Below are 57,204 nucleotides of genomic sequence, written 5' to 3' on the forward strand. Positions count from 1 at the left end.
ACCGTCCGCTACGCCCTGCGCGTCGGGATGCCCGGCGTCATCGCGCACCTGGGCCTGCGGTGAGCGCGGCCCTCGCGTGGGCGCATCCGAGACGGCTCGTGCCGGCAGCCCGTCGGTACCCGCTGACGAGCGTGGTCTCCGCCCTGACGATCGTCGCCGGCATCGCCGCCGTGGTGCTCCGATGCCTCGGCACGAAGGACGGTCGCACGCCCGACACGCTCGGCGGGACGATGGGCCCGCTCGGCGTGGTCGCGGTGACGAGCAGCGTCGTCGGGTTCCTCGTCACCTTCGTCGCCGTCGTGGTCTGCACCGCGGCGTCCGAACGGCTGCTCGGCTGGCGGCGCACCCTGCTCGCGATGGTCGTCACGACCGTGGTGGGGACGGGGCTCGGCGCCCTGCTGCAGCTGTTCGACGGCGCCCCGGCGAACCGCGGCTTCCTCGTGCACCTGGGACACGTCGGCCCCTGGACCTGGATCGTCGGGACCATCGTCACCGCGAGCGCGTTCGCCGGCGCGCTGTGGCGACGCCGGATCCGGGTGGTGTCGATCGCCGTCGTCGCGGCACTGCTGCTCTACGCCGGACACGCGTCCGACCTGCACGCTGCGCTCGCCCTGGTCGTCGGCCTGGTGCTCGGCCGCGTGCTGCGACGGTCGCCGGTGCGGAGCGGCTGGACCCGGAGCTCCTCACGCGAGACCCGGGTGCTGCTGGTGGCCGCGGTGACCGTGTCGGCCGTCGGGCCCGTCCTCGCGCTCGTCACCGGTGCCCAGTTCGGGCTGCTCGCCCCGCTCGCCGTGGTGCTCGACACCGGGCCGACCGGACGGATGCCGCACTGTTCGGTGACCGGGGTGACCGCCAGCTGCGTCCGGGCGCTCGCCGAGGTGCACCCGCACGGCCTGTTCCACTCGCTGCTGGCCGTGATGCCGCTCGTGGTCCTGGCGGTCGGCGCCGTGGGACTCCGGCGGGGGAGCCGGTTCGCACTGTGGCTCGTCGCGACCGTCGACCTGGTCTCCGGCGTCGCGACCGCCGTCTCCTACGGGGTGCTGCCCGAACGCCACCACGCCGTCGTGCAGCGCCTGGCGTCGGACCACCTCGCGGTCTCGCTCTCGATCGCCGCGTCGGTGCTGGTGCCGATCGCGACCGCCGTGGTGCTCGTCCTGCGCCGCGCGGACTTCCCGGTCCGGACCGACCAGCGACGACTCCGGACCTTCGTCCTGACGGTCGCGGGTTCGGCCGTGGTGCTCGCGGTCGTCGTCGTCGGTGTCGCCGTGGCTTCGGGCGACAGCGTGCGCGAGCCCCTCCACCTGGCGCTCGCCGTGCTCGGCCCGATCGCCCCCGTGACCCTGCCGACGCACCTGGCGCAGGCCGACCCGGCGCTGCGGTTCGTCGTGGGTGTCTCCGGCCCGCTCCTGTGGCTCGCCGTGGCGATCGCCGCGGTCCGGCCGACCGGGGCCGGGCGCTCGGACAGCGACCTCGACGGGCAGGACGCCGCACGGGTGGCCGCTCGGGCCCTGCTGGTCGCGGGCGGGGGTGACACCTTCGGGTGGATGACCACCTGGCCCGGCAACGAGTACTGGTTCACCGAGGACGGCCGCGCCGGTGTCGCCTACCACCGCACCGGCAGCGTCGCCGTGACGACCGGTGGCCCCTTCGGACACGAGGACGCGCGGCTGGCGGCACTCGAGGGCTTCGCACGGGCCGCGGACGACCACGGCTGGACGCCCGTCTTCTACGGCATCGACGCCACCCTCGGCGCGGCACTCGCCCGACTCGGTTGGACGACGCTCCCCGTGGCCGAGGACGCCGACCTCGACCCGCGCACCTGGACGACGACGGGCAAGCGCAAGCAGGACGTCCGCACGGCCGTCAACAAGGCCGCACGATCCGGCACCACCGCGCTCTGGTCGGACTGGGCCTCGCTGCCCGGCTCGGTCACACGCCAGATCGAGGCGATCTCGGAGGAGTGGGTCGCCGAGCGCGAACTGCCCGAGATGGGGTTCACCCTGGGCGGGATCGACGAGATGCGCGACCCCGCTGTCCGGACGCTCGTCGCACTGGGCGGGGACGGCACGGTGCTCGCCGTCACCAGCTGGCTGCCCGCCTACCGCGCCGGGCAGGTGGTCGGGTGGACGCTCGACGTGATGCGCCGCGCGCCGGACGCCCCGAACGGTGTGATGGAGTTCCTGGTCGCGAGTGCGGTCGACCGGATGCGCGCCGACGGTGCCGAGCGGCTCAGCCTGTCCGCCGCCCCGCTCGCGTCGTCGGCCGAGCCGCAGGGTGCCGGCCGGAGCGGCGTCGAATCGTTCCTCGATGTCGTCGGCGGTGCGCTCGAGCCCGTCTACGGGTTCCGCTCGCTGCTGCGCTTCAAGGCGAAGTTCGGCCCCGACCTGCACCCGCTGGTGATGGCGTACCCGGACCCGGTGGCGCTGCCCACGATCGGCGTCGCGATCGTCCGTACCTACCTGCCGGGGCTGTCTCTGCGCCAGGCGGTGGCGATCGTGCGGGAGCGGCGTCCGGCGCACGGGGTCCGGGCCGAGCAGCCGGGGGAACGGGTCGGCTGACCCGGACGGTTCCCCAGCGCCGTCGGTACGTTCGGAGCATGGGAACCGAACGGGCCGACGGACCGGCCGTGGACGAGCACGATCCGTACGAACGCCGCCCCGGTTACGTCACGAGTGCCGACGGCCGGACCGACCGGATGACCTCAGACATGTTCGTGGGCATCGCGGTCGGCTTCGTCCTGGTGATGGTCTTCGGGTTCTTCCAGCTCGTCGAGTGGATCGCGATCGGAGCGGCCGTGGTCATCGGCGCGGCGGTGTGGTTGGTCCTGCGCAGCCGGCGACGGCGTGCAGATCGCCGCGCTGGTCGGTCGCCGGACGCCGTCCCGCGTGCTCGGGACCGGGCGATCGCCGAAGCGAACGGCGGTCGCCGGTTCTTCGTCGCCCAGAACCCGGTCGTCGTCATCGTGATGGGGGCGATCTTCATCGGTGTCGCGGTCGCCCCGCTGCTGTTCGGAGGATTCTCCATCGGCCGGATCGTGACCGGGGTCATCGTCGTCGCGAGCGGCGTCGTCTGCATCGTGCAGGGGATCGGCACGCTGCGGGTGCGTCGTCGGGAGCGCAGCGGGGGCTGAACCCTGGTCGTCAAGCATCTGGGGGCCGGTGGAGGTCTGCGGCTCGACGAACGGCGGCCCCGAGACCTGCCAGACCTACTGGCCCTGGGAAGCCTGACGCGTCGTCGACGCGACCACAGGGCGGACGGGAGGCGCGGTGCCAGCTGGCACCGTCCCTCCAGGCACGGCCGCCTCGGGTGGTCTTCCGGGCGTCAGGGCGAGGGCTCGCGCGACCAGTAGTCCGCTCGGACCACGAGAAGTTCGCCCTGGACCTCCGACGTCAGATTGACGACGCGGGGATCCCACAGCGTCCCGGGCAGCTTTGCGAACGGCTCGGTGCCCAACGTCGTCGACAGTTCGGACGGGCTCACTCCCGTCGGCGGCTGCACGGACACGACCGACCAGCATCCACCGGATGCGCACTCCTCGTCCTCGTGGACCACCCTGCTTCCCGCAGGCAGGGGGATCGACGACGACGTCGGCGCGTCGCCTTCCGTCGCCCCCGCGAACAGCAGTGCGGCGCGCAGACCGATGAACAGGACGGCCGCGGCAGCCAAGACCAGAACGGTCACGACGATCGCTCGTCGGGTGTCCGTCCGGTGCCTGGTCACCTCCGCAGCCTAGGCGGCGGTTCGGGCGGACCACCGGACGTCAAGCCGCCGACACCGTGACCGAGCGGCGTTCCATCAGCCGCCATGATCCGCCGAGCAGCGGCGTGAGCGTCACGACCGTGTACACGACCGCGACGACGGCGAAGGTGGCCTCGACCCCCACACCGTCGGCAGCGAGCCCGGCGAGCAGGCCGCCGACGGGGATGCCCGCCCACGCGCCGGCACCGAGCAGGCCGAACACCCGCGCGCGCATGTGCTCCGGGATCCGCTCGAGCTCGACGGCTCCGAGGATCGGGTTGATCGACCCGGCCGCCAGCCCGGACAGCGCAGCCGAGGCGAGCATCCACGGCAGGCCGAGCCCGAGCGCCGGGACCACCAGGGACGGCCCGCCGGCGAGCACGAAGCACAGGGCGAAGACCAACCGCCGTGGCACGCGGTGCGCCACGTACCCGAAGGCGACGGAGCCGAGGAACGCCGCACCCCCGAAGACACCGGTGACGAGCCCGAGCGCCTGCGCGCCGCCGAGCTGCTGGTCGGCGTAGAGCGGCAGGAGCGTGGTCGAGCGTGCGGCGTCGAGCAGGTTCGTCACGAGCACCAGCGCGACCACGAGCCGGAACAGGGGATCGCGGACGCAGAACCGGAACCCGTCGGCGATGTCGCGCCAGTACCCCTGCGACTCCACGGGCTCGCCGGACGCGACCGGCGCCACCGCACCGCGGACCGTCAGCGCCATGAGCATCGCGGCTGCCCCGAAGGCGATCGCCACGCAGGCGAGACCCGGCATCGGACCGAGGACGGCGACCAGGGTCCCGCCGAGGGGCGCTCCGATCAGCACCGACAGCCGTGACGACGCCTCGAAGTGGCCGACGGCACGTTCGAGCGGCACGCCTGCCGCGGTCGCGAGCCCCGGCAGGAGCACCCGTCGGGCGGACTCACCCGGGGTGTCGAACAGCCCGCTGACGAACACGAGCGCGAGGAGCGCCCAGAACGGCAGACCGACGGTCCAGGCGAGCACCGGCATCGCGAGCAGGGTGAGCCCGCTGACGACGTCGGACACGACACTCGAGCGGACGAAGCCGACCCGCTCCACGATGGCACCGCCGAACGGGCCGCCGAGCACGATCGGCACCGTCGCCATGAACGCGGCGATGCCGACGTCGGTGGCGGAGCCGCCACGCGCGAGGACGGCGAACGGCACGGTGATGGTGGTGATGACGTTCCCGACGCGCGACACCACCTGCACCGCGAGCAGTGCGCGCAGTTGCGCCCGGGGGCTCAGCCGCGAGGCCATCGGTATGCCTGGTTCAGCACGAAGACCTGCTCGGAGCCGTCGCCGGCGTGGTGCTCGGCAGCGACACCAGCCCAGCGGTCCACGACGCCGCGGAGTTCCTCGCCCATGTCCTGGAGCTCGGCTGCCGTCAGGCGGAGCACGCGGTCCGAGCTCGAGGACGCCGACACCCACTCGCGTCCGAACGTCGGCGCGAGGTCGACGAACGCCTCGTAGTTCGCGGCGTACACGCGGGCGACCGCGTGGTCGAGGGTGTTGGTGGCGAGCAACCGCTCCGGGTCGTCGAGCGCATCGGCGAGCTCCCACACGGAGGCGTCGTGCGCGGCTCGCCACCAGCGCTCACGTCGGTCCGTGCCCGCGTCGGGAGCGGGTTCGATGAAGCCCGCGGCGGCGAGTCGGGTGCAGTGGTAGCTGATCGTGCCGGGCGCTTCGTCGATCACCTCGCCGATCGTCGCGGCGGTCTGCGGGCCGTTCGCACGCAACAGGCCGAGGATGCGCAGGCGTGTCGGGTGAGCGAGGGCGCGCATCTGGGCGGGGTCGTCGATCCGTCCTTGGGTCATGGTGCGACCCTATACGCACAAGAAGTCTTGTGGAATTGTTTCGAACAGGCGCAACCGTGGGGGGTCCGTACTCAGCGGTCGAGCAGCATCCTGTTGCGCGCATCGATCTGGTCTGCGGTCGCGGGGAAGTAGCTGCTGACACCGATGTGCTCGGCGTCGTGCTGTACCGCGTCGACGACCGGCCGGAGCGCGCGCTCGTAGTCAGCGAATGCCTGCTCGACGTCGCCGTCCGCGTCCCGGAGGGCGTCGTGGAGTGCAGTGGCGCCGATGATGGCGAGCGAGCCGCCCATCCCGGCGGCCGGGGAAGGGCAGTAACCGGCGTCGCCGACGAGTGCGACACGGCCGGACGTCCACGCCGGCATCTTGATCTGGCTGAGCTTGTCGAAGTAGAAGGTCTCGGCGCCGATGGCTTCGTCGACGTGGTCCGAGAACGGCGAACCGGCCCGGAGCATGTGCTCGCGGAGGATGCGCTTCTGTGCCGCTTCGTCGTGGTGGTCGAAGGGGATCTCCTGCTCGGAGCGGAAGCCGAGGACGAGGTCGGTGGTGGTGTCGTACGAGTTGACCAGCATCGTGACGCCCGGTGCGTTGGTGATCCGGGTCGTCTGCGGTTCGATGACGAGGTCGTCGAGGATGGCGACGGAGAAGTACGTCCGCAGGAAGTGGCTGTACAGAGCTTCCTGCCCGAAGTGCAGTCGACGCACTGTGGAGTGGTTGCCGTCGCAGCCGAACACCATGGAGAAGTCCCGTTCGGTTCCGTCGCGGAAGGTGACGTGCACGCGCTCTTCGTCGGTCTCGTGCAGGGATGTGACCGAGTTGTTCCACAGCATCTCCACTTCGCCCTCGGTCGCGGCGGCGAGGATGTCGAGCAGGTCGTCGCGGTGGACCTCGTAGCCGTCGCCCGTCGATCCGGCCGAGGGAGGCACCGGATCCATCCGCGCGATGCGGTCTCCCTCCGGCGTCGTGAACTCTGTCACCCGCGGCGCGAGCGCCTTCGCCGAGATCTGCTCGAGCAGGCCCATCCGGTCGACGATCGCGATGGTGTCGTCGCGGATGTCGACCGGGGTGCCGCCTCGCTTCAACCCGGGAGCGACCTCGACGATCGAGACGTCGTACCCGAGCCGACGCATCCACAGCGCGGTCGTGAGCCCAGCGAAACTCGCTCCTGCGATGAGTACCTGTTCCTGCTTCTGCGTGGTCATCGATCGTCCTCGTTCCTCGGCATCCACCGAACTTGTAGTGACTCTAAGTTCGGCAAACGTACCAGAACTTTGGGTCACTCAACGTTTCGTGCCAGACTCGGGGGATGGTGGAGTCGAGCACGGGCGTTTCGTCGGGCCTGCGAGAGCGCAAGAAACGGGAGACCCGCGAGCGCCTGGGTGACGTTGCTGCACGCCTGTTCGCTGAGCACGGGTACGACGAGGTGTCGATGTCAGACGTGGCCCGAGCTGCAGGCGTCTCGGATCAGACCGTCTACAACTACTTCCCGACCAAACCCGATCTGGTGTTCGACCGAGCCGACGAGGTGCTCGAGAAGATCCGAGCTGCGGTTGCGGGCCGAGGTGCGCAGCAGTCACCCGCGGAAGCGATGCGCACCATCGTCCTCGAGGATGTCGATCGGTACGTCGCAGAGGACCCGGCCTTGGCGCGAGGGGAGTTCCCCGCGCAGTGCCAGCTCAGCGCGGTGCTCCGGCGCCGGGCGCTGGAGTTCTACGACGAAGTCACGTCCGCGGTGGCAGCAGAACTGGCGGACACGGGTTTCGACTCGATGACCCGGCGTGCTCAGGCTGCCGCGCTCGTGGCCGTCGTGCAGCAGATCACCGAGGCCATCGGCGACGCGGTCCTCGCGGACGCCGACCGGGAATCGACCCGCAAGCGCTTGGTGGCCACGGCCGGAGCGGCGCTGGACCACCTGTCCACCTGGTGCACGTCGGCCTGATCCACGTCGAAGGACAGGACGCGACAGGACAGGACGGGTGCGCGGAGCGCATCCCATGCACCTTGTGGCCCTCTCATGGCGCGGGGCGTCGTACCGACCTACCGTCTACTTGTCAGACGATCGTCTGTCGAATAGGCCCTCTGGAAGGAACCTGCTCCATGCGTCACGCTCCTCGCCTCCGCCGCCCCAACGCGCTGCTGATCACCGGCGGCGTCCTCACGGCGGCAGCGCTCGCTGTCGGGGCAGCCGGGCCCGTCTCCGCGGCCAATGCCGACGGCGCGGCACCCACCCAGTCCGTGGCCGCCGCCAGCGGTGACAACTACGTGGCCTTGGGCGACTCGTACGCCGGCGGCTTCGGCGTCGCCCCCTACAGCTCGGGTCCGGCAGCCGGCTGCTTCCAGTCCACCACCGACTACCCGCACCAGGTCGCAGCATCACTGGGACTCCAGCTCGACGACCGCGCCTGCGCCGGTGCCACCACCGGCAACATCTCCCGGGTCGCGCAGAAGACCGGAGCCGGAAGTGCCACCGCGCCCGTCCAGGCCGACGCGCTCTCCAAGGACACGGACGTCGTCACGGTGTCGATCGGCGGGAACGACCTGGGGTTCTCCGGCGTCATCGCGAACTGCGTCGCGCTGGACAAGGCCGGCCCGGTGTTCTCGGAGATCCACGGGAAGACCTACGACCACTGCAAGGACTACTACGCACCGGTCGTGCACGGCGTCACGCGGGATCGTCTCGCATCGCGCATCCGCACCGTCGTGGCACCGCGGCTCGCGTCGACGTTCCGCGTGATCGCGCAACGTGCTCCGCAGGCGAAGGTGTTCGTCGTCGGCTACCCGATGATCGCGCCGGGTGCGGCGCAGGCCCCGAAGGGATGTTTCTCGAGCCTTCTCGGTGACTCCGGTCTCGAGCCGCCGTTCCCGCAGAACGCGTTCCCCTTCACCGCGACCGACACCGCCTACTTCCACCGCACCCAGAACGCGCTCGACGCAGCGGTCAAGGCTGCGGCGAAGGCTCGTGGGTTCACCTACGTCTCGACGCTCCAGGGCTCTGCCGCGCACACCCCCTGTGCCGCGTCGGGTTCCGCGTGGATGGCGGGACTCACCCTGACCGACCGCGGCACCGCTGCGAACAGCACGCCGCTGGCCGGGACGAAGTACAGCATCCTCTTCGGCGCACTCCACCCGAACGCCGCCGGCATCGCGTACCTGCGTGACCAGACCAAGGCCGCGATCGTCCGATCGCGCTGACGCACCAGCGCCTGCTCGTCGCGTCGTCGACGCGACCATCATGCGGACGGGAGGCCCGTTGCCAGCTGGCAGCGGGCCTCCCGTCCGTCTGGTGTGGACCATCGGGCGTCAGGTCGCCAGCGCTCGACATGTTGTCGGACCGTGACCCGGCAGGGCGTCTCGTTGAGCCATGCTCGTCCTGTGCAGAAGCCACTGGTCCTCGCCGCCGCCGGACTCGCGCTGGTCGCGCTGCCGCTCCTGTCGGCGTGCAGCGAGCAGCCAGCTGACCCCATCGCGTCCGCCCGCACACTCGCCGATGCGCCCGAGTGGGTCAGCAACCCGAGCGGTACCGACTGCGGTGACGTGGAGCTCGAGGCCGACGGTGCGCTCCCTGCCGAGAGCCTGCGGTGTCTGCGGGACGCGAGCGAAGCGGGCGAGGTGGCCTCGCTCCAGTGGGTCCGGTGGACGACCGAGGGTGATCCGACCCCGTCCTTCGTCCGGACGGTTGGTGCAGGGGCCACGGTGGCGTCGACTGCGGCGTACGACACCTACGGCCAGGGTGGGTGGAGCGAGTACGGGTGCACGGACATCGCGGCGTTGCCGGGCTGCTCGGACGTGGGGGAGTAGGGGCGGTTCCGGTTGCGGATGGTCTTCGGAGACTGCTTTTCCTGAGTGAAGGCGTTCGCCGTGGGATGCTGATGCGGTGATCCTGCTGACCGAAGCCCTGCGAGGCGATTGGCTCGTGAAGCGAGCCGGTCGATGGGCGACCGTCGGCGGTGTCGCTGGCACGGGCTTCGAGGCGTACGCGCGGCTGCTGCACCCGGTGGATGCGCACCGTACTGACCCGAACACGGTCGACGAGTGGGGCAATCCCGTCGATGTTGAGCACACGCGTTGGCGGTGGGCTGAGGTTGCGCGCCGTAACGGCCGGGTGATGCATCCCCTGGTGCAGTGGTTCCGCATCAGCGATGACGAGCACACGAGGGACTGGTCGGATGGGTGGAGTGTCGGTCAGTCCGACGATGGGTGGTTCAACCCGGAGGACCTCGCGGTCCTGACCACGCATCTGCGGGCCGCGACGCGGAACCCGGACGACCTGGTCATCGGAGCATGGGAAGGCACCGGCAACCCGCCATGGGCCGAAGGAGGCCGGAACGCGCGCGCGCGGGCTCGCATGCAGATGCCGTGGCCCGGTCGGGACATGTGGTTGTTCAGCTCGAGCCTGCGCGAGCTTGCTGACCCATCGTGGGCGCAGCGCTCCGTCCCCGGATGGGGATGCAGTCGCCCCCAGCAGGAAGGGCCCTACACGTCGCTGATCTGGCCCGGGGATCACACCTGGGTCGTCGCTTCCGAGGAAGACTGGGACTCGACGATCGTCGCCGGCTCACGCGCACTCGTCGACAGCATCCTCGCGGACGATCACTTCGAGGCCTTCGAGGTGCACGAAGACGACGACCTGAGCTGGGACGGCGATCTCCTCAACCCCCGCCAACAGCCGACGTCAGAGCTCTGAGGCGACCAGACCCCGGTGGTGACGAGTCACCACACAACACGGTGCTCGGTGTCTTCGCGACTGAGTCCGAAGCGTCGAAGTTCAGCGACGAGGTAGAAGCACGATTCCCGCTGGGAGTCATCTACTCGCGCTTCGGGGCTGCGCCGGCGCGAACTCCGAATCGGCCTTGCTGGTTACCGCAAGATCGGTGAGGAACCGTCGTGTGGGCCGACGGTCCGGCAGTACGGTCCGGGAACAGCCTGACTCGAGGCTGCGAGAAGCCGACCCGAAGGCGACCCGATGGACAACTGCGACGAGCGACGGCCTGGCGCCCTTGCGTTCAAGAAGCATCTCGGCGAGCAGTTCGGCGGTGATCTCCGGCGGACAAGAGCAGCTCCGGTCGCGCCACGACTCCACGGCGCGGTGAAGGCGACTGCCGTGCGAGCGCACACCGCCGGCGGCTCGAACGGCGGAATCCGTCAGGTCGTTGCTGAGCCAGTCCCGTTGCGGTTCGAGATGGCGAGCATGGGGCTGTCCCTCGCCGGCCTGGGTGTCGCGATCGGGTGCGGAGTCGCGCGCACGATCGGCCAGCAGATCCTGCCAGTCGCGAGGATCGTGGATCCCGAGGCGGGCGACGCGGAGCTCGACGAACGCGGCGTGTTCGAGGCACAGCTCGCCGAGGTGCTCACGGAGTCTCGGCCTCTCACCGTGGAACTCGCTGCAGAGGAGCTGGCGGCGGACACCATCATCATGCCCGTCGTCGGTGATCGCGTGCACTACAGCAGGGGTTCCGGGCACCTCATCGGGCTGCAGGGAGTCGTCGTTGAGTCCGATGACGGACAAGCCCTGCCGCGCGGGCTGCGGTCCGTGCAGCTCGACGGTGAGGCGTGGCCGATCGTCGTCACGGTGGTGTCCCTGGACCGGATCTAGCTGTTGCTGCGAACAGGAGCCGGTCCCGGCACGAGCGCCGCGATGCGCTCGTGCCGGGACTGCCGTCAAACCGCCGGGCTGAGGAGACGCCCGGTGAACTCGCGCAGGGCCCGCACGGCCCGCCGCGACAGCGTCGCGTCGGGCATCATGCTCGTCGATCCGTGGAACGCTCCCGGCCACACGTGCAGTTCCGCCTGGACCCCTGCCGCCCACAGCGAGCTGGCGTAGGCGACGGTCTCGTCGCGGAACACCTCGGTGCTGCCGCAGTCGATGTACGCGGGCGGGAGCCCGGCGAGGTCGGTCGCGCGGCCGGGTGCGGCGTAGATCGACACGTCCTCGCCGCCCCGCCGGTCACCGAGGTAGGCGTCCCAGCCGAACCGTGTCATCTCCCGGTCGGCGACCCCGACACCGTCGAACTGCCGAGCCGACAGTGTCGCGTCGCGGTCGTCGAGCATGGGGCTCACGAGCACCTGGCCGATGACGGAGGGCCCTCGTCGGTCGCGGGCGAGGAGGGCGGTGCCGGCGGCGAGACCGGCACCGGCGCTCTGCCCGACGAGGACGATGCGGTCCGGGTCGATGCCGAGTTCGTCGGCGTGCTCGGCTGCCCAGACGAGACCGGCGTAGCAGTCCTCGACCGGGTACGGGTCCGGGTGTTCCGGCGCCAGGCGGTAGTCCGGGCTGACCAGGACGACGTCGTGCACCAGCAGCCACTCGTCGTAGGAGTCGAGGTTGCCGAGGTGGTGGCCGAACATCATGCCGCCGCCGTGGATCGCGTAGGCCAGGGCAGCCGTGCCGGTTCGGCCGGTGCGTTGGATCACGGCGAGGTCGATCGGGTCACCGCGGTGCCCCGGGATCGTGATGCTGCTCCGCTCGAGGCCGCGAGCACGCAGTCCTTCGTCGAGCTGCGCCTCGGTCATGTCCAGCTGTCGCATCTGCGGCAGCATCTGCGCCGTGAGGTGGAAACGGCCGCGCGCATCCATGGCGGTGAGGAAGGGCACGAACTCGGGATCGAACGGCGGGCGGGGGAGGGCGATGGTGTCAGACACGGGAGGTCTCCTCGGTGATGGTGATCGGGTCGGTGTGTGCAGGGGTGGTGTCGGCAGGGTCGGACGGGGCCTCGTCCTCTGGTTCGACGGTGGGCCGGGCTCGGAGCATGCCGACCACGACGAGCAGCGCTGCGACCGCGGCGAGGCCGAGCCCGGCGACGGTGAGGGCGTCCTGGAAGCTCTCGATCCGGGCGGCAGTCCAGGTGGTCGTGGTGATGCTCCCGGCGACGAAGGCGGCGACGATGGTCCCCGCCGCCGCGACGGCGGCACCACCCGCGAGCTCGCTCGACGTGTCGACGAGCGCCGCTCCGACGGAGGTGCGGTCGGCGGGCAGGCCCGTGAGGACCGAGGCGCCGGCGACGACGCCGACGACCCGCATGCCGGCGGCGACGAGCACGAGCGCGACGAGCACCCACAGGTACCCGTACCGGCTCAGGGCGCCGAAGACCGCGAGACCGGAGACGACCGAGACGGCGCTCATCCAGGCGGCGCGGCCCAGGCCGACCCGCTGCACGAACGGCCCGACGAAGCGGCCGCCGACGAGCAGGACGACCACCTGCGGCAGCGTCCCGACGGCGGCCAGGGCCGGCGGCCAGCCCCAGGCGAACTGCAGCTGCAGGGTCACGAGGTACGACAGTCCGGCGACGGCCAGACCCGACGCGGCCTTGAACGCGAGGCCGCTCGAGACGAGTGGTCGGGCGAGCAGGTGCAGGTCGATCAGCGGGTGCCGTGCGGTCCGCTCGCGGGCGACGAACCCCACCGCGCAGGTGGCGGCGAGGGCGAGGACGGCCCACCCCCACCAGCCAGCGACTCCGGACTCGACCAGGATCGTCGGCGCCACGAGTGCTCCGGCCGTGGTCACGGTACCGAGCAGCGCTCCGACCACGTCGACCGGATCACGATGGAGCCCTGAAGCCTCGTCGCGGGCGACACCGAGCCGGATGCCGACGAGTGCGAGGACCGCGATGGGCACGTCGGCCAGCAGCAGCACCTGCCACGGGGCGACGGCGAGCACGAAACCGCCGACGGTCGGCCCGATGGCCAGCCCCACGAGCCCGGCCGTCGAGATGACGGTGAGTGCCCGCACCCGGAGACCTTCGTCGTCGAAGAGACGGAACGCGAGCGCCATCGACCCGGGCGTCGTCATCGCCGCGGCGACGCCCATCGCGACGCGCACGGCGATCAGCTGCTCGGTCGACGTGACCACCGCCGTGGCGAGGCTCGCCAGGGCCAGCAGGACGAGCCCGGCGAGCATGACCCGGCGGCGTCCGACGCGGTCGGCGACGGCGCCGAACAGCAGCATCAGCCCTCCGAAGGCGACCGAGTAGGCACCTGAGACCCACTGCAGGCCCGTCGTCGACGAGCCCAGGTCGCGACCGATCGTCGGCAGGGCGACGTTGAGCACGGAGTTGTCGAGCATCTCGAACAGGAACACCGCGGACAGCCCGGCCAGGGCGATCCAGGCGTCGCGCAGACGAGGAGAAGAACCACCGCCGGGCACGTGCCCGGTGGTGCGAGCGGGACTGGGGGACACGATGGCGCACTCCTTCGAGGGAAGAAGTGGCGACTCGTTCGATGCCGCGTGCTGGTGCGTCGCAGATCGCGGCGCCTTTTACCTCAGTGATCGAGACCATACACGGACTGCCCACTCGAGGAAAGTCCGCGGTGGACGTCCCGGTTGCTGCCGTCGCAGTTCGAGGTGGGAAGTGGCAGGACCTACCCTGGACGGATGCTCTCCCGCCGCGAAGCCGCCGTCCGGCTCGACATCCCCCTCGAGATGGCGACCCGCCACGGCATCCCGTCGCGCCTGAGCGAAGCGGAGCTCGACGCGATCGAGCAGGACCCGCCCGCCTGGCTCGTGCAGTCCCGGGCCAACCGCACCGGCACGAAGAAGGTCTGGACGCGTCTGGAGTGCGTGGTCTGCGGCTTCGACGAAGAAGCGCGCCCGAAGAAGTGGTGGCCCGAGTGGGACTACCTGATGTGCGACTACCACGCCCCGTACCAGGCGCCCGAGCCCACCGCCGGCCTGACGCGGCGCGAGGTCGAGGGCATCGGCAGCCGCTTCATCGCGCTCGTCGACGAGAAGCTCTGAGCAGCAGCACGATGCGCCTGCTGAGCGAGGCATCGCGGGGCGACTGGCTCGTCGCGCGTGCCGGGCGATGGGCGAGCGTCGGTGGTGTCGCGGGCACCGGGTTCGAGGCGTACGCACGCCTGTTGCACCCGGTCGGCGCGCACCGGGCGGACCTCGACACCACGGACGAGTGGGGCGACCACCCGGACGTCGAACACACCCGCTGGCGGTGGTCGGAGGTCGCGCGCCGCAACGACCGCGTGATGCACCCCCTGGTGCAGTGGCAACGCCTGACCGACGACGAGCAGACGAGGTCCTGGGCCGACGGCTGGCGTGTGGACCAGTCGGACGACGGATGGTTCGACCCGCAGGACCTCGCCGTCCTCACCACGCACCTACGGAGCGCGACGTCGACCCCCGAAGACCTGGTCGTCGGAGCGTGGGAGGGGACGGGCGGGCCGCCGTCCGCTGAACGCCGGCACCGGATCCGACGTGCGCGGGGCTTGATGGCCTGGCCCGCGCGGGACACCTGGCTCTTCAGTGCGACCCTGGACGAGCTCGTCGATCCGTCGTGGGCGCAGCGGGCGGTCCCGGGTTGGGAGAGCTTCGGGCTGCACGGCCAGGTGGCGCCGCACACGACGTTCATCTGGCCGGAGGACCACGCGTGGGTCGTCGCCGCCGAGGAGGACTGGGACTCGACGATCGTCGCCGGATCGCGCGCGCTCGTCGACCGCGTGCTCGACGACGGCCGGTTCGAGGCGTTCGAGGTCCGCGAGCACGACGACCTGTCGTGGGATGGAGACCTGCTGAACCCACGCAGGTCTCCTCTCCCCGGGGGCTGAGCGGCGCCACCGCGTCGTCCGGAACCCGCCAGCTCGTCCGCGCTCGGACCGCTGGGATCGAAGGGTGACCACGACTTCGACCAGAGCCGCGACCTTCCACGGCCTCCACGACCACCGATCCCGGCCACTCGTCCTCGTCAACGTCTGGGACGCCGCGAGCGCCCGACTCGTCGAGGACGCCGGCGCGACCGCGATCGCCACGACCAGTGCGGGCGTCGCCTGGTCCCTCGGGCGACCGGACGGGAACACCCTGACCCGCGCGGAAGCGATGGACGCGGTCGCGCGGATCGCGGCTTCGGTGTCGGTGCCGGTCACCGTCGACATCGAGTCCGGGTACGCCGACGACGCGGACGGCGTGGCGCGCACGGTGGACGCGGTGCTCGAAGCGGGCGCCGTCGGGATCAACATCGAGGACGGCAGGTTGCATCCGGATGCGCTCGCCGACCGGATCGGGGCGGCCCGGCGCGCGGCGGAACGAGCCGGGGTGCGCCTGTTCGTCAACGCACGGACCGACGTCCACCTCGCCGGTCTCGTCGATCCCGAACGACTCCTGGCCGAGACGCTCGAGCGTGCTCGTCGCTACCGCGGAGCCGGCGCGGACGGCGTGTTCGTCCCGGGAGTCCGAGACGTCGAGACCATCCGTGCGCTGGTGGAGTCGATCGACGGCCCGGTGAACGTGATGGCCGGTCCGGGGTCGCCGACCGTGGCGGCACTCGCCCGGCTCGGGGTGGCCCGCATCAGTCTCGGTTCCGCCGTCGCGCAGGCCGCGTACGCCGTCGTTCGGCAGGCCACGGCCGAGCTGCGGACCACCGGCACCTACGACTCGCTGGCGGGCGGGGTGGACTACGCGGACCTGAACGCGCTCTTCTGAGCGGCGCGCGACGCCCTGAACGCGACCACGCAGACGGACGGGAGGCCCGGTGCCAGCTGGCACCGGGCCTCCCGTCCGTCCGTGGTGCGGACCTGCGGACGCTACTCGGTCGTCGAGACCCAGTCGATGAGCAGGTTGCCCTGCTCGCCCCAGTTGCCGACCTGGAACATGAAGCGGTGCGGGGTCGTCGGCACGTCGTGCGTGATCGTGCCGAGGACCTTGCCGTCGACGCTGTAGGTCACGGACTCACCGGGGACCCAGTCGACCTTGTAGGTGTGCCAGTCGCGCCACGAGACGCCGGTGCCGAGCTGGACGCGCTCGGCTTCCTTGCCCGGGGTCATCGAGTGGTGGAACACCGAGGGGCTGTCCTCGAAGTTGCCCTCGGGGAAGTCGATCTCGCCGTCGGCCCACACGTTCGACGTCGGCCACAGCATGAAGGCCGCGCCGTTGCCGTCGCCGCCGGTCGCCTTCGCGCGGACCGAGAACGAGCCGCCGACGTGGTCCCAGGCGCCGTCGGAGGAGCCGAAGGTGCCGGCTGCTCCGGCACCGGTGCCGAGGGCGACGTCCATCACGCCGTCGTGCACCGACACGGTCTTGCTCGGCGCGTAGATGCCCGAGGTGCCGTCGGGGTAGGGCTGCCACGACTGCGGGTACAGGGACTGGACGAGGCCGGTGACGGCGTTCGTGCTGAAGTCCTCGACGAACGAGGCGTCCGGTGCGATCGCGGACAGGTCCGCGGGGGAGGCCTCAGCCTCGGGTGCCGCTTCCGGCGCGACCTCGGACTCGGGCTCGGCCTCTGCGTCGGGCGCGGGCTCGGCCACGGGGGCGGAGTCCTCGATCGGCGCGGAGTCCTGCTCGGGCTCCGTGTCCGGGGCCCACTCCTCGGTGGGGGCCGGGGCTTCCGTCTCGTCCGGGGCCGGCGTCGGGGTGGGGTTCACCGGTGCGTTGTGCCAGCGGCGCTCGCCGTCCCAGCCCCACCAGGTGCGGGCGGAGGCGGCGGTGGGGACACCGAGGACCAGGGCGCCGGCGGTCGCGACCGCCAGGATCGCGCGGTGGCGGATCATCGGGTGCCCCCTCGGGTGACCGGGGGTGTGGGCGTGGTGCGTGAGGTCGTGCCGCGCGAGGGCGTGCACGTGCTTCGGGTCGAGATGTCGGGCTCCTCGTGGATGCTCGGGCGCAGGATGCGGGGAGGGACGGACGCATCAGCCGGCCGGATGCCGAGGGTTTCGTTGACACGTCCACGGACATCTTGCATCATTTGTGACCCATTCGGGGGGCGTCACGGAAATCGACCGACGAACGCCCGGTGTCCGCCGCCCGAACGTGCACCATGCAACGCGCGGCTAGCCGACCGCTCAGGCCCGGGGGATCGGCTGCAACCGTTGCAGCTGCGTCACGTGCCCCGGCTCGAGCTCGTCGAGCGAGGCCACCCCGAGCAGCCGCATGGTCCGCTCGATCTGCTCGGACAGGATCTGGATCATCCGGTCCACCCCGGCCTCGCCGCCCGCCATCAGCCCGTACAGGTAGGCACGGCCGACCATCGTGAACGTCGCGCCGAGGGCCACGGCAGCCACGATGTCGGCGCCGGACATGATGCCCGTGTCGAGGTGCACCTCGGTGTCCTTCCCGACCTCCTTCACCACGGAGGGCAGCAGGTGGAAGGGCACCGGGGCGCGGTCCAGCTGCCGGCCGCCGTGGTTCGACAGCGTGATGCCGTCGACGCCCAGGTCGGCCAGGCGCTTGGCGTCCGCCAGGGACTGCACGCCCTTCACGACGATCTTGCCCTGCCACTGGTCACGGATCCACGCGAGGTCCTCGTAGGTGACGGTCGGGTCGAACATGTGGTCGAGCAGCTCGCCGACGGTGCCGGACCAGCGGTCGAGCGACGCGAACGCCAGCGGTTCGGTGGTCAGGAAGTCGAACCACCACCACGGCCGCGGGATCGCGTTCACCACGGTCCGAGCGCTCAGCTGCGGCGGGATCGAGAACCCGTTCCGCTTGTCCCGCAGCCGCGCACCCGCGACGGGGACGTCCACGGTGACGAGCAGGGTGTCGAAGCCTGCCTGCTGGGCGCGGGAGACCAGCGCCATCGACTTCTCGCGGTCCTTCCACATGTACAACTGGAACCAGTTGCGCCCGTGCGGGTTGGCGTCGCGGACGTCCTCGATCGCGGTGGTGCCCATCGTGGAGAGCGAGAACGGGATCCCGGCGCGTCCGGCGGCCCGGGCCCCGGCCCGCTCGCCCTCGGTCTGCATCATCCGCGTGAAGCCCGTCGGCGCGATGCCGAACGGGTACGACACCGGCGCCCCGAGCACCTGGCGCGAGGTGTCCACCCGCGACACGTCCCGCAGGATCGCCGGGGTGAACTCGATGTCCTCGAACGCCTGCCGGGCGCGGGCCAGTGAGATCTCCGCCTCGGCCGCGCCCTCGGTGTAGTCGAACGCGGCCTTCGGGGTGCGGCGGGCGGCGATGTCCCGGAGGTCCCAGATCGTCAGGGCCTGTTCGAGGCGCTGACGCCGACCCGGCAGTGAGGGCTTCTTGAACTGCATGAGCGGGGCGAGGTCCCGCACCGTCGGCAGCTGCCGCTTGACCCGCGTGCGAGCGGCGGACGCGGAGCCGGTCGCGGGTGCCGGTGCCGGTGCGCCGGTCGCGGGGTCGATCCGGTGCTGGTCGTCGGTCGTGGTCATGCGTGGCTCCTGACGGGGGATCGATCGGGATCGGCGCGCGACGACGCCGACGGGGTGTACCGCACGGGCTCGACGCTCCGTGCGACGATGCTGCGGAGTGCCTCCAGTGAAGCCCCTCCGAGGCCCGCGAGTCCAGCGGCGCGCGCCTGCACCAGCACGTTGCCGAGTGCGGTGGCCTCGACCGGTCCGGCCACGACCGGCAGGCCGGTGCGGTCCGCGGTCAGCTGGCAGAGCAGCCGGTTCTGCGAGCCGCCGCCCACGACGTGGACGACCCGGATGGTCTTGCCGGTCACGTCGGCGATGGTGCGCAGGGTCTCGGCGTACGCCGTCGCGAGGGACTCGAGGATGCTCCGGACGAACTCCGCCCGCGACGCGGGGGCGCTGAGCCCGTGCGCCGCGCACCACGCGGTGATCCGCGCCGGCATGTCGCCGGGCGCCGTGAACGACTCGTCCGCGGGGTCGAAGACGGGGACCGGGGCGGTGACGGCCGCGGCGGAGGCGAGCAGGGCCTCCAGGTCGACCTGGTCGCCACCACGCTCCCAGGTGCGGACGCTCTCCGACAGCAACCACAGTCCGGACACGTTCTTCAGGAACCGGACGCGGCCGTCGACACCGCCCTCGTTCGTGCAGTTCGCGCGTCGTGCCGCGTCCGACAGGACGGGCGCGTCGAGCTCGACGCCGACGAGCGACCACGTGCCCGACGAGATGTAGGCGAAGTCCGGCTCCGTCGCGGGCACCGCGACGACGGCGCTCGCCGTGTCGTGCGAACCGACCAGCGTCACGTCGGCCTGGCCGCCGACGAGCTCGGCGACGGACGGCAGCAGCGGGCCGAGTCGGTCGCCCGGGTCACGCAGCGTGGGCAGCAGCCCGGCCGGGAGGCCCGCAGCAGCCCGCATCGCAGGGTCCCACCCACGGGTGGTCGCGTTCAGTGCCCCGGTCGTCGAGGCGTTCGTGCGCTCGGCCGCCTCGACCCCCGTCAGCCAGTACCCGAGCAGGTCGGGCACGAGCAGCGCACGCTGCGCGAGCTGCAGTGACGGGTCGGCAGCCCACTGGAACAGGGTGTTGAACGGCAGGTGCTGCAGGCCGTTCCGGGCGTACAGCTCGGTGGCGTCCATCCGGTCGTGCACGGGGACGACACCGCCCTGGTGCCGGTCGTCGCGGTAGTGCGACGGCAGCCCGAGCAGTCGGCCGTCGCGGAGCAGGCCGTAGTCGACCGCCCACGAGTCGATGCCCATGCTGGCGATCGCGGGGTGCTCGGCGAACGCACGCCGCAGCCCCTCGGTCACCTGCCGGTACAGCTCGACGACGTCCCAGTGCAGGGCGTCGCGGCCGGTGTCGGCGTCGCCCTCGTGCAGGGTGACGGGGCCGTTCGGGAACCGCGCGACGTGGTCCATCCGGACCCCGTCCTGGTCGACGTGGCCGACGATCACCCGGCCGCTGGTCGCCCCGAGGTCGACCGCGGCGACGCTGCCGCTGGTGTGCATGCCGTGCTCCTGCTCGGTTCGTTGGTCGTCGCTCGTTGGTCGTCGGTCGTCGGTCGTCGCTACCGCAGGAAGGCCGCGGCGACGCCGGCGTCGACGGGCACGTGCAGGCCGGTGGTGTGCGAGAAGTCGTCGGTGCAGATGGCGTAGACGGCGTTCGCGACGTTCTCGGGCACGACCTCGCGCTTCAGGATCGTGCGCTGCGCGTAGAACTTGCCGAGGTCCTGCTCCTCGATGCCGTACGTCTTGGCGCGGTTGGCGCCCCAGCCGCTCGCGAAGATGCCGGAGCCGCGCACGACGCCGTCGGGGTTGATGCCGTTCACGCGAACGCCGTACTCCCCGAGCTCGGCCGCGAGCAGCCGCACCTGGTGGGCCTGGTCGGCCTTCGTGGCGGAGTACGCGATGTTGTTCGGCCCGGCGAACACCGAGTTCTTCGACGAGATGTAGACGATGTCGCCGCCCAGGCCTTGCTCGATGAGGACCTTCGCCGCGGCCTTCGACACCAGGAACGAGCCCTTCGCCATCACGTCGTGCTGCAGGTCCCAGTCCTGCTCGGTGGTCTCGAGCAGGCTCTTGGACAGCGACAGACCCGCGTTGTTGACGACCAGGTCGAGGCCGCCGAAGTGCAGCAGGGTCTGCTGGATAGCCTGGTCGATCGCGGCGGCGTCCGTCACGTTCGCGGCGACGCCGATGGCTTGGTCGAGGCCGCCGATCTCGGCGGCGGTCTCCTGCGCCTTCGCCAGGTCGAGGTCGGCGATGACGACGGCGGCGCCCTCGGCCGCCAGGCGCTTCGCGATCGCCTTGCCGATGCCCGACGCTGCTCCGGTGACCAGGGCGATGCGCGTCGCGAGCTTCTTGGGCGCGGGCATCCGCTGCAGCTTCGCCTCTTCGAGGGCCCAGTACTCGATCCGGAACTTCTCGGCCTCGTCGATGGGGGCGTAGGTACTGACGGACTCGGCACCGCGCATCACGTTGATCGCGTTCACGTAGAACTCGCCGGCGACGCGGGCGGTCTGGGCGTCCTTGCCGTACGAGAACATCCCGACACCGGGCACCAGCACGATGAGCGGGTCGGCGCCGCGGATCGCGGGGGAGTCCGGCGTCCGGTGCCGGTCGTAGTAGGCCTGGTAGTCCGCGCGGTACTGCTCGTGCAGGTCGTGCAGGCGGGCGGTCTGCTCGTCGACGGAGGCCGTTGCGGGCAGGTCGAGGATGAGCGGCTTGACCTTGGTGCGCAGGAAGTGGTCCGGGCAGCTGGTGCCGAGTGCCGCGAGTGCTTCGGCGCGCTCGCTCGCCAGGAACTCGAGCACGACATCGCTGTCGGTGAAGTGCCCGACGACCGGCTTGTCGTGCCCGGCGATGCCGCGGATCGTCGGGGCGAGGGCTGCGGCGCGTGCGCGACGTTCGTCGGTCGGCAGTGCTTCGAACCCCGCTCGGAGGCCGCCGAACGGCTCCGCCGTGCCGTGTTCCGCGAGGTACTGCTCGGCGGTGTCGATGATCCAGCGGGAGTTCGCTTCGGCCTCGTCGCTCGTGTCCCCCCACGCGGTGATCCCGTGGCCGCCCAGGATCGTGCCGATCGCCTGCGGGTGGTCACGCTTGACGCCTGCGATGTCGAGCCCGAGCTGGAACCCGGGCCGGCGCCACGGCACCCAGACGACCCGGTCGCCGAAGATGCGCTCGGTCAGGGCCGGACCGTCCGCTGCCGTGGCGATCGCGATGCCGGCGTCGGGGTGCAGGTGGTCGACGTGGGCGGCGTCGACGAGGGCGTGCATGGCGGTGTCGATCGACGGCGCGGCACCACCTTTGCCGTGCAGCGTGTAGTCGAACGCGGCGACCATCTCGTCCTCGCGCTCGACGCCGGGGTAGACGTCCTGGAGGGCCCGGACGCGGTCGACGCGCAGGACCGCGAGGCCCGCCGGGGTGAGGGTGCCGAGGTCGCCCCCGGAGCCCTTCACCCAGAGCAGCTCGACCGGTTCGCCCGTGACGGGGTCGGTGTCGGTGCCCTTGGCGGAGGTGTTCCCGCCCGCGTAGTTCGTGATCCGCGGATCCGAGCCGAGCGCGTTCGAGCGCGCGACCAGCGCCCGGATCGTGGTGTCTGCGTCGGTGCCGTGCATTGCGGGGTCCACCCGTGCCTCCACTGTGTTCGTCATGTTCCTACGCGCCCCAGCCGGCCTGGACGCCGCCGACGCGGTCCTCGGCGATGGACTGCTGGTAGCCCGACTCGAGGTACGCGCGCATCGGGTTCGCCGGCAGTCCGCGGGACTCGCGCCACTCGGCCAGGTCCTTCCGGACGTCGGTCTGGTACGCGTCCATGAAGACCTCGTTCGCGCCGAGGACGTCGTGCGCCTCCTGCGCCGCGGTCAGTGCGACGCGGTCCAGGAGCAGCGCACGGGCCGTCATCTCCTGCACGTTCAGCACGGAGCGGATCTGGCCGGGGATCTTGTCCTCGATGTTGTGGCACTGGTCGAGCATGAACGCGACGTCGGGGTTGTCGTACCCGCCGCCGCGGATGACCTCGACCAGGATCCGGAACAGCTGGAACGGGTCCGCTGCGCCCACGATCAGGTCGTCGTCGGCGTAGAAGCGCGAGTTGAAGTCGAAGGAACCGAGCTTGCCGAGGCGCAGGAGCTGCATCACGATGAACTCGATGTTCGTGCCGGGGGCGTGGTGCCCGGTGTCGAGGCAGACCATCGCCTTCGGCCCGAGCGCCGCCGTCTGCACGTAGCTGGTGCCCCAGTCGGGAACGTCCGTGTGGTAGAACGACGGCTCGAAGAACTTGTACTCGAGCACGAGCCGCTGGTCGGCACCGAGGCGGTCGTAGATCGTGCTGAGCGACTCGTGCAGGCGGTCCTGGCGGGAGCGCATGTCCTCCTGCCCCGGGTAGTTCGACCCTTCGGCGAGCCAGATCTTCAGGTCGCGGCTGCCGGTGGCGTCCATCACGTCGATGCAGCGCAGGTGGTGGTCGATCGCCTTCTGCCGGATCGTCTCGTCGACGTGGGTCAGGGCGCCGAACTTGTAGTCGTCGTCCTGGAACGTGTTCGAGTTGACGGTGCCGAGCGACACCCCGTGCTCCTCGGCGTGGCGCTTGAGGTCGGCGAAGTCGTCCACCAGGTCCCACGGGATGTGCAGTGCGACGGTGGGCGCCAGGCCGGTGTACTGCTGCACCTGGGCGGCGTCGGCGATCTTCTCGTAGGGGTCGCGCGGGGTGCCCGGCGTGCTGAACACCTTGAAGCGAGTGCCGGAGTTGCCGAAGGCCCAGCTGGGCAGCTCGATCTGCTGTCGTGCCAGCTGGTCGGCGATGCCGGCGAAGCTCGGGGTCGATGTCATCGTGTCACTTCCTCGTGTGCGATTGAATCGTTTCATACAGTACGGCGCGCGGCGGTCTGCCGCAACCGTGGTGGTGTCGTGGTGCCGCGGGTAGTGCCGCGGGTGGTGCCGCAAAACACCGGTGTTCACGTGGTGAACACGCGCGTTCGGGGGTTCGACGCGCGAACACCGGTGTTTTGCGGACCAGGGTCCTACGCGGCGGGGACCGCGGCGGGGGCGCGCAGGTCGTGCGTTCCGCCGCCGACGCGCTGCTCCGCAGCACCCGGCAGGCGCACCACGGCGGTCACGCCCTCGGGGACGGTCGCCCGGACGCGCAACTCCCCGTCGACGAGCTCCCACCGCACGGCGACGTGCCCGTGCACGGTGTCGAGCGAGGTCTCCGCCCACGTCAACCCACCGCCCGGCTGCGGGGCGATGAGCACGGACTCGTACCCCGGCGACAGCGGCGACAGACCACCCACCACCCGGTGCATCCAGTCCGCCACGGCACCGAGTGCGTAGTGGTTGAACGAGGTCATCTCACCCGGGTTGATCGTGCCGTCCGGCAGCATCGAGTCCCATCGCTCCCACACCGTCGTCGCGCCCATCGTCACCGGGTACAGCCACGACGGGCACTCCGTCTGCAGCAGCAGCCGGTAGGCGTCCTCCAGGTGGCCCGTCTGCGTCAGCGCGTCGGTGATGAAGGGCGTTCCCGCGAAGCCCGTCGAGATCCGGTACCCGGACGCCTCGACCAGCTCGGCGAGACGCTCGCCGGCCATGGCCTGCTCCTGCTCGGACAGGATCCCGAACACGATCGCCAGTGTGTACACCGTGGTCGCGTCCGACAGGATCCGCCCGTCGTCCTGCAGGTAGTGGGTGCGGAACCCGGCCTGGAGGCGCGTGGCGAGTTCCCGGAACTCCGCTGCTTCCGCCTCGTGACCGCCCAACAGCTCCGCCGCGTCCGCCACGATCGTCGCGGACCGGTAGGCGCAGATCGTCGCGACGACGCCCTTGTCGGCCTTCGCGTCGGCCGGGGCCTCGGGCGGGGCGTCCGGGTCGAGCCAGTCGCCGAACTGGAACACGGTGTCCCACAGGTCCTCCGGGGACAGGTGGTCACGGACCCGGCGCAGGTGTGCGGCCATCGAGTCGAACTGCTCCTCGAGCACCGCGGTGTCGCCGTACGCCTGGTACAGCGTCCACGGCACCCAGACGCCGGCGTCCGACCAGACGGCGGTCGCGTCGGGCGTGCCGAAGTCCTCGGCGGGGGAGTACTTCAGCACGTCCGGCACCACGAACGGGATGACCCCGTCGGCGTGCTGCTGCTCGAGCCAGACGTCGCGCAGCCAGTCGGCCAGGAACGTCCGGGTGTCGAACAGGTACGAGGCCGTCGGGGCGAACGCGGCGATGTCGCCCGTCCAGCCGAGTCGCTCGTCGCGCTGCGGGCAGTCCGTCGGCACGCTCAGGAAGTTGCCCTGCATACCCCGGACGACGTTGTCGTGGAAGGTGTTCAGCAGCTCGTGGCTCGACGCGAACGTGCCGGTGCGGGTGAGGTCCGACCCGACCTGCACGGCGGCGACCGCGGCACGGAGTTCGTCGTGGGTGCCCGGCCAGCCGTCGACCTGCGCGTACCGAAACCCGTGGAACGTGAACCGGGGCTCGAACGTCTCGGGCCCGTCGTCACCGCGCAGGGTGAAGTGGTCCGTCGCCTTCGCGGTGCGCAGTGGGCGGGTGCCGAGCTCGTCGTGCTCGAGCACCTCGGCGTGCTGCAGGGTCAGCACGGTGCCGGCCGGGCCGGTCGCGGTGACGCGGAGCCACCCGACCAGGTTCACGCCGAAGTCGAGCAGGGTCGCTCCCGACGGGCTCGTCCAGATCGCCACCGGGGCGATCTCGGCCAGCGGGCGGACCGGCGGCACGGTGTCGGCGACGAGTTCGCGCTCGCCGATGTCGACCGTGTGCACCGTGCTCGTCCGTCCCTGGTGCCCGTCGACGCTGGGCACGGTGACCTCGCCGGGCGTCAGGAACGAGCCGTCGCGGAGTCGGGCGTCGATGTCCTGCCCGTCGTAGAGCTGGTCGGCGGTGATCGCGCTCGACAGGGCCTGCCAGTCGGTGTCGGTCGTGACGTGCTGCTCGTGCCCGTCGGCGAAGGTGATCCGGAGTTCGGCGAATCCGGCGCGCTCGTCGGTGTACCAGCCACCGCCGCCGCCCCAGGCCAGGCGTCCGGCTGCCCAGCCGTTGCCGACGACGAGCGCGAGGACCGCCGGCTGCCCGGGGATCGTGTCGGTCAGGTGCTCGGTGACGTCGTGCGAGACGACGCGGATGCGCCACTCGTAGCTCGTCCACCCCGGTTCGAGCAGGTGGTCGGAGACACGCTGCCCGCCGAGCCAGGCCTCGACGACGCCGAGGGCGCTGACGTCGAGGGTGGCGGCGGTGACGGCGCCGTGGCCGTCGTCGAGGGGGAACTCCCGACGCAGGATCGGGGCGCTGCCGAGGTCGGTGTCGGCCGCGATGAACGGTGCGGTCCAGGTGGTCATGTGGTGGTCCTTTCACGCGACCGGTCGTCGTCGACCGGTGCGGGGGTCGTGGGCCCGGCCGTCCGCCCGGGTGGGCGGTGTGGTGGAGGCGGGTCGCGCCTCCAGGCCGGGGTGGGCGGTCAGCCCTTGACGGCGCCGCTGGTCATGCCGGCGACGATCTGACGGTTGAAGAAGACGTAGAGGATCAACGGCGGGATCGTGATGAGCAGCACGTCGGTGAACAGCAGGTTCAGCTGGCTGACCGACTGACTCTGGAACGCGTAGAGCGTCTGTTGCACCGTCGCGTTCTCGGACCCCGGCAGGAAGTACAGCGGATTGGTGAAGTCGTTGAACACCGTCACCGACTGCACGAGCACGACCGTGATGATCACGGGCTTGAGCAGCGGCAGCACCACCCCGAAGAACAGGCGGATCGGGCCGGCGCCGTCGAGCACGGCGGCCTCGTCGAGTTCCTTCGGGATCGTCGCGACGAACGCCCGGAACAGCAGGATGCAGAACGACAGGCCGAAGGTCGCCTCGATGAGGATCATCCCGCCCATGGTCTTGAACAGGTTGAGCCCCTGCAGCACCCAGATGGTCGGCACGATCGCCGGCGGCACGATGAGCCCCGCCAGCACGAAGAAGTTGATCAGGGCGTTCCACCGGCTCGGTCGCCGCTGCAGGACGTACCCGACCATCGCGGAGAACACGACCATGACGGTGACGCTGCCGACGGTGAGCAGGGCGCTGTTCCAGAACGCGCGGAGGATCCCACCGTCGCCGCTCTGGAACACCGCCTGCAGGTTCTGCCACAGCTGCCAGTCGGTCGGCAGGCTGAAGCCGAGCTGGTTCGCCTCGGCGGGGTTCTTCGCCGCCTGGAGCAGGACGAACACGAACGGCACCAGGAAGACGACGAAGCTGACGACGATGGCGATCGAGCCGATGATCCACCTGCGGGCACGACCGGGGTGGCGGGACCGCGCCGGGGTGCTGACGCGCGGGCTGGTGAGCGTGGTCACAGCTCCGCCTCCTTGCGGTTGAGGAGCCACGAGATCGGCACCATGATCGCCGTGACGACGACGAACAGGACCACGTTGCCGGCGGTGGACAGGCCGTAGAACCCGGCCTGGTACTGCTTGTAGATCACGCTCGCGATCACGTCGCTCGTGAACCCCGGCCCGCCGCCGGTCATCGCCCAGATCAGGTCGAACGACCGCAGGCCGCCGATGAGCGACAGGATGATGACCGTGCCCATCGCGGGGCGGGACAGCGGCAACGTGATGTTCCGGAAGATCGACCACGCGCTCGCGCCGTCGACCCGTGCCGCCTCGAAGTACTCCTGCGGGATCGCCACGATGCCGGCGATGAAGATGAGCGTCGCGATGCCGACGCCCTTCCAGACGTCCACTGCGGCGACGCTCCACAGGGCGAGCGCCGGGTCGGTCAGCCACCCGGGGGTGGGCAGGCCGACCGAACCCAGTACGCCGTTGATGATCCCGTGGAACGGGTCCATCAGCGCCTTGAACGTGATGCCGATGCCGATGGTCGACACGAGCACCGGGAAGAACACGACCGCCCGCAGGTAGCCGCGCCCCAGCACGGGCGACGTGAGGAGCAGGGCGAGGGCGAGTCCGAGGACCACCTTCGCCGCGCTCGTCACGAAGCCGTACTGGAAGGTGTGCACGAACCCGGAGACGAGCTGCGGGTCCTGGAAGAACCGGACGAAGTTGTCGAAGCCGATGAAGGTCTGGTCGAACAGCGTCCAGCGGGTGAGCGAGAAGTAGAACCCGGCGAAGGTCGGGACCGCGAAGAACACGACGTACAGCGCGATCGCGGGGATGAAGAACCACGCGGGGTAGAACGAGCGCATCCGCTTGCGCGCTGGTCCGGGGCGGCCGGCCTTGGGTGTCTGCGGCGGGGCCACCGCCGTCGTGAGGGTCGCGGTCACGCCGATCACCAGCCCTTGATGCCGAGCTGCTGTGCCTGCTGGACGACGTCGTCGTCGTACTGGTCGGCGCCCTTGCTCGCGGTGGTGATGCCCGAGCCGACCTGCACGCAGATCTTCTCGAGGTTCGGGCCCTTGATCGGGGACAGGAACTCGAGCGCGGGGCTCGCCTTGCCGTCGTCCAGGTACTGCTGCAGGTCGTCGATCATCGGGGGCACGTCGTCCGGCAGCGAGCAGGTCGAGATGACGTACGGGCCGGCGGGGGTGCCGGTGTCGTTCTGCACCTGGCAGCCCTCGGTGGAGTTCGCGAAGGCGACGAACTTCTTCGCCGCGGCCAGCTTGTCGCCCGTGGTCGTCTTCGGGATGTACAGGCCGTTCGGCTCCCAGATCGTCAGGTTCGTGTCCGCGGCGTCCTCGGCCGGCAGGGCGAACGCGCCGATGTCGTCGACGGCGTCGGGGGAGTCCTGCTGGATCGCCGAGATCGCGTTCGTGAGCATCGGGTACTGCGCGCCGGTGCCGTCGGCCAGCATCTTCAGGCCGTTCGCCTGCGTGGCCGAGGCGTAGTCCTCGTTGTAGAGGTCCTTGTCCTTGCCCTCGGCGAGGTGCTCGAACCCGGCGAGAGCGGGTTCGTCGGCGTAGGACTCCTTGTTGGCGGTGTAGTCGTCCGCCCACTTGTCGTCCTGCGCGGTGATGTTCGCGAAGTCGCCGAGGACGAAGAGCTGGCTGGTCCAGGTGTCGCCGTAGGTCTGGATGATCGGGGCGACGTCGCCGGCGTCCTTGATCTTCTCGCTGTTGCTGATGAACTCGTCCCACGTGGTCGGGACCTTGAGGCCGAGGTCGTCGTAGACCTTCGTGTTGTAGAGCACCGCGCCGCCGAAGCTCGTGCCGAACGGGGCGCCGTACATGCCCTTGTCGGTGCTGACGACCTTGGTGAACTGCGGGTCGACGTCACTCGCCCACTTCTCGTCGGACAGGTCCACCAGGGTGTTGTCCGGGTTGAGGGCCTGCATGAGCGAGCCGGAGTTGTAGTTGAAGACGTCGGCGGCCTCGCCGGTCGACAGCCGGGTCTTGATCAGGTTGTCGCCGTCGGTGCCCTGGGGTCGGGTGTCGAACTTGACGGTGATGTCGGGGTTGGCCTTCTCGAAGGCCTCGATGAGCGGCTTCGCGGTGGCCGCGGTGGCCGGGGCGTTGTCGGCCTGGTAGGTGATCTCGACCTTGCCGCCGCCTTCGTCGGCGGAGCCGCCGGACGAGCACGCTGCGAGCCCGCCGATCAGGACCGTCGCGCCGCCGATGGCGATCGCGCGCTTGGTCACGGAACGAACTGACATTCCTTACCTCCTCGTAAGGCCCGGGGCTGGGGTACCCCGGGTGAAACGGACCCGGATCCCGCACCGTCGCGGGGTCCGGTTACTGCGTTTTAGAACGTTTCAATCAGGATGGAACCACGAGGATTGAAGCGTGTCAATCGCTGTGCCGATTTCGTTACGCGCAGCTCGTTCGCTCGCTCGTCGTTTGGCGTTCGGTGCGAGGTTCCACGCTCGGTGACGGGCGCGCGGGCTCGCACGGAGTGCGCAACCTCGCACCGAGCCGACGCGCGGTGCTGCACCGTGCGGTGGTCGCGCCGCCCGCAGGCCGGGAGGCCCGTACCGGCCCCGCCCCGCGCCTCCCGTCCGGCGCCCGGTCGCGTCCACCGGCCCGCGTCGCCTCGTGCGCGCCGGCCCGGCCCGCAGTCCGCTGCCCGCTGCCCGCAGCCCGCAGCCCGCAGCCCGCGGCCCGCTGTCCGCGAAAGCGACAGTGTGCCGCCGAACGTTCGCGCCGATCTGTCGCTCTCGCGGACCGGACGCAGCGACGACCCGCAGAAGTGTCGCTTTCGCGGGTTGGTCCGCCGCCGGTCAGGCCTCGGTGCGCCGCGGGTCGCTCGGTGTCGTGCCGGCGACGGCTGCGGCGGCGGCCGCTGCAGCCGCACCCTCGCGGCCGAGCGTGCTCTCGCGCGGCACCAGCTCGCTGCCGAGCACGACGGTCCGGTGTACGTGCATCGGGTCGGTGAGCTCCTCGAGCAGCAGTTCCACCGCAGCCGCACCCATCTCGGAGCCGTGCATCGTCACCGAGGTGAGCGGCACCGCACCACCCCACGCCACGGAGTTGTGGTCGCAGCCCGACACGGGGATGTCCTCGGGGACACGGATCCCGGCGGCTCGGAGCTCGGAGACGACCGCCATCGCGAGCAGGTCGGTCACGCCCAGCACTCCGTCGGGGCGTTCGTCCTCGGGCATCCGTGCGATGCGGAGCCCGGCGTCGGTGCCTCCGGGCGGGTCGATGTCCCCGGCGTCGACGTCGACGAGTGCGACCCCGGGGTGCGCCGCGACGGCCCGCAGCACGCCGGCCCGTCGGCGGTCGACGGGCTGCAGGTCCGGACGGGCGCTCACGAACCCGATGCGTCGGCAGCCGCGGTCGATCAGGTGCTCGGTCGCCAGGAACCCGGCCTGCTCGTTGTCCACGACCACCGCGCACGCGTCGAGCTCGGTCGGTTCGTAGTTGACGTACACGACGGGTCGGCCGTGTCGCCGCGCGACCTCGACCTGGTCGCGGGACTCCGTCATCGAGGCGAGCAGGATCCCCGACACCCGGGCGCTCTCGAGGTAGGCGAGGTGTTCGCCCTGCGCCTGCAGGTCGTCCTCGCTGCTGGCGATCAGCAGGGTGAAGCCGCGTTCCCGGGCGGCCAGCTGCGCGCCGTTGACCATGTCGCTGAACAGGGAGTTCCGCAGCGACATCACGACCAGGCCGATCGCTCGTGTGCTGCCGGACACCAGGGCGCGGGCGTTGCGGTTCGGGGTGTACCCGAGCGCGTCGATCGCATCCCGCACGCGTGCGGCGGTGGCGTCGGCGACCCGCTCGGGGTGGTTCAGGACGTTCGAGACCGTGGCGAGCGAGACGCCGGCCCGGGCTGCGACGTGGTGCACGCTCGGCGGACCGTCGCGCCGGGGGACATGCACCATGCTCCGATCGTAGGCGGCGGGGGAGCCGTGTCCGGACCGGGCCCTAGGCGTCGGCGACGGAGGACTGCCGCACCACGAGCTCCGGTGTGAACTCCACGTGCTCGAGGTCGATGTCCTGCCCCTGCTCGACCTGCTTCGTCAGGAGTTCGATCGCGCGGCGGCCGAGGTCCTGCGCGGGCTGCCGCACCGACGTCAGCGGGACCACGGCGGACTCGGCGAACGCGATGTCGTCGTAGCCGACGATGGCGATCTGCTCGGGCACCGCGATGGTGCCGCGCATGATGAAGGCCTGTTCGAGCCCGACGGCGAGCAGGTCGTTGGCGGCGAAGACGGCGTCCGGGCGTTCGGCGGCCGGGCGGGCCTGGATCGCTTCGCCGATGCGGCGCCCTTCGAGCACGGACAGCGAGGTGGTCGGCAGGGCTTCGAGCCGGATGCCCGCGGCCTGTGCGGCGGCGAGTGCCCCGGCGTGCCGGTCGGCGACCTGGCGGATGCCGAACGGCCCGCCGACGAAGGCGATGTGGGTGCGGCCGATCGCCGCGAGGTGCTCGACCGCGATGCGGCCACCCGCGACGTCGTCGACGGAGACCGAGGCGAAGTGCTCGTCGTCGGCGCGACGGTCCACCAGCACCACGGCGGTGCCCTGGTCGCGCAGCCGCGCGAGCCGGGACAGGTCGTCGCCGGCGGGGGAGATCAGGAGTCCGGCGACACGGCGTTCCTCGAACAGGTCGACGTAGGTGCGTTCGCGCTCGGTCGACTCGTCGGAGTTGCCGATCAGCACCGCGAGGCCGTTGTCCATCGCAGCGTCCTCGGCGCCCCGGGCGACGTCGGTGAAGAACGGGTTGCCGCCGTCGAGCACGATGAGCCCGACGGTGGAGCTGCGTCCGGCCCGGAGCTGCCGTGCGGAGTCGTTGCGGACGAACCCGAGCGTCGCGATCGCCGACTGCACGCGTTCCACCGTGCCGGGAGCGACCTTGTCGGGGCGGTTCAGCACGTTCGACACCGTGCCGAGGGACACGCCCGCGAGCGCTGCCACCTCTCGCACACTGACCGCCATGTGGCCATCCTGGCATCGGCGCGGTCCGCGCGGTCGGCCCGCGCCGTGATCTGTGGAAAACGCGGACGGGAGGCGCGGGGCGGGCCGGTACCGGGCCTCCCGTCCGTGGGGTGGTTGCGTCGACTGCCCGCGCACGGTGCGAGGTAGGCGGCTGGTGCCCGAGAACCCGCTCTTGCCAGCGCACGCACCGGAGCGCTATCGTCCTCGTCGTCCCGTTGAAACGATTCACCGACGAACACGCGAACGGAGGACCAATGGCGGTCCGCATCGGAGCCCGGAACACCACGGGCTGGAAGGCCACCGTCTCGGTGGCCATGTCGAACTACATCGAGTCGGGGTCGATCATCGCGATCGCCACGAGCCTGAGCCTGTGGCAGGCGGAGTTCCGGATCGGCGACCTCGAGGTCGGCCTGCTCGCGAGCCTGTCCGCGAACGCCTTCGGTGCCGCCGTCGGCGCGATCGTCGGCGGACCGCTGTGCGATCGGTACGGCCGCAAGTTCATCTACACGTACGACCTGCTCCTCTACATGCTCGGCATCCTGCTCGCGGTGTTCGCCGGCAGCTACGGCATGCTCCTGGTCGGCTTCATCCTGACCGGCATCGCCGTCGGTGCGGGTGTGCCGGCGAGCTGGACCTACATCGCCGAGCAGGCCCCTGCGGACAAGCGCGCGGCCCACGTCGGCACGGCACAGCTCGCGTGGTCGATCGGGCCGATGGTCGGGTTCGCCCTGGCGATCGCCGCGGCCCCGCTCGGCCTGCTCGGCAGCCGCCTCATCTTCGCCCACCTGTTCGTCGTCGCCGCCATCGTGTGGTGGCTCCGCCGCGGGCTGCCCGAGTCGGCGATCTGGAAGGACGAGCGCGCGGCCACCGGCACGGCGAACTTCTTCCACGGGATCACCCAGCTGTTCAGCCGCCGGAAGAACCTGACCGCGATGCTGTTCCTGTTCGGCGTCTACGCGCTCTGGAACACCGTCGCCGGTCAGGCCGGCATCTTCCAGCCACGGGTGTACGCGGCGACCGGGGTCACGAGCGTCACCGAGCAGTACGGACTGCAGATCCTGGTCTGGGGCTGCACCGTGGCCGCGACGTACTTCGGCTTCATGCGGTACGCCGACCGGGTCAGCCGCCGAGCGCTCTACGCCGCCGGGGCCGTGCTGGCGATCATCGCGTGGGCCGTCCTCATCTACGCGCCCGCCAACCTCGGCACCCTGCTGTTCTTCGCCGTGGCGTGGGGCATCTCGTCGGGCATCGGCGCGCAGGCGTTCTACGGCCTCTGGACGAGCGAGCTCTTCGCCACCCGGTACCGCGCCAGCGCCCAGGGCGTGCTGTTCCTGGCCGCCCGCGTCATGGTCGGCCTGTTGAGCATCTGGTTCCCGCTGCTGCTGTCGGACATCGGGCTGCGGGCCCTCGGCGGCCTGATCCTGGGCCTCCTCGCGCTGTCGTTCCTGGTCGGCACGATCTGGGCACCGCGGACGCAGGGCAAGACCCTCGAGGCGATCGAGGCCGAGCGCTACGGCACCGTCACCACGGTCACCGGGACGGTCCGCACCGCCGACGAGCGCACCGTCCACGACGCCGAGCAGCGTCGCCGCGAACAGGCCGGCCGGTGACCCGCGTCTGCTTCCGGCTGCAGGTGCAGGTCGAGCTGCTCGACGCCTACCGCGAGCGGCACGCCGCGGTGTGGCCGGCGATGCTCCGGGCGATCGCGGCGGCGGGGCGGCGGAACTACTCGCTGTTCCTCGACGACGACGGACTGCTCATCGGGTACTACGAGACGGACTCGGTGGCCGATGCGGACGCCGCGCTCGCCGCGTCCGAGGTGGCCACGGCGTGGGAGGCGCACATGCAGGACCTCTTCGCCGGCGCCACCGGGCGCGCCGACCAGACGGCGCGGGTGCTGCCCGAGGTGTTCAACCTGGAGGACCAGCTGGCGGCCGCGCCGGACTGACGGGGGCCGTGGCTACCGTGGACGCATGCAGCCGCCAGCAGCCGGGACCCTCCGCATCCTCCACCTCTCCGACACCCATCTGACCGGCGACGGGTCCCTGCACCAGGGCGCGGTCGACACCACGGCCGCGCTCGAACTGCTGCTCGCCCACGTCGACGCGGTGCCCGGCATCGGGCTGGTGGTGGTCTCGGGCGACGTCTCCGAGGACGGCAGCCCGGAGTCCTACGCGACCGTGCGCGACCGCGTCGGCGTCTGGGCGGAGCGGCACGGCGCGGCCGTCGTCGTGGTCCCCGGCAACCACGACCTGCGCGAGGGCTTCCGGCAGGTCCTGGCGAACGGGCACGTCCTGGGCCAGGGCGGCACGGCGCTGATGCACACGCTGGAGTACCTGCCGCCGACGGTGCCCGTCTCCGGGCAGTCGGTCGTCGCCGGGCGCCGGATCGTGACCGTCGACACGAGCGTCCCGGGTGCCGGGTACGGCGAGCTCAGCGACACGGCGCTCGAGCACCTGCGCACGGCCCTCGCCGAAGACGCCCACAGCGGCCCGGACGATGCCCCGCACGGGACCGTCGTCGTCCTGCACCACCCGCCGCTGCCCGCCCCGACCGAGCTGCACGAAGCCCTCCGCCTGCAGAACCCCGAGGCGCTCGCCGACGTCATCCGCGGTTCCGACGTGCGGGTCGTCCTCGCAGGCCACTACCACCACCACTTCGCCGGGGCGCTCGCCGGCGTCCCGGTCCTCGTCGCCCCCGGTGTCGCGAACGACACCGACGTCGTCGGCCCGTACGACGAGGAATCCGCCGTCGTCGACAGCGGCGCCCTCGTCGTCGACGTCGCCGCGGACGGCTCCGTCTGGTCGACACCGGTCCGCGTGCCCCGGGGCGACGCCGACCCGCGGGCGTTCCGCCTCGACCCCGAGACGGTCCGCGCCGTCATCGCGGCCGCCGGCAAGCACTGAGCCCGGTCCCCACGCGCGGTGGACGCGCGTGACGGCGGCCTGGAGGCCCGTGGCGGCGCCGCCACGGGCCTCCAGTCCGTCGTCTGGTCACGTCCACAGCCGCGGTACCCCACGTCTTCGGGTTGCGTGCGGGAACACCGAGTAGCACGGACGCACACCTGGAGCGAAGGAGCACCCATGCGAGTCGGCAGTGCAGTGCAGTACGACCGGTACGGCGACTTCGACGTCGTCGAGCTCGTCCCCCAGCAGAAGCCCGAGGCCGGACCGGGCGAGATCGTCGTCGAGATCGTGGCCGCGGGCCTGAACCACATCGAGCGGTTCCTGCGCGAGGGGAAGCTCCGCGACCACGTCGACCTCGAGTTCCCCGCACACCAGGGCGTCGACTTCGCCGGCATCGTGCGCGCGCGGGGCGACGGCGTGAAGGACCTCCGCATCGGCGACGAGGTGATGGGGCACGCGCCGACCGGCGGTGCCCACGCCACGTGGATCGCGGTGCCGCGCGGCGCCGTCATCAAGAAGCCGGAGCACGTCGGGTGGGAGGTCGCCGGCGGCCTGTACCTGGCGGGCTGCACCGCGGTGTCGGTCGTCCGGTCGCTCCGGCTCGGACCGCAGGACACCGTCGTGATCTCGGCCGCAGCCGGTGGCGTCGGACACATCGAGTGCCAGCTGGCGCACGACGCCGGCGCGACCGTGATCGCCCTCGGCAGCCCCCGCAACCACGACTACCTGCGACAGATCGGCACGCTGCCCGTCGCCTACGGTGAGGGCGAGGAAGACCGCATCCGCGACATCGCCGACGGTCGGCCGATCACCGCGTTCATCGACAACCACGGCGAGAGCAACGCCGAGCTGCTGGCCGAACGGCTCGGCGTCGGCCAGGAGCGGTTCGTGTCGTCCGAGGAGCGCCGGGACATCGAGGTCCGGTTCCTCCGCGCACCCGCCGAGGACGAGGAGACGCGCGAGCTGCTCACCCTGCTGGCGAAGGCCGTGCAGGACCGCCGCGTGCAGGTGCTGATCTCGGGCTTCTACCCGTTCGAGTACATCGTCGAGGCGTACGAGGACCTGGCCGAGATGAAGTCCCGCGGCAAGGTCGTGATCGGGATGCAGACGGTGGAGACCGGGGCACGGCTCGACTGGTACCGCTCCGAGAAGGCCCGTGACCTGCGCGACCGGTACGCCGATGCGCGGGGGACCGACACGGAGACGATGGCCGGTGGATCGGCGTCGCCCGCGAGCTGATCCTCGCAGGGGCCCGGCACCTTCTTGCCGGGCCCCTGCCGCGTCAGCTCAGGATGTCCTTCGAGGCGAACCGGCTGTACGCCAGCGCCCCGAACACCACGACGTACCCGAGCTGCAGCACCGCGTTCGACCCGAACGAGTCGAACGAGATCGGGTCGCGCAGCAGGTCGCCGAACCCGAGCCACTGGTGCGAGAACAGGAACGGGTGCAGCCAGTCGAGCTGGGGGAGCTGGTCGAGCACCTGCGACGCCCCGGCGAGCACGACCGTCGCGGCCATCGCCCCGACCGGCACGTTCGTCAGCGTCGACGTGAACATGCCGATCGCCACGAGCCCGAGCATCGACATCGCGACGTACAGCGCGAGCAGCAGGGCACGGCCGGCGTACGACCAGCCGCCCACCTGGGTGCCGGAGAGCAGCGTGACGGGGCCGATCGGGAACAGCACGGCGCCGATCGCCGCGCCGACCAGCACCACCAGCAGCGTGGCGGCCAGGCAGAACGCGACGGCACCGGCGAACTTCACCAGGATGAACCGCACGCGGCCCGTCGGCGCGACGAGCAGGTAGCGGATCGTGCCGTGGCTGGCCTCGCCCGCGACGGTGTCCCCGGCGACCACGCCGACGGTCAGCGGCAGGAACAGCGGGATCGACACGGTCAGTGCGGTGAACGCGACGAACAGGCCGTTGTTGGTGATGTCGCCGAGGAACGCCGGCCCGCCGTCGTCGCCGTCGGTGGTGAGCTTCACGGCGACCGCGATCAGGATCGGCACGAGCGCGAGTGCCCCGAGCATCGCCCAGGTGCGGCGACGCCGGAACACCAGCGCGAGTTCGGAACCGAGCAGTGCGAACGGGCGCTGCCGGCGGCGGACGGGCAGGTCGCGCACGGCCGCGTCAGGCTGCGACATCGAATCCCTCTCCGGTGAGTGCGACGAACAGGTCCTCGAGGGTGCCGCCGCCCACCGTCAGACCGCGCACCCGGACGTCGGCGCGCACGAGCTCCGCGGTGATCGTCTCGGGCAGCAGCGCGTTCGGCAGGTCGGCCACCAGCACGTCGGCCCCGCCGTCGTGCCGCGGGGTGAGCCCGAGTCGGGTGAGGACGGCACCGGCCTGCCCGACGTCGGGCGTCCGCACGGTCACGGTGCGGGCCCCGGCTGCGCGCAGCTCGTCGAGGGGGCCCTGCGCGACGATCTTGCCCGTCCGCATGACGGCTGCGTGCGTGCAGACCTGTTCGATCTCAGCGAGCAGGTGGCTCGACACGAACACCGTGGTGCCGTCGTCGGCCAGGGAGCGGATGAGGTTGCGGACCTCGCGCGTGCCCTGCGGGTCGAGGCCGTTCGTCGGCTCGTCGAGCACCAGCAGGTCGCGCGGGGACAGCAGGGCGTTCGCGAGACCGAGCCGCTGCTTCATGCCGAGGGAGTACGCGTGCGCCTTCTTGTCGGCCGCGTGGGTCAACCCGACGCGGTCGAGGGCATCGGCGACGCGGGCCTTGCGGGTGCGCGGGTCCGACGTGGGGTCGGCGGCGTCGAAGCGCTGCAGGTTCGCCCGGCCGGACAGGTACGGGTAGAAGGCCGGCCCCTCGACGAGCGCGCCGACGCGGGGCAGGACGTCGTGCAGCGCCTTCGGCATCGGTTCGCCGAGCAGCTCGATGGTGCCGCCGCTCGCGCTCGAGAGCCCGAGCAGCATCCGGATCGTGGTGGTCTTGCCGGAACCGTTCGGCCCGAGGAACCCGAACACCGCGCCGCGCGGCACCGCCAGGTCGATCCCGTCGACCGCACGCTGCTTGCGGAACACCTTCTGGAGGCCCGTGGTGCGGATCGCCAGGTCGGGTGCCGGCCCGGCCGTGCTCGCCTGGTGGTCGTCCGCGCTCACTTCGCGGCGTCGACCAGGGAGGCGACCGGCACGGCACCCGCGAGCACGCGGCCGTCGTCGGTCAGGTAGACCGAGACGAGCGACGTCTGCACGGCACGGCCGCCGTCGACGGGCTTCGTCAGCTGGTCGAGCAGGCCGGAGGCCTCGCCCTCGAGCCCGGACCGGTCGACCGTGCCGGCGGGGAGCTCGGCGATGGTGCTCCAGCCCGTGCCCGTGAAGGTCGGCTCGTCACCGCTCGGGGTGCCACGGTGGTCGCCGTGCTCGCCCTTCGTGTGGGATCCGGCCTCGGGCAGGTCCTTCTCGGTCACCTTCGCGTTCGACGGCGGGGTGAAGTCGAAGAGCCGGGCAGCGGGGGCACCGTAGTCGAGGCTCGTGAACCCGACCTGCACCGCGGGGTCGTCCGCGCCTGCGGCCTGGACGCTCGCGCGGAGCGGGAGTCCGGTCTGTTGGTCGACGGCCAGCCGGACGGCTCCGACGAGGGTGTCGGACGACTTCGGCGTCAGGGTGATCTGCCAGGCGTCGTGTCCGGCGACGCTGACCTCGGTCGGCTTCGACACGGTGGTGGTCGGGGTGATCGCGTCGATGGCCTGCTTCGCGATGTCCGCCGGGGTGGTCGTGCCGCCCCGCGGGTCCTCCGCGGTGTCGCTCGGCAGCGTCACGTGCGTGGCCGTGCGCTCCTTCGAGTCCCAGGTCCAGACGTCCGAGCCGTTGCGGACGACGTCCTGCTCGGCGAGCTGCTGCGTCAGCTGGACGCGCTGCTTGTCGGGGCCGTCGACGTAGACACGGGCGGTGTGCGACGCGGTGAGCAGCCCGAGCACGTCGGAGGCGTCGCCCTCGAGCGAGGAGCCGCCGGACCCGGTGGGCAGTTCGGGGAGCCCGAGTGCGCTCGTCTGCGAGAGCTTGCCCGAGTACTGGGCGTCCGACGACTTCGCGATGCTGGCGATGACGTCCGACGCGCTGGGGTTCGTCCCCGCGATCGGGTCGTTCGCGGCGTTCGCGATCATCGGGGCGGCAACGGCGCCGGCGACGACGACCGGTGCGATGACGGCTGGCAGCCAGGCTGACTTCTTCATCGGGTTCCCCTCGTGGAGCATTGGAGTCGTCGGTACCGTACGTCCGGCCCCCGACAGGCAGCTGGGCGTCGCTCGTAGACTCGTGGCGCGACCGGCGGCGGTCGCGTGGCGGCGAAGGAGGCGGCATGCGAGCGGTGCTCGGTCTGGACATCGGGACGTCGAGCACGAAGGCGTTGCTGGCCCGGTTCGACGGCACCGTGCTCGCCGAGGTGAGCCGTCGCCACGAGGTCGACCGCCCCGAGCAGGGCCTCGTCGAGATGGACTCCGACGTCTGGTGGGAGGAGTTCACCACCCTCACCCGCTCCCTGCTCGACCGCGTGCCCGACGTCGAGGTGCAGGCGGTCGGCGTGAGCGGCATCGGACCGTGCGCGCTGCTGACCGACGTCGACGGTGCGCCGCTCGGTCCGGCGATCCTGTACGGCATCGACACACGCACGGCGGAGTTGCTCGACGACGTCGCGGCCGAGCTCGGCGGCGAGGACGCGATCCGGGCCCGCTGCGGGTCCGCCCTGAGCACCCAGGCCGCCGGCGTGAAGCTCGCCTGGCTCGCCCGGCACGAACCCGACGTCTGGGCGCGGGCTGCCCGGTTCACGATGCCGTCGTCCCGCGTGGTCGAGCGGCTGACGGGCGAGTACGTCCTCGACCACCACTCGGCCAGTCAGACGACACCCCTCTACGACGTGCACGCGAACCGGTGGATCCCGGAGTGGTGCGACCGGCTGGCACCCGGTCTCGCCATGCCGCGCCTGCTGTGGTCGGGCGACCAGGCGGGCGTCGTGACGCCCGAGGCGGCCGCGGCCACGGGCCTCCCGGCCGGCATCCCCGTGACGGCCGGGACCATCGACGCCTGGGCCGAGGGCGTGAGCGTCGGTGAGTCCGTGCCGGGCCGGATGTTCCTGCAGTACGGCACCACGATGTTCATGATCGTGCCGACGGCCGAACCCACGGCGGTGCCGGGGATGTGGACGACCGTCGGCACGCACCCGGGCCAGCCGAGCGTGTCCGGGGGGATGGCGACCTCCGGGGCGATCACGGACTGGCTGCGACGGCTGGTCGACGGCGAGTGGTCGACCATGCTCGAGGAAGCGCGGTGCTCCGGCATCGGGGCGAACGGGCTGCTGATGCTGCCGTACTTCGCGGGGGAGCGGACGCCGATCGCCGACCCCGACGCCCGCGGAGTGCTCGCGGGGCTGACGGTCCGGCACACGCGCGGGGACATCTACCGGGCGACGCTCGAGGCGACGGCGTACGCGGTGCGGCACCACCTCGAGGCCCTGCGCGACGCCGGGGTCGAGGTCCGCGAACTCGTCGGGGCCGGCGGCGGGCTGCTCGGACGGCTGTGGCCCACGATCGTGTCGGACGTCACCGGGCTGCGGCAGACGGTGCCGAGCGTGACGATCGGTGCGTGCTTCGGCTCGGCGTACCTGGCTGCCGAGCTCGTCGCGGGGCCGGGCGACACCGTGGACATCGGTGCGTGGAACCCGCCGGCGACGGTGATCGAACCGGACCCTGCGGCGACCGCGGCGTACGAGGCCGGCTACCGGGACTACCGCGAGCTGTACGAGGCGACGAAGGCCGTCGTGCACCGCTTGGCCGCGCGCGGGTGAGCGGCGCGGGATGGCTCGCAAGACACCGGTGTTCGCGTGCCGAACACCCGAACGGGCGTGTTCAGCGCGCGAACACCGGTGTCGTGCGGAACCCTGCTTACGCCTGGGCGTCGACCCCGGTGGGCGCGCTGCCGTCGTACTCGCAGATCGCCTGCACCTTCTCGGCGCTGGCACTGGAACGGTCGAACTCGTAGCCGAGCCACTCCTTCGCCAGACGGCGGGCGAGCTCGACGCCGACGACGCGCTGCCCCATGCAGAGCACCTGGGCGTCGTTCGACAGGATCGACCGTTCCACGCTGTACGAGTCGTGCGCGGTGACGGCACGGATGCCCGGCACCTTGTTGGCGCTGATCGCCACACCGAGGCCGGTGCCGCAGATCAGGATCGCCCGGTCGGCTTCGCCGTTCGCCACCAGGCGCGCAGCGTCCACGGCGACGTGGGGGTAGGCGGTGTGGCCGTCCGCGTCGACGCCGACGTCGGTGACGTCCGACACCCGGTCGTCGGCGAGCAGGTCGGCCTTGATGATCTCCTTGTAGTCGAACCCGGCGTCGTCGGACCCGATCACGAGACGGTACGTCATGCGTGTGTTCCTTCCTTGTCAGCACGGGCGGCGAGGACCTCGCCGATCCGCGTGAGGATCATCCCCATCGAGGTGGCACCCGCGTCGGGTGTCCCCAGGCTCTTCTCGGCCAGCGGCCTGGCCCGTCCGACCCTCGGCGTGAGGTCGGCGGTGGCCTCGGCCTGCTCGACCGCGACCCGCGCCGCGGTCTCCCACGCTGCCACGAGCGGTGCGCCGGTGTCGACGGCCCCGCGCAGTTCGTCCACGAACGGCAGCAGCGCGTCGAGCAGCGTCTTGTCACCGCGCGATGCCCCGCCCAGGTGGACGATCGAGTCGGCGAAGGCCTGCGCCGCGTCGACGACGTCGGACGCCTGGTACGACTCGCCGTCGTCGCCGAGGGAGCGGCCGAACGCCTCGAGTGCGGCGCCCCACAGGACACCGGAGGTGCCGCCCGCGAACGCGGCCCACGCGTCACCGGCGCGTCCGAGGACGAAGGCGACCCCGGCCTCCGGGCCGAGTCCGTCGACCGCCTTGCGCGCCGCACCGATCCCCTTGACCATGCCGCGGCCGTGGTCGCCGTCCCCGGCGACCGCGTCGATGCGGCCGAGCGTCTCCTCGTGCTCGCGCAGGAGCGCGTCCATCGCCTCGACGGCGGCTCGCGCCGTCTGCGCGGCCTGCCGGGAGGCATCGGTCGCCTCCGGCACGACCGTCGCCTCGTCCTCGGCGGCGTCCACCGCGTCGGCCGGCACGAGCGCCGCGACCGGCGCCGCCACCTTGCGGTACGCGGGCGTGTAGGCGTCGGCGCGCCAGAGCCGTTCGAGTTCGTCGTCGAGCCACTGCAGCGTCAGCGAGCAGCCGCCCATGTCGAGGCTCGTGACGAGTTCGCCGACCTCGGGTTCGACGACCTGGAGCCCGGCGTCCTGCAGCAGCGGCAGCACCCGGCCCCAGAGCAGGAAGAGCTCCTCGTACTTGGTGTCACCCAGCCCGTTGAGGATCGGGGCGACCCGGGAGCCGGCGGCTGCGGGGCGGTCGGTGAGCAGTCGTTCGGCGAGCAGGGACGCCAGGTCCGTCGCCCGGAGCAGCGGGACGTCCTGGATGCCCGGCTCGCCGTGGATGCCGAGCCCCAGGCCGAGGTGGCCGTCGGGGACGGTGAACAGCGGTTCGGTCGCACCGGGCATGGTGCAGCCGGAGAACGCGACGCCGATGGTGCGGGTCGCGGCGTTCGACGCCCGGCCGATCCGTTCGACCTCGTCGAGGTCGGCTCCCTCGGCAGCGGCGGCGCCCATCGCCTTGAAGACGGAGAAGTCACCGGCGATGCCGCGGCGCTTCGTCTCGTCGTCGGCACTGGCGACGTCGTCGGTGACCACGACGATGCGGGTGTCGATGCCCTCGGCACGCAGCCGCTCGGCCGCGAGCCCGAAGTTCATGGTGTCACCGGCGTAGTTGCCGAACGACAGCACGACACCGCGGCCCTGGTCGGCGGCCTTGGCGACCGAGTAGACCTGCGCGGTCGACGGCGAGGTGAAGACGTTGCCGACGACGGCGCCGGTGGCGAAGCCCGGGCCGACGACGCCGCAGAACGCGGGGTAGTGGCCGGAGCCGCCCCCGACGACGACGGCGACCTGCGGTGCGGCCCCCTCGGTGGGCAGGGTGACGACGCCGCCGTGGACGCCGCGGACCCGGTCGGCGTAGAGCGCGAGCCAGCCGCTCAGCTGGTCTTCGGCGAACTCGTCCGGGTCGTCGTGGATCGTGGTCATGGTGCGGGTCCTCCGGGGATGGTGGTGGGATGGTGCACCGGGCGACGACGGGACGGCCGTCGTCGCCCGGAACTCAGTGTCCTCGGTCGCCCTGCGGGACCTTGAGGAAGTGGATCATCACGAACGCGCAGGCGTACAGGCCGACGAACGTCCACGTGGCGGCCTGGCCGCCGCCGCCCAGGGCGAAGACCGCGGCGACGACGCCGGTGCCGAGGAACGCGGCGCCCCCGGCGGCCGTGGTGTACATCGCCATCGCGGCGCCCTTGTGCTCGGGGGCGAGCGCCGGCATGATCGCGCCCATCGGCACGAACCCGGCGAGCAGACAGCCGAACACGCACCCGGCGACGACGGAGAGCACGTAGCCCCAGTCCGAACCGGCGGGGACGAGCTGCGGCACGTACCACCAGGCGATGAGCCCGAGGGCGGAGCCGACGATGCCGAACCACTTGACGGTGCGCTGCCAGCCGATCTTGTCGCCGACCCAGCCGAACAGGGCGTTGACCAGGATGTTCGTCGCGTAGACGCAGACGGTCATGAGCAGCCAGCGGCTCTGGCCCCAGCCGCGCTCGTTCGCGATGACCGCGGGGAGCACGACGAACATGCCGAACTCCGGCGCGGTGTTGATCAGGCGGACGAGGAAGCCCATCAGGATCTTCGGTCGCGTGACCGTCAGGCGGATGCCGCTCGTCAGCACCTGCCAGGCGCTCTCGCCGGCGGGGGCGATGCGCGTGAACCCGTTCGGCAGCCGGACGCCGAACAGCATGATGAGGAACCCGATCACGACGAGACCGATCGAGGCGACCATCGCGCCGGTCTCACCGACCGTTCCGCCGCCGAACACCGGGATGGCACCGATCGCGAACAGCGAGCCGAGGGTCGGCAGGCCACCCGTGAAGGCGACGTAGAACCAGCCGACCGCCGAGCCGTTCCGTTCGACCGGGGTGGTGATGTTCACCCAGACCAGGAACGCGAAGGCGAACAGCGGGTAGCCGAACCCGCGCAACGCGTAGGTGACGGCGGCGAACGGGACACTGCCGGCGCCGAGTGCCAGCAGGAACAGGACCTCGAACACGACCCAGACGGCGAAGCCGAGGATCATCACGCGGCGCGGGCCGACCAGGTCGGACAGAGCCCCCGAGATGTAGCTGCCGATCAGTGCGGCCAGGCTGTAGAACGTGACGATCGTCGCCACGGTGGCCTCGGGGCTGCCGAGGACCGCCACCATGTGCGGCGTGATGAAGTTCGACTCGACGCCGTTCCCGGTCATGAAGACCAGGACGGCGACGAACCCGAGGGCGAGCGGACGGGGGATGCCCATCCGGTCCAGGCGGCCCTCGGTGCGGGGCGCGGTCGTGCGGGCGCCGGTGGCGCGGGCTGTCGTCGCTGACATGCTCGTTCTCTCCCTGCTGGCGGAGTCGGTCAGGCCTGAGCGACCTGTGCGGCCGTGGTGGGGGCGGTCAGGGACGGGATGATCGACACCTTGACGCTGGCACCGGCGGAGTCGCCGACCAGGTCGAGGGCCTCCTGGAACTGCTCGAGCGGGAACTGGTGCGTGCAGATCTCCGACATCGGCAGGGTCTCGGCCTCGAGCAGCTTGATCGCCGCCGGCCAGGTGTGCGGGCCGAGGTGGGCGCCGCGCACGTCGAGTTCCTTGTCGTCCGAGATGATCGACCAGTCCACGGACACGTCGTCCTTGAACACCGAGTACTCGACGAAGGTCCCGAGCTTGCGGAGCAGGTTCAGTCCCTGCGGCACCGCGGACGGGTGCCCGGTGGCCTCGATGTAGACGTCGGCGCCGTAGCCGTCGGTGAGCTCCTTGACCCGGGCGACCGCGTCCTCCTGGGCGATGTTGATCGTGAGGTCGGCGCCGACCTTGCGAGCCAGCTCGAGCTTCGCCTCGACCACGTCGAGCGCGATGATCCGGAGCGGGTTCTTCTGCCGCGCACCGGCGATGGCGGAGAGGCCGATCGGGCCGGCACCGGCGATCACCACGGTGTCGCCGAACTTGATGTCCCCGCGCTCGACTGCGTGGAAGGCGCAGGACAACGGCTCGGAGAACGCGGCGACCTGGCCGGGCAGCGCCTTCGACACCGGGTGGGTCAGCGCCTTCGCCGGCACGAGCACGTACTCGGCCATCGCGCCGTCGTAGCCCTTGAAGCCGAACATGTCGTGCACGTTGCACATCCAGTACGCGCCCTCGAGGCAGTAGCGGCACTCCCAGCACGGCACGATCTGCTCGCAGGCGATCCGGTCGCCCAGGTCGACGCCGCGCTTGGCCAGGGCGGCGTCGTCACCGGCGACGATCGTGCCGACGAACTCGTGTCCGGGGATGCGGTCCCGCTCCGCCCAGGCCGCACGGTTCTCGTCGCCCCAGAACTTCGCGGCGCCGTGGTAGCACTTCAGGTCGCTCGCGCAGATGCCGACGGCGTCGGTGCGGAGCAGGAGTTCCCCGGGGCCGGGCGTCGGGACGGGACGCTCCTCGAGCCGGTAGTCACCGGGGCCGTGGACGACGACGGCGCGCATCGTCGTGGGGATCGTGGTGGGGGCGGTCGTGGCCGCGTTCTCGGTCGTCGTCGACATGAGCTGTTCCTCCGTTGGGTGGCTTCGGCGATGACTGTACACCTTCCAGAACGTTTGTCCAGAACACAATTTCTGATAGGTTCGGCACCGAACGCAAGGGAGCGAACATGACGACGGACTTCGCCGCGGCCCTCCGACCGGGCCCCGACACGATCGACCTGACCAACGACTTCAGCGGCCGTACGGCGGTGGTGACCGGCGGGGCGTCGGGCATCGGCAACGCCATCGCCCGGGCCCTGGCTGCACGGGGTGCCCGTGTCGCCGTCGTCGACGTCCGCGCCGACGGCGCCATGACGGCGGCGGCGGACCTGCCCACGTCCGCGGCGCCCGTGACGGCCGGGGCGGACGCCGCCACCGACGGGGCGGGCGCGGCCACGGGCCTCCACGCCGGGTTCGCCTGCGACGTGACCGATGCCGACTCCGTGACCCGCACCGTGGCGGACGTCGTCCGGCTCTTCGGCGGCGTCGACGTGCTGGTGAACTGCGCTGGCATCGCCGCGCTCGCCCCGGCAGAGGACCTGACTGCCGAGACCTGGGCGGCGACCATCGACGTCAACCTGACCGGCACGTTCCGCGTGGCGCAGGCCGTCGGCCGGCACATGCTCGACGCCGGGTACGGGCGGATCGTGAACATCGCGTCGCAGGCGGCCCACGTCGGCATCGACGGGCACGCCGCCTACTGCGCATCGAAGGCCGGCGTCATCGGCCTGACGACGGTGCTCGCGCTCGAGTGGGGCGGACGCGGCGTCACCGTGAACACCGTGTCGCCGACCGTCGTCCTCACCGACCTCGGCCGTGCGGCCTGGGCGAACGAGAACGGCATCCGGCACCAGGACGAGATCCCCACTGGCCGCTTCGCGACACCCGACGAGATCGCCGCGGCCGTGCTGTTCCTGGCAGGGGAGTCGAGCGCCATGGTGAACGGTGCGGACCTCCGTGTGGACGGCGGGTTCACGATCCGCTGAGCCCTGCTCGGACTACGATCGCGGTGTCCGATCGAGTCGAAGGGTCCTGCTCTATGTCGTCCGAGAGCACCGCTGGCCCCGGCCCCGATGCGTCGCGCACCCGGTTCCCGCTGGACACCGTCTACCAGGCGGCGCGGATGTACTACCTCGAGGACGCCACGCAGGTCGAGATCGCCTCGCGCCTCGGCGTCTCACGCCCGACCGTCTCGCGGCTCGTGGCCGAGGCCCGCAAGGCCGGACTCGTCCGCATCGAGGTCGTCGACCCGTTCCAGGACGAGACCGTGGCGCTCGCCGAACGGCTGCAGGTCGTGCTCGGGCTGCGCGCGGTCCACCTCGCCGCGGTCACTCATGCCGCCACGCTCGGCGCCGACCTGGCCGCGCCGCTGGCCGCCGCGGTCGAGGGCATGGGACTCGTCCCCGGTGACGCCGTCCTGATGTCGTCCGGCCGCACCGTGTACGACGTCGCACGGTCCGGCATGCCGACCATGCCCGGCGTGCAGCTCGTCCCGACCGTGGGCGGGCAGGCCGACCCGATGCCGTGGTTCCAGACGAACGAGATCACCCGGACGGCCGCGGAGCACTCCGGCGCGATCCCGGCGTTCCTGTTCGCCCAGGCGCTGCCGTCCCCGGCGATGCGGTCCACCCTCGACGAGGACCCGGCGTTCCAGCACGTCGTCGGGCTCTGGAGCCGGGCGAAGGGCGCGATCCTCGGCATCGGGGCGCCGACCCACACGCGGGACGCCCTGGCCCGGGGCATCCCGGTCGAGGACGCCGCGTTCGACCGGGCGGCCGGCGACGTCTGCCTGAACTTCTACGCCGCGGACGGCTCGCCGATCGAGTTCCCCGGCAGCGACCGGATGGTGCGGACCTCGCGCGAGATCCTGTCGACCGTGCCGCACGCGGTCGGGGTCGCCGTGGGCAGCGCCAAGGTCACGAGCATCGTGGCCGCGGTGCGGGGTGGGTTGGTCAACGAGCTGGTGACGGACGCCGCGACGGCGCGTGCCGTGCTCGACGCACTCGCCTGAGCGCGATCCTTCCCATCACGCGTGCGATGGCGGGTGGATTCGGGCATACCTGGTCGATTCTTCGTGGCAGGTACGCCCGGTTCCGGTAGGTACGCCCGGATCCGGTAGGTACGCCCGATTCCGGCAGGTACGCCCGAGTCCGGTAGGTACGCCCGATTCCGGCAGGTACGCCCGATCCGTTAGGTACGCCCGGATTCGGCAGGTACGCCCGGATCCGGGGGTGACCGCAGGCGGCCTGGAGGCGCGGGGCGGGGCCGCACCGCGCCTCCAGGCCGGTGGTCCCCACGTCTAGAGCGCGCGCCGCACGTCCCACAGGTGGTGCACCGGGTCGTGCGCGTAGTAGGTGGCGAGCGTCGCGACGGTGAACGCGCTGCCGTCGGACCGGAGCCCGGTGCGTTCGAGCACCTCGTCGGGCACCGCCGCGAAGGCCCGGGCCGCGCGGTCTGCCGACTCCCGCAGTTCCCGAGCGACGACCGCGGGGTCCTGCTCGCCGTAACGGTCCTCGACGGCGGTGGCGTCTTGGTCCCAGTTCGGGAACGTCGGGGCGTCCTCGGTGAGCATCAGCTCGAGGCGCTCCGCCATCTTCCGGTGCACGTCCCGCACGTGGGCGCCGTACTCGAGCGGGGACCACGTGTGGTCGTCGGGGCGGTCGCGGACGTCGTCGCGGTCGAGCACCGCTGGCCACCCGGTGGTGTTCTCGTCGATGATGCCCGGCACGTCGCGGACGGTGACCGCGCTGCCGTCGTAGCCGCACTCGGGACACGCGGACTCGATGACCCACGTCCAGTTCTTCGTCTCGGGTTCGATCGCCATGGGCCGATGTTATGGCCTCGTTACTCAGCTTCCGGGTTCGCCGGACTGGTGCGGATCGGCGGGGACCCCCGTTCGGGTGACACGCCGTTCCCTGAGAATCACCGGCCAATGACATTTCGGTTGCTCGGTAACGTCGCTCGCTGTTCTGGGCCGGTTCCCGACGGCCCACCGATCTTCTCGAGGAGCGATGCATGGGTTCCGACCCCAGCAGTACCCACCCCCGACCGCACCGACGGCTGCGCGAGAGCGACGTCACCGTGGTCGACAAGAGCATGATGCGACGAGCCGTCAGCGGCATGGTCGTCGGCAACACCATGGAGTGGTACGACGTCGGTGTGTACGGCTACCTGGCTGTGACGATGGGGAAGGTCTTCCTGCCGACGGCCGAGCCCTCGGTGCAGATCCTGTTCAGCCTCGGGGTGTTCGCGGCGACGTACATCGCGCGACCGCTCGGTGGCATCGTGTTCGGACGCCTCGGCGACAAGATCGGCCGGCAGAAGGTGCTCGCGACGACGCTGATCATGATGGCGGCGTCGACGTTCCTGATCGGGGCGCTCCCCGCGTACGCGACGATCGGCGTCTTCGGCCCGATCCTGCTCGTCGTGCTCAAGCTCGCGCAGGGCTTCTCGACCGGTGGTGAGTACGCCGGGGCGACGACGTTCGTCACGGAGTACGCCCCGGACCGCCGTCGCGGGTTCTTCGCGAGCATCCTGGACTTCGGCAGCTACCTGGGCTTCGCGCTCGGTGCCACGGTCGTGTCGGTGCTGCAGCTCACCCTGGGCGAAGAAGCGATGACCGCGTACGGCTGGCGCTTCCCGTTCCTGGCGGCCGGTGTGATCGGCGTCGTGGCCATCTACTTCCGTCTGCGGATCGAGGAGTCGCCGGTGTTCCAGGCGACCCAGGCCGCGCAGGAGGCCGCGACCGAGTCCCGTGCGTCCTTCGACGGTGAGCGTCCGGCCAACGTCGTCGCGATGGTCCGTCAGCACTGGCGTCCGATCGTCATCGCGATCATGCTCGTCGCCGCGTCGAACACCGTCGGCTACGCCCTGACCTCCTACATGCCCACGTACCTGACCGACTCGCTCGGGTACTCCGCCATCGACGGCACGCTGCTGACGATCCCGGTGCTCCTGCTGCTCGCGGTGATGCTCCCGCTGACCGGCAAGCTCTCCGACCGCCTCGGCCGCCGCGTCGTGATGTGGATCGGTGCCGCCACCACCGTCGTGCTCGTCGTGCCGGCGTTCATGCTCATCGGGCACGGGGCGCAGTGGTCGACGCTCGCCGGCCTCGGGCTGCTCGCGCTCATGACCGCGCTGTGGGTGTCGAACCAGGCCGCGTCGCTGCCGGCGCTGTTCCCGACCTCGACGCGGTACGGCGGCATGGGCTTCGCCTACAACATCGCGATCGCGGTGTTCGGTGGGACCACGCCCCTGATCGTGCAGGCGCTGCTCACCGCGACGGGTGACGAGCTCGCGCCGGCGTACTTCCTGATGGCGATGAGCGTCGTCGGAGCGATCGGTGTCTTCTGCATGAAGGAGTCCTCGCAGCGCCCGCTGCCCGGGTCGATGCCGGCGGTGGAGACCGCGGACGAGGCGAAGGAGCTCGTGCTCACGCAGGACACGAACCCGCACCTGGACCTCGGTGACCTGCCGTTCGCGGCGCAGGACGCGGCGGCTGCTGCTGCGCGCGAGGCTGCTGCGCGGGAGGCGTCGCCGGTGCGGTGACGCTGCGGTTCTCGACGTGACCACGGACGGGAGGCGCGGTGCGGGTCCGACCCGCACCGCGCCTCCCGTCCGTGCGTGCGCACACTGCGACGATCCACGCGACGATCGACGCGCGTTCTGTCGCAGCATGCGCACGGAGCGGATGTGTGCGCATGAGGCGACGATGCACGCGTCGATCGACTCGTGCTCTGTCGCAAGACGAGTGCGCAGCCGCCCCTGCCCACGCGCACCCTCACTCGTGCCGGTGCTCCGATGCCGGGTCGACCGCGGGCCACACCGGGAACGGGTCCGGCCAGCCGCGCCACACGTCCGGCCCGGCGAGCAGCTCCGACGGCGTGAGCAGCGCCCCGTCGAGCGCCCGCTCGATCGCCCGGACGTCGAGCTGCTCGCCGACGAACCACAGCGCCTGCCCGATCGGGGCGTCGGCGTCCCACGACGGGTTCGCGGTGGGGTCGAGCGCGAGCATCGACCCGAAACTCGACCACGAGCCGACGTGGTCCGGCCGGGACGCCAGGCGGAAGAACCCCCGCGACCGCAGCACGCGGCCGTTCACCCCGGCGGACAGGTCCTCGGCGATGACGGTCGAGAGTCGTCCGGGGTGGAAGGGCAGCGGCTCCCGGTAGCGCATCGAGACCAGGGCATCGCGGGCCTCGCGCCCGGTGTCCGCGCCGCTCGACAGCGCGCGCATCCAGCCGGCGCCGGTGGCGAGCACCCGCGCGGCTCCACCGTTCGACGCCGGCAGGTCGGCGGCGCTCCGGATCGCGGGCAGGGCGACGATCACGGCCTGGGGTGCCATCCGGTGCAGCAGTGACACGAGCGCCCGACGCCGACGGCCGGACAGCGGCTCGATGCGGTCGAGGGCGATCACCGTCGCGTACTCGACGAGTGCGGCCATCCGGTCCGCGGCCACGAACGCGTCGTCGACGTCCGACCACAGCAGGTGCGCGACGTCGTCGGCCCGCAGCACCCCGACGACGTGCCGCAGCACCCGGTCGTCGCCGGTCTCGGACCGTGCCGCGTTGGCGAGCAGCATGCCGACGGCTCGGGCATCGGCCCCGGGGTGCAAGGTGACGACGAGCCCGTGGCCCGCGTCGGGTCCGCAGACCCGGTCGAGCTGGTCGGCCCGGTCGGCCACGGCGCGGGCAGTGGCGAAGGCACTCCCGGCGACGTGCATCCGGTGTCCGTCCGAGATCCGGGCGGCGACGCGGTCGGCGTCGACCTGGTGCAGGGCGGTGACGAGGGTGATGGCAGCAGCACGCATGTCCGCTACTGTAACTGAAAACCGTTATCAACAAGGAGGCTCGTCGTGAAGGTCCGCAACTCCCTCAAGGCCCTGAAGAAGATCCCCGGCTCGCAGGTGGTCCGACGCCGGGGTCGCGTCTACGTCATCAACAAGAAGAACCCCCGCTGGAACACCCGGCAGGGCTGACGTCAGCGGCGGTCCGTAGGGTGGCGGCATGCGACTGCTGCTCATCCGCCACGGCCAGACCCCCGCGAACGTGCACGGCATCCTCGATGCCGTGGTGCCCGGACCGGGGCTGACCGAGCTCGGGCAGCAGCAGGCCGACGCCCTGCCCGCAGCACTCGCCGACCGGGGGATCGAGCGACTGTTCGTGTCGACGATGGTCCGCACGCAGATCACCGCGGCGCCCCTGGCGACCTCGCTCGGCCTCGAGCCCGTGGTGCTCCCGGGCCTGCGCGAGATCGAGGCGGGCGACACCCAGGGCAAGAGCGACAAGGTGTCCGTGCAGACCTACATCTCCACCGTGCACGGCTGGTCCGGCGGTGACCGCACGACCCGGATGCCCGGTGCCGAGAGCGGCGTCGAGTTCTTCGAACGCTACGACGACGCCGTCCGGCAGATCGAGGCCACCGGGGTCGCGGTCGCCGCCGCCGTCAGTCACGGTGCCGCGATCCGCACGTGGGCGAGCGCGGCTGCGCAGAACACCCCCGACCACTTCGGCACGAAGCGCCACCTGGAGAACACCGGCATCGTGGAGCTCGAGGGCTCGTTCGCCGACGGCTGGCGCCTGGTGGACTGGGAAGGCGAGCCGGTCGGCGGCGACCAGCTCATCGACCGCACGGCGCTCGACCCCACCGGCGAGCGTTTCTGACGCTGGTCGCAAACGCGACCAGCGGCTCGCGAACGCGACCACGAACGGACGGGAGGCCCGGTACCAGCTGGTACCGGGCCTCCCGTCTGTGGTCGGTCGCGTCGACTACGCGAGCTGCGACGCCGATGCGGACGTCAGCGGCACGATCACGCCGTGCGACTCACGCAGCACGTCGAGCGTGCGCTGGACCTCGTCCGCGCGCTCCTCGGTCGTCCAGCCGAGCGCACCGGCGAGCACGTCGGCCAGCTCGTCGAGCAGGTCGATCGTGACCCCGCCGACGAACGCCAGGTTCGTGCGGCGCAGGACGACGTCGACCAGGTGGACGGCCTGCTCGTGGCGGGCGAAGTACGCGACCTCGGCGCGGGTGAGCGACGGGTCGGACTCGAGCGGCTCGACGGGGCCGTCGGTCAGGACGTCCACGACCTCGGCGGCACGGGTGCCGTAGCGCTCGAGCAGCCCCTCGACCAGCGACTCGTCCAGGCCGTCGCGGTGCGACTTGATCCACAGGGCACGCTGGGCGTCCGTGGTCGGGAACTCCTTGCCACCGCCGATCGGCATGCCCGTGGTGTCGACCTTGCGGCTCATGCCGAGCTTGGTCGTCGCCTCGGTGGACAGGTGTGCAGCGAGGGCCCGGAAGGTCGTCCACTTGCCACCGACGAGCGACAACACGGTGGACTTCGGCAGGCCGGCGATCTGGGTGTCCACGATCCGGTAGTCACGGGACACGAAGCCGGGGGCGGTGTCCTCGTGGCGGGGGAGCGGACGGATGCCGGAGTAGCTGTAGACGATGTGGTCGCGGGTGACGTCGATCTGCGGGAACACGTGCTTGACGAGCCCGAAGAAGTAGTCGATCTCCTCGTCGGTCGTCGTGACCGGCTTCGAGGGGTCGGCGTCGATGTCGGTCGTGCCGATGAGGACCCGGCCCTTGAGCGGGTAGATGAGGACGATGCGGCCGTCGTCGTTCTCGAAGAACAGCTCGCGGCCCTTGGTGGCCTCGAGCAGCTCGTCGTTGTGGACGACGATGTGCGAGCCCTTCGTGCCGCCCATGAACTTCGTCTCGCCGCCGAACGCCTCGTTCGTCAGGTCGGTCCAGGGGCCGGAGGCGTTGATCACGACGTCGGCCGTGAAGACGAACTCGTCGCCGGTCTCGCGGTCACGCAGCAGGACGCCGCCGTCGCGGGTGCCGGCTGCCTCGACGTAGTTGACGGCGCGTGCCTTGTCGGCTCCGGCGGCCAGGCCGTCCTTCAGGACGTCGAGGGCCAGGCGCTCGGGCTCGTGCACGCTCGCGTCGTAGTAGGTGCCCGTGTACTTCAGGTCCTTGTTGAGGGCGGGCATGTCCTCGAGCGCGGCCTTCTTGGTGCGGAAGACGTGCTTCGGGACGGAGCCGCCGTCACGCGAGAAGGAGTCGTAGATCGTCATGCCGATCTTGATGAGCATCGCGCCGCGCTCCTTGGTGGAGCGCTGCTTGTGCGTCAGCATGCGCAGCGGGGCGTTCATGATGCCGGAGAACGTCGAGAAGATCGGCATGGTCGTCTGCAGCGGCTTGACGTAGTGCGGGGCGATGCGGATCAGGCCGTTGCGCTCCTGCACGCTCTCGCGCACCAGGCGGAACTCGCCGTTCTCCAGGTAGCGGATGCCGCCGTGGATCATGTGGCTCGAGGCCGCGGAGGCGCCGGAGGCGTAGTCGCCACGCTCGACCAGGGCGACGTCGACGCCCTGGAGCGCCAGGTCGCGGAACGTCGCGATGCCGTTGATGCCGCCGCCGACGACGAGGACCTGCGCGTTCGGGCGCTCGGTGAGGGCGGTCACCGTGTTCCGGGGCTGTGTCTTCTTCGACATGGTTCGTCGCTTCCTTCGTCTGTTCGTGGGGTCAAGATCGATCGTGCGCTCGTTCGACAGGGCGGGCAACTTGCGTGCACGAACGTGCAGCACACGTGTCGTCCAGGCCCGACACGGCGGTCAGGAGGCGCGGCAGGGGTTGCAGAGGCCCTGCACGTCCGTGCATGGTTGCGTTCGACAGATCGGAGCACCATGAGCGATGCGGCTCAGCCCATGCGCACGCAGCAGGCGCTGCGCGCCGCCCACCTGTACTACCTGCAGGACCTGACGATGGACGCCATCGCCGACGAACTCGGCACCTCGCGCTCGTCGGTGTCGCGGCTGCTGAAGTACGCCAGGGACACCGGGCTCGTCGACATCCAGATCCGGTCGCCCCTGGACCAGGCCGCTGCGCTGAGCCGGAGCATCCGCTCCCGCTTCGGGGTGCACGCGCACGTCGTCCCGGTGCCGGACCACACGAGCGACGTCGACCGGCTCGAGCGGGTCGCGCTGTCCGCCGCCCGGATCCTGACGCAGTACGTCGAGTCGAACATGGTCATCGGGATCTCGTGGGGCTCGACCGTGAGTGCGGTCAGCCGCTACCTGGTGCCGAAGACCACCCACGGCTCGACGATCGTGCAGATCAACGGCGCCGCGAACACCCGCACCACCGGCATCGTCTACGCGTCCGAGATCCTGCGCCGGTTCGGCGAGGCCTACGGGGCCTTCGTGCAGCAGTTCCCGGTGCCGGCGTTCTTCGACGACCCCGCGACGAAGGAAGCGCTGTTCCGCGAGCGCTCGATCCGCCGTGTGCTCGACCTGCACGAGCGGATGGACCTCGTCGTGTTCGGTGTCGGTGCCCCGCAGGCCCCGGTGCCCTCGCACGTGTACTCCGGCGGGTACCTCGATCCCGAGGACCGCGACGAGCTCACGCAGGCGGGGGTCGTCGGGGACGTCTCGACGGTGTTCTACCGGGCCGACGGCTCGTGGAAGGACATCGGGGTGAACGCCCGGGCCGGCGCTCCGGACCTCGACACGATCAAGCGCGCGCCGCGGCGGGTCTGCGTCGTCGCCGGGCGGTCGAAGGCGGCGTCGCTGCGGGGCGCGCTGGCCGCCGGGCTCATCACGGACCTGATCCTGGACGAGAGCGTGGGGCAGGCGATCCTGCAGCCCTGAGTCAGGACCTGACGCAGTTTGTCGGTGGTCCGTCGTAGGTTCTCGACCATGGTGCTTTCTCTCGAACAGCCCGGTCAGCGGTACTTCCGGCGGATGGTCGGCAGCGACGTCGACCAGGCGCTCGCGTTCTTCACGGGCGACTACGACTTCCGTGCACCACTGGTCCGTCGCACCCACGAGAACGCCCACTGGGACTTCGCGGGCGTCGGTGACGAGCGGATGTCCCTGCGCTCGTCACGGTTCATGGTCGACCTGCGGAGCGAGAGCCAGGTCGACGACGAGTTCCTGGTCGCCTGGATGCGCAGCGGTTCGAGCCGGATCACCTCGGGCGGCGAGACGTACGAGCTCGAGGCCGGGGTGCCCGTCGTGCTGCCCTTCGCCGAGCCGTACGCGCTGCACCACCGCGACATCGCCCTGAACCTGGTGCACCTGGACCGCGACTTCGTCCGAGCCGTGGCCGGCGACGACGACTTCGCCTTCGAGCCGATGCGCCGCCCGACGGCCGACGGCATCGCGCTGTGGCGGTCGGTGGTGCGGAAGTACTCGGCCACGTGGCTCGACGTCGACCGGTCGATGAGTCCGATGGTGCAGCACGACATCGCCGAGGCCTTCGCGACCGCGGCGATCCGGGCGTTCCCGCAGCGCAACAAGTGGCGTGCGACGGTGTCCGGCAGCGGCCCGGAGCACGACCGCCTGCGCCGGGCGCTCGAGTTCGTGCACGAGCACGCGCGCGAAGCGATCGGTACCCCGGACATCGCCGCGGCGGCGGGGCTCAGCCCGCGCGGGCTGCAGCAGTCCCTCCGTCGGCACCTCGACCAGACTCCGGGGGAACTCCTGCGCGGCGTGCGACTCGACGGTGCCCGGACCGACCTGGTCGGCAGTGGCCTGGACGAGACGACGGTGGCCGAGATCGCGCGGACGTGGGGCTTCGGGCACCTCGGGCGCTTCTCGGCGACCTACCGCAGCCGTTTCGGGGAGCTGCCGAGCGAGTCGCTGCGCGGGCACTGACCGACTGCTGCTGCGGACCGCTCCGCCGAATCTGATGACACGGATCGCGCTGCGGCTGTCCGGATGTTCGGCTGAGCGCTGCTGTGGGCGAATCCGGTGCTCAATGGATGGGACGAACGCACCGCCCACGAAGGAGTCAGCATGCGCATCGGCGTCCCCACCGAGATCAAGAACAACGAGTACCGCGTCGCGGCCACGCCCGCCGGTGTCGCCGAGCTCGGGTCGCACGGCCACCAGGTGTTGGTGCAGGCCGGGGCCGGGTCCGGTTCGGCCTTCACCGACGACGAGTACCGCACCGCCGGCGCCACGATCGTCGACACCGCGGCCGAGGTGTGGGAGCACGCCGAGCTGATCCTCAAGGTGAAGGAGCCGGTCGCGTCGGAGTACCCGATGATCCGGCCGGGCCAGGTGCTCTTCACCTACCTGCACCTCGCCGCCGACCGACCGCTGACCGACGCGCTCATCGACTCGGGTGCGACGGCGATCGCCTACGAGACCGTGCAGCTGCCGGACCGCTCGCTGCCCCTGCTGTCGCCGATGTCCGAGGTCGCCGGGCGACTCTCCGCCCAGGTCGGCGCGTTCCACCTGATGCGCACCAACGGTGGGCGCGGGCTGCTGCTCGGCGGGGTCCCCGGCACGCCGAAGGGCCGCGTGGTCGTCATCGGCGGCGGCGTCGCGGGGGAGCACGCCGCGACGATGGCGCTCGGCATGGGCGCCGACGTCACGGTGTTCGACATCAGCCTGCCGCGGCTCCGGGCCCTGGACGCCCGGTTCGACGGCCGCGTCACGACCCTGCGCTCGTCGGCGCACGCCATCGCCGAGGCCCTGCGCGACGCCGACCTGGTGATCGGCTCCGTGCTCATCCCCGGGGCGTCCGCGCCGAAGCTCGTCACCGACGCGATGGTCGCCGACATGCGGCCGGGCTCGGTGCTGGTCGACATCGCGATCGACCAGGGCGGCTGCTTCGAGGGCTCCCACCCGACCACCCACGACGACCCCACGTTCGCC

General features: G+C 71.2%; 51 protein-coding genes (2 of these 51 only partly in view). 24 read left to right on the forward strand and 27 right to left on the reverse strand.

Going from position 1 to position 57,204, the window contains the following annotated elements; genetic code table 11:
• The 3 genes in view from DEJ04_RS12055 to DEJ04_RS12065 are tightly spaced (at most 38 nt apart) and all read left to right on the forward strand, a layout consistent with a single transcriptional unit that may run on beyond the window.
• Nucleotides 1-63, forward strand: partial view of an esterase family protein gene (locus DEJ04_RS12055; protein ID WP_111047208.1) — the end only. It extends 1,269 nt beyond the left edge of the window; 63 of the gene's 1,332 nt are visible here — the last part of the coding sequence; its start codon lies off the left edge, out of view; it ends in the stop codon at nt 61-63.
• A gap of 35 nt (nt 64-98) precedes the next feature.
• Nucleotides 99-2,558, forward strand: coding sequence for a bifunctional lysylphosphatidylglycerol flippase/synthetase MprF (locus DEJ04_RS12060; RefSeq protein ID WP_111047209.1), 2,460 nt, complete (start codon nt 99-101; stop codon nt 2,556-2,558).
• Nucleotides 2,559-2,596: 38 nt separating this feature from the next.
• On the forward strand, nt 2,597-3,130 hold the full coding sequence (locus tag DEJ04_RS12065) for a hypothetical protein (protein ID WP_111047210.1): 534 nt from the start codon (nt 2,597-2,599) through the stop codon (nt 3,128-3,130).
• A 191-nt stretch (nt 3,131-3,321) separates the two neighbouring features.
• On the opposite strand, the gene DEJ04_RS12070 is transcribed toward DEJ04_RS12065, so the two are convergent.
• The 4 genes from DEJ04_RS12070 to DEJ04_RS12085 form a co-directional block, all read right to left on the reverse strand.
• On the reverse strand, nt 3,322-3,681 hold the full coding sequence (locus DEJ04_RS12070; RefSeq protein WP_111047211.1) for a hypothetical protein: 360 nt from the start codon (nt 3,679-3,681) through the stop codon (nt 3,322-3,324).
• Nucleotides 3,682-3,760: 79 nt separating this feature from the next.
• Nucleotides 3,761-5,011, reverse strand: coding sequence for an MFS transporter (locus DEJ04_RS12075; protein WP_111047212.1), 1,251 nt, complete (start codon nt 5,009-5,011; stop codon nt 3,761-3,763).
• Nucleotides 4,996-5,568, reverse strand: a complete 573-nt coding sequence (locus DEJ04_RS12080; RefSeq protein ID WP_111029949.1) for a transcriptional regulator — start codon at nt 5,566-5,568, stop codon at nt 4,996-4,998. Before DEJ04_RS12080 ends, DEJ04_RS12075 begins: the two co-directional genes overlap by 16 nt.
• Before the next feature lie 71 nt (nt 5,569-5,639).
• Nucleotides 5,640-6,767, reverse strand: a complete 1,128-nt coding sequence (locus DEJ04_RS12085; protein WP_111047213.1) for an FAD-dependent monooxygenase — start codon at nt 6,765-6,767, stop codon at nt 5,640-5,642.
• A 104-nt stretch (nt 6,768-6,871) separates the two neighbouring features.
• On the opposite strand from DEJ04_RS12085, the gene DEJ04_RS12090 reads away from it, so the two are divergent.
• From DEJ04_RS12090 to DEJ04_RS12110, 5 genes are all read left to right on the forward strand, one after another.
• Nucleotides 6,872-7,504, forward strand: a complete 633-nt coding sequence (locus DEJ04_RS12090; protein WP_111047214.1) for a TetR/AcrR family transcriptional regulator — start codon at nt 6,872-6,874, stop codon at nt 7,502-7,504.
• Between the two features lie 158 nt (nt 7,505-7,662).
• A complete protein-coding gene (locus DEJ04_RS12095; RefSeq protein WP_111047215.1) occupies nt 7,663-8,757 on the forward strand; it encodes an SGNH/GDSL hydrolase family protein in 1,095 nt (364 codons plus the stop codon).
• A 180-nt stretch (nt 8,758-8,937) separates the two neighbouring features.
• Complete coding sequence (locus tag DEJ04_RS12100) at nt 8,938-9,363, forward strand: hypothetical protein (RefSeq protein WP_111047216.1); 426 nt, start codon at nt 8,938-8,940, stop codon at nt 9,361-9,363.
• Between the two features lie 76 nt (nt 9,364-9,439).
• Nucleotides 9,440-10,249, forward strand: a complete 810-nt coding sequence (locus DEJ04_RS18445) for a hypothetical protein (RefSeq protein WP_111105242.1) — start codon at nt 9,440-9,442, stop codon at nt 10,247-10,249.
• Between the two features lie 279 nt (nt 10,250-10,528).
• Complete coding sequence (locus DEJ04_RS12110; protein ID WP_146248702.1) at nt 10,529-11,158, forward strand: hypothetical protein; 630 nt, start codon at nt 10,529-10,531, stop codon at nt 11,156-11,158.
• A 65-nt stretch (nt 11,159-11,223) separates the two neighbouring features.
• Here the strand turns inward: DEJ04_RS12110 and DEJ04_RS12115 are convergent, their stop codons facing one another.
• Both DEJ04_RS12115 and DEJ04_RS12120 read right to left on the reverse strand, forming a co-directional pair.
• A complete protein-coding gene (locus DEJ04_RS12115) occupies nt 11,224-12,204 on the reverse strand; it encodes an alpha/beta hydrolase (RefSeq protein ID WP_111047218.1) in 981 nt (326 codons plus the stop codon).
• Complete coding sequence (locus DEJ04_RS12120) at nt 12,197-13,738, reverse strand: MFS transporter (RefSeq protein ID WP_309148016.1); 1,542 nt, start codon at nt 13,736-13,738, stop codon at nt 12,197-12,199. The genes DEJ04_RS12115 and DEJ04_RS12120 overlap by 8 nt, the downstream gene beginning before the upstream one ends.
• A 195-nt stretch (nt 13,739-13,933) precedes the next feature.
• Between DEJ04_RS12120 and DEJ04_RS12125 the strand changes: the two genes are divergently transcribed.
• The 3 genes from DEJ04_RS12125 (at nt 13,934) to DEJ04_RS12135 (ending at nt 15,988) form a co-directional block, all read left to right on the forward strand.
• Entirely contained in the window at nt 13,934-14,296 is a 363-nt protein-coding gene (locus tag DEJ04_RS12125) for a hypothetical protein (protein ID WP_111022117.1), read from the forward strand.
• Between the two features lie 11 nt (nt 14,297-14,307).
• The gene (locus DEJ04_RS12130) at nt 14,308-15,117 is read left to right on the forward strand and encodes a hypothetical protein (protein WP_111047219.1); all 810 of its coding nucleotides are present in this window, start codon (nt 14,308-14,310) and stop codon (nt 15,115-15,117) included.
• A gap of 64 nt (nt 15,118-15,181) precedes the next feature.
• On the forward strand, nt 15,182-15,988 hold the full coding sequence (locus tag DEJ04_RS12135; RefSeq protein ID WP_111047220.1) for an isocitrate lyase/phosphoenolpyruvate mutase family protein: 807 nt from the start codon (nt 15,182-15,184) through the stop codon (nt 15,986-15,988).
• Nucleotides 15,989-16,089: 101 nt separating this feature from the next.
• Here the strand turns inward: DEJ04_RS12135 and DEJ04_RS18720 are convergent, their stop codons facing one another.
• The 11 genes from DEJ04_RS18720 to DEJ04_RS12190 all read right to left on the reverse strand — a co-directional run bounded on the left by DEJ04_RS18720 (nt 16,090) and on the right by DEJ04_RS12190 (nt 31,964).
• Nucleotides 16,090-17,052, reverse strand: coding sequence for a family 16 glycosylhydrolase (locus tag DEJ04_RS18720; protein ID WP_258371371.1), 963 nt, complete (start codon nt 17,050-17,052; stop codon nt 16,090-16,092).
• Between the two features lie 291 nt (nt 17,053-17,343).
• Complete coding sequence (locus tag DEJ04_RS12145; RefSeq protein WP_111022349.1) at nt 17,344-18,537, reverse strand: alpha-hydroxy acid oxidase; 1,194 nt, start codon at nt 18,535-18,537, stop codon at nt 17,344-17,346.
• Nucleotides 18,538-18,671: 134 nt separating this feature from the next.
• Nucleotides 18,672-20,159, reverse strand: a complete 1,488-nt coding sequence (locus tag DEJ04_RS12150) for a rhamnulokinase family protein (protein WP_111047221.1) — start codon at nt 20,157-20,159, stop codon at nt 18,672-18,674.
• 59 nt (nt 20,160-20,218) lie between these two features.
• Nucleotides 20,219-22,267 carry a bifunctional aldolase/short-chain dehydrogenase gene (locus DEJ04_RS12155; RefSeq protein ID WP_111047222.1) on the reverse strand — a complete coding sequence of 683 codons (2,049 nt, stop codon included), beginning with the start codon at nt 22,265-22,267 and terminating at the stop codon, nt 20,219-20,221.
• Nucleotides 22,268-22,307: 40 nt separating this feature from the next.
• Complete coding sequence (rhaI, locus tag DEJ04_RS12160; RefSeq protein ID WP_111047223.1) at nt 22,308-23,480, reverse strand: L-rhamnose isomerase; 1,173 nt, start codon at nt 23,478-23,480, stop codon at nt 22,308-22,310.
• Between the two features lie 191 nt (nt 23,481-23,671).
• On the reverse strand, nt 23,672-25,990 hold the full coding sequence (locus DEJ04_RS12165; RefSeq protein WP_111047224.1) for a family 78 glycoside hydrolase catalytic domain: 2,319 nt from the start codon (nt 25,988-25,990) through the stop codon (nt 23,672-23,674).
• Between the two features lie 119 nt (nt 25,991-26,109).
• Nucleotides 26,110-26,988, reverse strand: coding sequence for a carbohydrate ABC transporter permease (locus DEJ04_RS12170; RefSeq protein ID WP_111047225.1), 879 nt, complete (start codon nt 26,986-26,988; stop codon nt 26,110-26,112).
• Entirely contained in the window at nt 26,985-27,917 is a 933-nt protein-coding gene (locus DEJ04_RS12175; RefSeq protein WP_375334732.1) for a carbohydrate ABC transporter permease, read from the reverse strand. Before DEJ04_RS12175 ends, DEJ04_RS12170 begins: the two co-directional genes overlap by 4 nt.
• 5 nt (nt 27,918-27,922) lie before the next feature.
• Nucleotides 27,923-29,242 carry an ABC transporter substrate-binding protein gene (locus DEJ04_RS12180; protein ID WP_111029963.1) on the reverse strand — a complete coding sequence of 440 codons (1,320 nt, stop codon included), beginning with the start codon at nt 29,240-29,242 and terminating at the stop codon, nt 27,923-27,925.
• 564 nt (nt 29,243-29,806) lie between these two features.
• A complete protein-coding gene (locus DEJ04_RS12185; RefSeq protein ID WP_111047226.1) occupies nt 29,807-30,910 on the reverse strand; it encodes a LacI family DNA-binding transcriptional regulator in 1,104 nt (367 codons plus the stop codon).
• Nucleotides 30,911-30,953: 43 nt separating this feature from the next.
• Nucleotides 30,954-31,964: a LacI family DNA-binding transcriptional regulator gene (locus tag DEJ04_RS12190; RefSeq protein ID WP_111047227.1), complete on the reverse strand. Its 1,011-nt coding sequence runs from the start codon at nt 31,962-31,964 to the stop codon at nt 30,954-30,956.
• 254 nt (nt 31,965-32,218) lie between these two features.
• Here DEJ04_RS12190 and DEJ04_RS12195 point away from each other — a divergent pair, with 254 nt between their 5' ends.
• The 4 genes from DEJ04_RS12195 to DEJ04_RS12210 all read left to right on the forward strand — a co-directional run bounded on the left by DEJ04_RS12195 (nt 32,219) and on the right by DEJ04_RS12210 (nt 36,109).
• The gene (locus tag DEJ04_RS12195) at nt 32,219-33,574 is read left to right on the forward strand and encodes an MFS transporter (RefSeq protein WP_071247718.1); all 1,356 of its coding nucleotides are present in this window, start codon (nt 32,219-32,221) and stop codon (nt 33,572-33,574) included.
• Nucleotides 33,571-33,912 carry an L-rhamnose mutarotase gene (locus DEJ04_RS12200; protein WP_071247715.1) on the forward strand — a complete coding sequence of 114 codons (342 nt, stop codon included), beginning with the start codon at nt 33,571-33,573 and terminating at the stop codon, nt 33,910-33,912. Before DEJ04_RS12195 ends, DEJ04_RS12200 begins: the two co-directional genes overlap by 4 nt.
• Before the next feature lie 25 nt (nt 33,913-33,937).
• A complete protein-coding gene (locus tag DEJ04_RS12205) occupies nt 33,938-34,870 on the forward strand; it encodes a metallophosphoesterase (RefSeq protein WP_111047228.1) in 933 nt (310 codons plus the stop codon).
• A gap of 177 nt (nt 34,871-35,047) precedes the next feature.
• The gene (locus DEJ04_RS12210) at nt 35,048-36,109 is read left to right on the forward strand and encodes an NADP-dependent oxidoreductase (protein ID WP_051596869.1); all 1,062 of its coding nucleotides are present in this window, start codon (nt 35,048-35,050) and stop codon (nt 36,107-36,109) included.
• Nucleotides 36,110-36,152: 43 nt separating this feature from the next.
• Here DEJ04_RS12210 and DEJ04_RS12215 read toward each other — a convergent pair whose 3' ends face one another.
• Genes DEJ04_RS12215 through DEJ04_RS12225 form a run of 3 tightly spaced genes read right to left on the reverse strand, consistent with a single transcriptional unit; the run spans nt 36,153 to nt 39,050 of the window.
• Nucleotides 36,153-37,013 (reverse strand): ABC transporter permease, encoded by an 861-nt coding sequence (locus DEJ04_RS12215; RefSeq protein ID WP_027466217.1) that lies wholly within the window; start codon nt 37,011-37,013, stop codon nt 36,153-36,155.
• Entirely contained in the window at nt 37,000-37,977 is a 978-nt protein-coding gene (locus DEJ04_RS12220; RefSeq protein WP_111047229.1) for an ABC transporter ATP-binding protein, read from the reverse strand. The genes DEJ04_RS12215 and DEJ04_RS12220 overlap by 14 nt, the downstream gene beginning before the upstream one ends.
• Complete coding sequence (locus DEJ04_RS12225; RefSeq protein WP_146248703.1) at nt 37,974-39,050, reverse strand: outer membrane lipoprotein carrier protein LolA; 1,077 nt, start codon at nt 39,048-39,050, stop codon at nt 37,974-37,976. Before DEJ04_RS12225 ends, DEJ04_RS12220 begins: the two co-directional genes overlap by 4 nt.
• 125 nt (nt 39,051-39,175) lie before the next feature.
• Here DEJ04_RS12225 and DEJ04_RS12230 point away from each other — a divergent pair, with 125 nt between their 5' ends.
• Nucleotides 39,176-40,657, forward strand: coding sequence for an FGGY-family carbohydrate kinase (locus DEJ04_RS12230; protein ID WP_111047231.1), 1,482 nt, complete (start codon nt 39,176-39,178; stop codon nt 40,655-40,657).
• 97 nt (nt 40,658-40,754) lie between these two features.
• Here DEJ04_RS12230 and DEJ04_RS12235 read toward each other — a convergent pair whose 3' ends face one another.
• The 4 genes from DEJ04_RS12235 to DEJ04_RS12250 all read right to left on the reverse strand — a co-directional run bounded on the left by DEJ04_RS12235 (nt 40,755) and on the right by DEJ04_RS12250 (nt 45,553).
• The gene (locus DEJ04_RS12235; protein ID WP_111047232.1) at nt 40,755-41,237 is read right to left on the reverse strand and encodes a ribose-5-phosphate isomerase; all 483 of its coding nucleotides are present in this window, start codon (nt 41,235-41,237) and stop codon (nt 40,755-40,757) included.
• Complete coding sequence (locus DEJ04_RS12240; RefSeq protein ID WP_111047233.1) at nt 41,234-42,973, reverse strand: dihydroxyacetone kinase family protein; 1,740 nt, start codon at nt 42,971-42,973, stop codon at nt 41,234-41,236. Before DEJ04_RS12240 ends, DEJ04_RS12235 begins: the two co-directional genes overlap by 4 nt.
• Nucleotides 42,974-43,046: 73 nt before the next feature.
• Nucleotides 43,047-44,363, reverse strand: coding sequence for an MFS transporter (locus tag DEJ04_RS12245; protein ID WP_209082617.1), 1,317 nt, complete (start codon nt 44,361-44,363; stop codon nt 43,047-43,049).
• 29 nt (nt 44,364-44,392) lie between these two features.
• The gene (locus DEJ04_RS12250) at nt 44,393-45,553 is read right to left on the reverse strand and encodes a zinc-binding dehydrogenase (protein WP_111047234.1); all 1,161 of its coding nucleotides are present in this window, start codon (nt 45,551-45,553) and stop codon (nt 44,393-44,395) included.
• 107 nt (nt 45,554-45,660) lie between these two features.
• Between DEJ04_RS12250 and DEJ04_RS12255 the strand changes: the two genes are divergently transcribed.
• Nucleotides 45,661-46,518, forward strand: a complete 858-nt coding sequence (locus tag DEJ04_RS12255; protein WP_111047235.1) for a GolD/DthD family dehydrogenase — start codon at nt 45,661-45,663, stop codon at nt 46,516-46,518.
• A gap of 53 nt (nt 46,519-46,571) precedes the next feature.
• Complete coding sequence (locus DEJ04_RS12260; RefSeq protein WP_027466226.1) at nt 46,572-47,543, forward strand: sugar-binding transcriptional regulator; 972 nt, start codon at nt 46,572-46,574, stop codon at nt 47,541-47,543.
• 288 nt (nt 47,544-47,831) lie between these two features.
• Here DEJ04_RS12260 and DEJ04_RS12265 read toward each other — a convergent pair whose 3' ends face one another.
• A complete protein-coding gene (locus DEJ04_RS12265; RefSeq protein WP_111047236.1) occupies nt 47,832-48,356 on the reverse strand; it encodes a DinB family protein in 525 nt (174 codons plus the stop codon).
• Nucleotides 48,357-48,547: 191 nt separating this feature from the next.
• Between DEJ04_RS12265 and DEJ04_RS12270 the strand changes: the two genes are divergently transcribed.
• Nucleotides 48,548-50,080: an MFS transporter gene (locus tag DEJ04_RS12270; RefSeq protein ID WP_111047237.1), complete on the forward strand. Its 1,533-nt coding sequence runs from the start codon at nt 48,548-48,550 to the stop codon at nt 50,078-50,080.
• A gap of 232 nt (nt 50,081-50,312) precedes the next feature.
• Here the strand turns inward: DEJ04_RS12270 and DEJ04_RS12275 are convergent, their stop codons facing one another.
• Nucleotides 50,313-51,341, reverse strand: coding sequence for a GTP-binding protein (locus DEJ04_RS12275; RefSeq protein WP_111047238.1), 1,029 nt, complete (start codon nt 51,339-51,341; stop codon nt 50,313-50,315).
• A gap of 45 nt (nt 51,342-51,386) precedes the next feature.
• Between DEJ04_RS12275 and ykgO the strand changes: the two genes are divergently transcribed.
• A complete protein-coding gene (gene ykgO, locus DEJ04_RS12280) occupies nt 51,387-51,509 on the forward strand; it encodes a type B 50S ribosomal protein L36 (protein ID WP_017888460.1) in 123 nt (40 codons plus the stop codon).
• Between the two features lie 28 nt (nt 51,510-51,537).
• On the forward strand, nt 51,538-52,194 hold the full coding sequence (locus DEJ04_RS12285; RefSeq protein ID WP_111047239.1) for a histidine phosphatase family protein: 657 nt from the start codon (nt 51,538-51,540) through the stop codon (nt 52,192-52,194).
• Nucleotides 52,195-52,299: 105 nt separating this feature from the next.
• On the opposite strand, the gene DEJ04_RS12290 is transcribed toward DEJ04_RS12285, so the two are convergent.
• A complete protein-coding gene (locus DEJ04_RS12290; protein WP_042538186.1) occupies nt 52,300-54,033 on the reverse strand; it encodes a glycerol-3-phosphate dehydrogenase/oxidase in 1,734 nt (577 codons plus the stop codon).
• A 192-nt stretch (nt 54,034-54,225) separates the two neighbouring features.
• On the opposite strand from DEJ04_RS12290, the gene DEJ04_RS12295 reads away from it, so the two are divergent.
• From DEJ04_RS12295 to ald, 3 genes are all read left to right on the forward strand, one after another.
• Entirely contained in the window at nt 54,226-55,188 is a 963-nt protein-coding gene (locus DEJ04_RS12295; RefSeq protein ID WP_027466231.1) for a sugar-binding transcriptional regulator, read from the forward strand.
• A 48-nt stretch (nt 55,189-55,236) separates the two neighbouring features.
• Entirely contained in the window at nt 55,237-56,196 is a 960-nt protein-coding gene (locus DEJ04_RS12300; RefSeq protein ID WP_111038185.1) for an AraC family transcriptional regulator, read from the forward strand.
• Nucleotides 56,197-56,337: 141 nt separating this feature from the next.
• Nucleotides 56,338-57,204, forward strand: the 5' portion of a protein-coding gene (ald, locus tag DEJ04_RS12305; RefSeq protein WP_111047240.1) for an alanine dehydrogenase. The gene runs 234 nt beyond the window's last position; only the first 867 of its 1,101 coding nucleotides appear in the window; it begins with the start codon at nt 56,338-56,340; its stop codon lies beyond the right edge, outside the window.

Source organism: Curtobacterium sp. MCLR17_044 (assembly GCF_003234435.1).
Classification (GTDB): Bacteria; Actinomycetota; Actinomycetes; order Actinomycetales; family Microbacteriaceae; genus Curtobacterium; species Curtobacterium flaccumfaciens.

Coding starts and splice junctions, on each gene's coding strand:
- DEJ04_RS12095 (WP_111047215.1), top strand. CDS start 7,663: ATGCGTCACGCTCCTCGCCTCCGCCGCCCCAACGCGCTGCTGATCACC.
- DEJ04_RS12080 (WP_111029949.1), bottom strand. CDS start 5,568: ATGACCCAAGGACGGATCGACGACCCCGCCCAGATGCGCGCCCTCGCT.
- DEJ04_RS12145 (WP_111022349.1), bottom strand. CDS start 18,537: ATGCAGTTCAAGAAGCCCTCACTGCCGGGTCGGCGTCAGCGCCTCGAA.
- DEJ04_RS12190 (WP_111047227.1), bottom strand. CDS start 31,964: ATGGCGGTCAGTGTGCGAGAGGTGGCAGCGCTCGCGGGCGTGTCCCTC.
- DEJ04_RS12235 (WP_111047232.1), bottom strand. CDS start 41,237: ATGACGTACCGTCTCGTGATCGGGTCCGACGACGCCGGGTTCGACTAC.
- DEJ04_RS12090 (WP_111047214.1), top strand. CDS start 6,872: ATGGTGGAGTCGAGCACGGGCGTTTCGTCGGGCCTGCGAGAGCGCAAG.
- rhaI (WP_111047223.1), bottom strand. CDS start 23,480: ATGACATCGACCCCGAGCTTCGCCGGCATCGCCGACCAGCTGGCACGA.
- DEJ04_RS12240 (WP_111047233.1), bottom strand. CDS start 42,973: ATGACCACGATCCACGACGACCCGGACGAGTTCGCCGAAGACCAGCTG.
- DEJ04_RS12065 (WP_111047210.1), top strand. CDS start 2,597: ATGGGAACCGAACGGGCCGACGGACCGGCCGTGGACGAGCACGATCCG.
- DEJ04_RS18720 (WP_258371371.1), bottom strand. CDS start 17,052: ATGATCCGCCACCGCGCGATCCTGGCGGTCGCGACCGCCGGCGCCCTG.
- DEJ04_RS12250 (WP_111047234.1), bottom strand. CDS start 45,553: ATGTCGACGACGACCGAGAACGCGGCCACGACCGCCCCCACCACGATC.
- DEJ04_RS12085 (WP_111047213.1), bottom strand. CDS start 6,767: ATGACCACGCAGAAGCAGGAACAGGTACTCATCGCAGGAGCGAGTTTC.
- DEJ04_RS12265 (WP_111047236.1), bottom strand. CDS start 48,356: ATGGCGATCGAACCCGAGACGAAGAACTGGACGTGGGTCATCGAGTCC.
- DEJ04_RS12150 (WP_111047221.1), bottom strand. CDS start 20,159: ATGCACACCAGCGGCAGCGTCGCCGCGGTCGACCTCGGGGCGACCAGC.
- DEJ04_RS12230 (WP_111047231.1), top strand. CDS start 39,176: ATGCGAGCGGTGCTCGGTCTGGACATCGGGACGTCGAGCACGAAGGCG.
- DEJ04_RS12290 (WP_042538186.1), bottom strand. CDS start 54,033: ATGTCGAAGAAGACACAGCCCCGGAACACGGTGACCGCCCTCACCGAG.
- DEJ04_RS12285 (WP_111047239.1), top strand. CDS start 51,538: ATGCGACTGCTGCTCATCCGCCACGGCCAGACCCCCGCGAACGTGCAC.
- DEJ04_RS12255 (WP_111047235.1), top strand. CDS start 45,661: ATGACGACGGACTTCGCCGCGGCCCTCCGACCGGGCCCCGACACGATC.
- DEJ04_RS12215 (WP_027466217.1), bottom strand. CDS start 37,013: ATGTCGCAGCCTGACGCGGCCGTGCGCGACCTGCCCGTCCGCCGCCGG.
- DEJ04_RS12195 (WP_071247718.1), top strand. CDS start 32,219: ATGGCGGTCCGCATCGGAGCCCGGAACACCACGGGCTGGAAGGCCACC.
- DEJ04_RS12110 (WP_146248702.1), top strand. CDS start 10,529: ATGGACAACTGCGACGAGCGACGGCCTGGCGCCCTTGCGTTCAAGAAG.
- DEJ04_RS12075 (WP_111047212.1), bottom strand. CDS start 5,011: ATGGCCTCGCGGCTGAGCCCCCGGGCGCAACTGCGCGCACTGCTCGCG.
- DEJ04_RS12270 (WP_111047237.1), top strand. CDS start 48,548: ATGGGTTCCGACCCCAGCAGTACCCACCCCCGACCGCACCGACGGCTG.
- DEJ04_RS12295 (WP_027466231.1), top strand. CDS start 54,226: ATGAGCGATGCGGCTCAGCCCATGCGCACGCAGCAGGCGCTGCGCGCC.
- DEJ04_RS12180 (WP_111029963.1), bottom strand. CDS start 29,242: ATGTCAGTTCGTTCCGTGACCAAGCGCGCGATCGCCATCGGCGGCGCG.
- DEJ04_RS12125 (WP_111022117.1), top strand. CDS start 13,934: ATGCTCTCCCGCCGCGAAGCCGCCGTCCGGCTCGACATCCCCCTCGAG.
- DEJ04_RS12225 (WP_146248703.1), bottom strand. CDS start 39,050: ATGAAGAAGTCAGCCTGGCTGCCAGCCGTCATCGCACCGGTCGTCGTC.
- DEJ04_RS12260 (WP_027466226.1), top strand. CDS start 46,572: ATGTCGTCCGAGAGCACCGCTGGCCCCGGCCCCGATGCGTCGCGCACC.
- DEJ04_RS12205 (WP_111047228.1), top strand. CDS start 33,938: ATGCAGCCGCCAGCAGCCGGGACCCTCCGCATCCTCCACCTCTCCGAC.
- DEJ04_RS12130 (WP_111047219.1), top strand. CDS start 14,308: ATGCGCCTGCTGAGCGAGGCATCGCGGGGCGACTGGCTCGTCGCGCGT.
- DEJ04_RS12245 (WP_209082617.1), bottom strand. CDS start 44,363: ATGTCAGCGACGACAGCCCGCGCCACCGGCGCCCGCACGACCGCGCCC.
- DEJ04_RS12155 (WP_111047222.1), bottom strand. CDS start 22,267: ATGCACGGCACCGACGCAGACACCACGATCCGGGCGCTGGTCGCGCGC.
- DEJ04_RS12165 (WP_111047224.1), bottom strand. CDS start 25,990: ATGACCACCTGGACCGCACCGTTCATCGCGGCCGACACCGACCTCGGC.
- DEJ04_RS12275 (WP_111047238.1), bottom strand. CDS start 51,341: ATGCGTGCTGCTGCCATCACCCTCGTCACCGCCCTGCACCAGGTCGAC.
- DEJ04_RS12185 (WP_111047226.1), bottom strand. CDS start 30,910: ATGGTGCATGTCCCCCGGCGCGACGGTCCGCCGAGCGTGCACCACGTC.
- DEJ04_RS12300 (WP_111038185.1), top strand. CDS start 55,237: ATGGTGCTTTCTCTCGAACAGCCCGGTCAGCGGTACTTCCGGCGGATG.
- DEJ04_RS12210 (WP_051596869.1), top strand. CDS start 35,048: ATGCGAGTCGGCAGTGCAGTGCAGTACGACCGGTACGGCGACTTCGAC.